At 32.3% G+C, this 57,671-nt stretch carries 51 protein-coding genes (2 of these 51 running past the window's edge); 17 read left to right on the top strand and 34 right to left on the bottom strand.

Annotated features, from left to right (window positions below; translation table 11 throughout):
* A protein-coding gene (locus H526_RS0105320; RefSeq protein WP_027392037.1) for a glycosyltransferase family 4 protein crosses the window boundary here: on the top strand, positions 1–1,063 show its 3' portion. The gene continues 41 nt to the left of window position 1, outside the view; the window shows 1,063 of its 1,104 coding nt (coding positions 42–1,104); the start codon falls outside the window, past its left edge; it ends in the stop codon at positions 1,061–1,063.
* On the opposite strand, the gene H526_RS0105315 is transcribed toward H526_RS0105320, so the two are convergent.
* The 9 genes from H526_RS0105315 to H526_RS0105275 form a co-directional block, all read right to left on the bottom strand.
* Entirely contained in the window at positions 1,036–2,088 is a 1,053-nt protein-coding gene (locus H526_RS0105315; protein WP_027392036.1) for a glycosyltransferase family 4 protein, read from the bottom strand. The genes H526_RS0105320 and H526_RS0105315 overlap by 28 nt on opposite strands.
* Positions 2,085–3,767, bottom strand: a complete 1,683-nt coding sequence (locus H526_RS0105310) for an ATP-binding cassette domain-containing protein (protein WP_027392035.1) — start codon at positions 3,765–3,767, stop codon at positions 2,085–2,087. The genes H526_RS0105315 and H526_RS0105310 overlap by 4 nt, the downstream gene beginning before the upstream one ends.
* Positions 3,768–3,795: 28 nt before the next feature.
* A complete protein-coding gene (locus H526_RS0105305; RefSeq protein ID WP_027392034.1) occupies positions 3,796–4,782 on the bottom strand; it encodes a glycosyltransferase family 2 protein in 987 nt (328 codons plus the stop codon).
* Positions 4,783–4,809: 27 nt separating this feature from the next.
* Positions 4,810–6,186, bottom strand: coding sequence for a B12-binding domain-containing radical SAM protein (locus tag H526_RS0105300; protein ID WP_027392033.1), 1,377 nt, complete (start codon positions 6,184–6,186; stop codon positions 4,810–4,812).
* Positions 6,183–6,974: a class I SAM-dependent methyltransferase gene (locus H526_RS0105295; RefSeq protein ID WP_027392032.1), complete on the bottom strand. Its 792-nt coding sequence runs from the start codon at positions 6,972–6,974 to the stop codon at positions 6,183–6,185. The genes H526_RS0105300 and H526_RS0105295 overlap by 4 nt, the downstream gene beginning before the upstream one ends.
* Positions 6,967–8,430 (bottom strand): B12-binding domain-containing radical SAM protein, encoded by a 1,464-nt coding sequence (locus H526_RS0105290; RefSeq protein ID WP_027392031.1) that lies wholly within the window; start codon positions 8,428–8,430, stop codon positions 6,967–6,969. The genes H526_RS0105295 and H526_RS0105290 overlap by 8 nt, the downstream gene beginning before the upstream one ends.
* Positions 8,423–9,322, bottom strand: a complete 900-nt coding sequence (locus H526_RS0105285) for a hypothetical protein (RefSeq protein ID WP_027392030.1) — start codon at positions 9,320–9,322, stop codon at positions 8,423–8,425. Before H526_RS0105285 ends, H526_RS0105290 begins: the two co-directional genes overlap by 8 nt.
* A 279-nt stretch (positions 9,323–9,601) precedes the next feature.
* Positions 9,602–10,141, bottom strand: coding sequence for a YceI family protein (locus tag H526_RS0105280; protein WP_027392029.1), 540 nt, complete (start codon positions 10,139–10,141; stop codon positions 9,602–9,604).
* Between the two features lie 12 nt (positions 10,142–10,153).
* Positions 10,154–10,483 carry a hypothetical protein gene (locus H526_RS0105275; RefSeq protein ID WP_233557539.1) on the bottom strand — a complete coding sequence of 110 codons (330 nt, stop codon included), beginning with the start codon at positions 10,481–10,483 and terminating at the stop codon, positions 10,154–10,156.
* A gap of 163 nt (positions 10,484–10,646) precedes the next feature.
* Here H526_RS0105275 and H526_RS0105270 point away from each other — a divergent pair, with 163 nt between their 5' ends.
* Positions 10,647–11,030 (top strand): OB-fold protein, encoded by a 384-nt coding sequence (locus H526_RS0105270; protein WP_027392027.1) that lies wholly within the window; start codon positions 10,647–10,649, stop codon positions 11,028–11,030.
* A 31-nt stretch (positions 11,031–11,061) separates the two neighbouring features.
* Positions 11,062–11,916 carry a DUF5777 family beta-barrel protein gene (locus H526_RS0105265; RefSeq protein WP_027392026.1) on the top strand — a complete coding sequence of 285 codons (855 nt, stop codon included), beginning with the start codon at positions 11,062–11,064 and terminating at the stop codon, positions 11,914–11,916.
* A 44-nt stretch (positions 11,917–11,960) separates the two neighbouring features.
* On the opposite strand, the gene H526_RS28380 is transcribed toward H526_RS0105265, so the two are convergent.
* From H526_RS28380 to H526_RS0105195, 14 genes are all read right to left on the bottom strand, one after another.
* Positions 11,961–12,782 carry a heparin lyase I family protein gene (locus H526_RS28380; protein WP_051335991.1) on the bottom strand — a complete coding sequence of 274 codons (822 nt, stop codon included), beginning with the start codon at positions 12,780–12,782 and terminating at the stop codon, positions 11,961–11,963.
* Positions 12,783–12,812: 30 nt separating this feature from the next.
* Positions 12,813–13,934, bottom strand: coding sequence for a T9SS type A sorting domain-containing protein (locus H526_RS28375; protein WP_051335990.1), 1,122 nt, complete (start codon positions 13,932–13,934; stop codon positions 12,813–12,815).
* Between the two features lie 106 nt (positions 13,935–14,040).
* Complete coding sequence (locus H526_RS0105250; RefSeq protein WP_027392025.1) at positions 14,041–15,237, bottom strand: T9SS type A sorting domain-containing protein; 1,197 nt, start codon at positions 15,235–15,237, stop codon at positions 14,041–14,043.
* 182 nt (positions 15,238–15,419) lie between these two features.
* Positions 15,420–16,097 carry a bifunctional 4-hydroxy-2-oxoglutarate aldolase/2-dehydro-3-deoxy-phosphogluconate aldolase gene (locus H526_RS0105245; RefSeq protein WP_027392024.1) on the bottom strand — a complete coding sequence of 226 codons (678 nt, stop codon included), beginning with the start codon at positions 16,095–16,097 and terminating at the stop codon, positions 15,420–15,422.
* A gap of 1 nt (position 16,098) precedes the next feature.
* Positions 16,099–17,103 (bottom strand): sugar kinase, encoded by a 1,005-nt coding sequence (locus H526_RS0105240; protein ID WP_027392023.1) that lies wholly within the window; start codon positions 17,101–17,103, stop codon positions 16,099–16,101.
* Between the two features lie 18 nt (positions 17,104–17,121).
* Complete coding sequence (locus H526_RS0105235; RefSeq protein ID WP_027392022.1) at positions 17,122–17,883, bottom strand: SDR family NAD(P)-dependent oxidoreductase; 762 nt, start codon at positions 17,881–17,883, stop codon at positions 17,122–17,124.
* A gap of 71 nt (positions 17,884–17,954) precedes the next feature.
* Positions 17,955–19,229: an MFS transporter gene (locus H526_RS0105230; protein ID WP_027392021.1), complete on the bottom strand. Its 1,275-nt coding sequence runs from the start codon at positions 19,227–19,229 to the stop codon at positions 17,955–17,957.
* A gap of 4 nt (positions 19,230–19,233) precedes the next feature.
* Complete coding sequence (locus tag H526_RS0105225) at positions 19,234–19,602, bottom strand: cupin domain-containing protein (RefSeq protein WP_027392020.1); 369 nt, start codon at positions 19,600–19,602, stop codon at positions 19,234–19,236.
* A gap of 3 nt (positions 19,603–19,605) precedes the next feature.
* Positions 19,606–21,870 (bottom strand): heparinase II/III domain-containing protein, encoded by a 2,265-nt coding sequence (locus H526_RS0105220; protein WP_035084541.1) that lies wholly within the window; start codon positions 21,868–21,870, stop codon positions 19,606–19,608.
* A 35-nt stretch (positions 21,871–21,905) separates the two neighbouring features.
* On the bottom strand, positions 21,906–23,456 hold the full coding sequence (locus tag H526_RS0105215) for an IPT/TIG domain-containing protein (protein WP_035084538.1): 1,551 nt from the start codon (positions 23,454–23,456) through the stop codon (positions 21,906–21,908).
* Between the two features lie 18 nt (positions 23,457–23,474).
* On the bottom strand, positions 23,475–25,892 hold the full coding sequence (locus tag H526_RS28370; protein ID WP_035084535.1) for a polysaccharide lyase 6 family protein: 2,418 nt from the start codon (positions 25,890–25,892) through the stop codon (positions 23,475–23,477).
* Entirely contained in the window at positions 25,892–27,385 is a 1,494-nt protein-coding gene (locus tag H526_RS0105205; protein WP_035084532.1) for a RagB/SusD family nutrient uptake outer membrane protein, read from the bottom strand. The genes H526_RS28370 and H526_RS0105205 overlap by 1 nt, the downstream gene beginning before the upstream one ends.
* A gap of 85 nt (positions 27,386–27,470) precedes the next feature.
* Positions 27,471–30,617 carry a SusC/RagA family TonB-linked outer membrane protein gene (locus tag H526_RS0105200; protein WP_027392016.1) on the bottom strand — a complete coding sequence of 1,049 codons (3,147 nt, stop codon included), beginning with the start codon at positions 30,615–30,617 and terminating at the stop codon, positions 27,471–27,473.
* A 325-nt stretch (positions 30,618–30,942) separates the two neighbouring features.
* Entirely contained in the window at positions 30,943–31,656 is a 714-nt protein-coding gene (locus H526_RS0105195) for a FadR/GntR family transcriptional regulator (protein ID WP_027392015.1), read from the bottom strand.
* Between the two features lie 889 nt (positions 31,657–32,545).
* On the opposite strand from H526_RS0105195, the gene H526_RS0105190 reads away from it, so the two are divergent.
* From H526_RS0105190 to H526_RS0105135, 12 genes are all read left to right on the top strand, one after another.
* Positions 32,546–33,187, top strand: coding sequence for a GNAT family N-acetyltransferase (locus H526_RS0105190; protein ID WP_035084529.1), 642 nt, complete (start codon positions 32,546–32,548; stop codon positions 33,185–33,187).
* Entirely contained in the window at positions 33,175–34,365 is a 1,191-nt protein-coding gene (locus H526_RS0105185) for an argininosuccinate synthase (protein WP_027392013.1), read from the top strand. Before H526_RS0105190 ends, H526_RS0105185 begins: the two co-directional genes overlap by 13 nt.
* Positions 34,362–35,339 (top strand): N-acetyl-gamma-glutamyl-phosphate reductase, encoded by a 978-nt coding sequence (argC, locus tag H526_RS0105180; protein WP_027392012.1) that lies wholly within the window; start codon positions 34,362–34,364, stop codon positions 35,337–35,339. The genes H526_RS0105185 and argC overlap by 4 nt, the downstream gene beginning before the upstream one ends.
* Before the next feature lies 1 nt (position 35,340).
* Positions 35,341–36,135 carry a pyrroline-5-carboxylate reductase gene (gene proC / locus H526_RS0105175; RefSeq protein ID WP_035084526.1) on the top strand — a complete coding sequence of 265 codons (795 nt, stop codon included), beginning with the start codon at positions 35,341–35,343 and terminating at the stop codon, positions 36,133–36,135.
* A 6-nt stretch (positions 36,136–36,141) separates the two neighbouring features.
* Positions 36,142–37,281, top strand: a complete 1,140-nt coding sequence (locus H526_RS0105170; protein WP_027392010.1) for an aspartate aminotransferase family protein — start codon at positions 36,142–36,144, stop codon at positions 37,279–37,281.
* 2 nt (positions 37,282–37,283) lie between these two features.
* Entirely contained in the window at positions 37,284–38,480 is a 1,197-nt protein-coding gene (locus H526_RS0105165; protein WP_027392009.1) for a glutamate-5-semialdehyde dehydrogenase, read from the top strand.
* Positions 38,464–39,252, top strand: a complete 789-nt coding sequence (proB, locus tag H526_RS0105160) for a glutamate 5-kinase (RefSeq protein ID WP_035084523.1) — start codon at positions 38,464–38,466, stop codon at positions 39,250–39,252. Before H526_RS0105165 ends, proB begins: the two co-directional genes overlap by 17 nt.
* Positions 39,245–40,195 carry an N-acetylornithine carbamoyltransferase gene (locus H526_RS0105155; protein WP_027392007.1) on the top strand — a complete coding sequence of 317 codons (951 nt, stop codon included), beginning with the start codon at positions 39,245–39,247 and terminating at the stop codon, positions 40,193–40,195. Before proB ends, H526_RS0105155 begins: the two co-directional genes overlap by 8 nt.
* A complete protein-coding gene (argB, locus tag H526_RS0105150) occupies positions 40,192–40,974 on the top strand; it encodes an acetylglutamate kinase (RefSeq protein WP_027392006.1) in 783 nt (260 codons plus the stop codon). The genes H526_RS0105155 and argB overlap by 4 nt, the downstream gene beginning before the upstream one ends.
* A gap of 2 nt (positions 40,975–40,976) precedes the next feature.
* Positions 40,977–42,041 carry a M20 family metallo-hydrolase gene (locus H526_RS0105145; protein ID WP_211237825.1) on the top strand — a complete coding sequence of 355 codons (1,065 nt, stop codon included), beginning with the start codon at positions 40,977–40,979 and terminating at the stop codon, positions 42,039–42,041.
* Complete coding sequence (gene argH / locus H526_RS0105140) at positions 42,038–43,315, top strand: argininosuccinate lyase (RefSeq protein WP_027392004.1); 1,278 nt, start codon at positions 42,038–42,040, stop codon at positions 43,313–43,315. The genes H526_RS0105145 and argH overlap by 4 nt, the downstream gene beginning before the upstream one ends.
* Positions 43,316–43,484: 169 nt before the next feature.
* The gene (locus tag H526_RS0105135) at positions 43,485–44,366 is read left to right on the top strand and encodes a carbohydrate kinase family protein (RefSeq protein WP_035084520.1); all 882 of its coding nucleotides are present in this window, start codon (positions 43,485–43,487) and stop codon (positions 44,364–44,366) included.
* Here the strand turns inward: H526_RS0105135 and H526_RS0105130 are convergent, their stop codons facing one another.
* Genes H526_RS0105130 through H526_RS0105100 form a run of 7 tightly spaced genes read right to left on the bottom strand, consistent with a single transcriptional unit; the run spans position 44,367 to position 51,997 of the window.
* A complete protein-coding gene (locus tag H526_RS0105130; RefSeq protein WP_027392002.1) occupies positions 44,367–45,170 on the bottom strand; it encodes a 3-keto-disaccharide hydrolase in 804 nt (267 codons plus the stop codon).
* 16 nt (positions 45,171–45,186) lie between these two features.
* Positions 45,187–46,239 carry a sugar phosphate isomerase/epimerase family protein gene (locus H526_RS0105125; RefSeq protein WP_027392001.1) on the bottom strand — a complete coding sequence of 351 codons (1,053 nt, stop codon included), beginning with the start codon at positions 46,237–46,239 and terminating at the stop codon, positions 45,187–45,189.
* Positions 46,240–46,245: 6 nt separating this feature from the next.
* A complete protein-coding gene (locus H526_RS0105120; protein ID WP_027392000.1) occupies positions 46,246–47,391 on the bottom strand; it encodes a Gfo/Idh/MocA family protein in 1,146 nt (381 codons plus the stop codon).
* 2 nt (positions 47,392–47,393) lie between these two features.
* Positions 47,394–48,626: an MFS transporter gene (locus tag H526_RS0105115; protein ID WP_027391999.1), complete on the bottom strand. Its 1,233-nt coding sequence runs from the start codon at positions 48,624–48,626 to the stop codon at positions 47,394–47,396.
* An 18-nt stretch (positions 48,627–48,644) separates the two neighbouring features.
* Positions 48,645–49,631: a sugar phosphate isomerase/epimerase family protein gene (locus H526_RS0105110; RefSeq protein WP_027391998.1), complete on the bottom strand. Its 987-nt coding sequence runs from the start codon at positions 49,629–49,631 to the stop codon at positions 48,645–48,647.
* A gap of 25 nt (positions 49,632–49,656) precedes the next feature.
* On the bottom strand, positions 49,657–50,295 hold the full coding sequence (locus tag H526_RS0105105; protein ID WP_027391997.1) for a gluconate 2-dehydrogenase subunit 3 family protein: 639 nt from the start codon (positions 50,293–50,295) through the stop codon (positions 49,657–49,659).
* 10 nt (positions 50,296–50,305) lie between these two features.
* Positions 50,306–51,997 carry a GMC oxidoreductase gene (locus tag H526_RS0105100; RefSeq protein ID WP_027391996.1) on the bottom strand — a complete coding sequence of 564 codons (1,692 nt, stop codon included), beginning with the start codon at positions 51,995–51,997 and terminating at the stop codon, positions 50,306–50,308.
* A 329-nt stretch (positions 51,998–52,326) separates the two neighbouring features.
* Between H526_RS0105100 and H526_RS0105095 the strand changes: the two genes are divergently transcribed.
* Complete coding sequence (locus tag H526_RS0105095) at positions 52,327–53,217, top strand: hydroxypyruvate isomerase family protein (RefSeq protein ID WP_035084517.1); 891 nt, start codon at positions 52,327–52,329, stop codon at positions 53,215–53,217.
* Between the two features lie 130 nt (positions 53,218–53,347).
* Here the strand turns inward: H526_RS0105095 and H526_RS0105090 are convergent, their stop codons facing one another.
* The 4 genes from H526_RS0105090 to H526_RS0105075 form a co-directional block, all read right to left on the bottom strand.
* A complete protein-coding gene (locus H526_RS0105090; RefSeq protein ID WP_027391994.1) occupies positions 53,348–53,704 on the bottom strand; it encodes a hypothetical protein in 357 nt (118 codons plus the stop codon).
* A gap of 66 nt (positions 53,705–53,770) precedes the next feature.
* Complete coding sequence (locus tag H526_RS0105085; RefSeq protein ID WP_027391993.1) at positions 53,771–55,312, bottom strand: acyl-CoA carboxylase subunit beta; 1,542 nt, start codon at positions 55,310–55,312, stop codon at positions 53,771–53,773.
* 3 nt (positions 55,313–55,315) lie between these two features.
* On the bottom strand, positions 55,316–56,758 hold the full coding sequence (accC, locus tag H526_RS0105080) for an acetyl-CoA carboxylase biotin carboxylase subunit (RefSeq protein WP_027391992.1): 1,443 nt from the start codon (positions 56,756–56,758) through the stop codon (positions 55,316–55,318).
* Positions 56,759–56,809: 51 nt separating this feature from the next.
* Positions 56,810–57,295, bottom strand: coding sequence for an acyl-CoA carboxylase biotin carboxyl carrier protein subunit (locus H526_RS0105075; protein ID WP_027391991.1), 486 nt, complete (start codon positions 57,293–57,295; stop codon positions 56,810–56,812).
* Between the two features lie 302 nt (positions 57,296–57,597).
* Between H526_RS0105075 and H526_RS0105070 the strand changes: the two genes are divergently transcribed.
* Positions 57,598–57,671 carry the 5' portion of a LysE family translocator gene (locus tag H526_RS0105070; RefSeq protein WP_027391990.1) on the top strand. It continues 526 nt past the right edge of the window, so only the first 74 of its 600 coding nucleotides appear in the window; its start codon is at positions 57,598–57,600; its stop codon lies beyond the right edge, outside the window.

Here is a 57,671-nt window from a genome sequence, read left to right as displayed (position 1 = left end):
GATAAAAAAACCGGATTTATTAATTAAAAAGTTTAATTATAGTTTAGGGTACCTTCCGTATTTGAAGGATAAAACACAAACAATTTCATTGAATAGGATTGGGATTAATTTTTCTATGAGAAAAGAAGGAGTTCATTATCTATTCTATAAAGGAAGGAAAATAAAAAAATATAGTATTCCTTTTTTATACCATAATTTCATAAATAAGTTAGCACCAGATTACATTTTAATACATGGAATGGGATATGGGAGGTATAGTTATTTTCTACGGAAACAATTACGTAAGAAATCAATAATTTTGGTTCAAGTTCAAGGATATGCTGAAGCGCCCAAAGGTTTAAAGAAATTAATATATACTTGGGCTGATAAATATATAGATGGTTATTTTTTTACAGGAAAAGAAAATGCCAAAGATTGGGTAGCGTCTGGAGTTTTTGATAATAATAAAGTTTTCGAAGTAATGGAAGGTGCTACCAATTTTACATTCAACCCAGAGATTAAGAGAAAGAAAGAATCCTTTTTGTGGGTCGGGAGATTGGATAAGAATAAAGATCCAATTACTGTTTTGAGTGCTTTTCAAAAATACCTAGTTAAAGAACCTTTGGCTACATTAACGATGGTATATAATGAGTTTGAATTATTAGAAGAAGTAAATGACTTGTTAAGCTCAAGTACACCTTTAAAACAAGCAGTTGATAACATTGGAAGATTAGATAGAAAAGAAATCGAGTTATTATATCAAACTCATGAGTATTTTGTTTTGGGATCTCATTATGAGGGTAGTGGATTTGCACTTGCAGAGGCAATGACCTGTGGTTGTGTTCCGATTGTAACTAGTATTCCGTCTTTTAATTATATGACTAATAATGGAGCCTGTGCTTTATTGTTTGAGCCAGGTAATAGAGAACAACTACTGAAAGCTTTTTGTGAAACAAAAACTATAGATTATTCTAAAAAACAATCAGAATTGTTGCAATGTGTAGAAGATAAATTGACTCATAAAGCAATAGCTGAAGATATTTATCAAACGTTTCATTATTTAGAATCAAAAAAACAAGAATAGATTACAGCAGCAGTATCTTCTATTTTGAAATGCCTAACCCGTTGGATTTGTTGAGTTTTATTCAATAAACCCGTTGATGTTTTAATTAAGTCTACTTTATTATCTTCATAGAAAAAGTTCGTTATGTTTTCTGATAAAGGGAATGTACTAATTACTTTGCAACCACTATACAGAGCTTCTTGAACAACCATAGAATTACCTTCGAATTGAGAAGTATGTAGTAACAGTTTACTATTGTTTAAAAGATCTCGAACCTTGTTATTGGGTACATACCCCATTAATGTAATATTTTTTCTTAGTCCTAGCGCATTAATTTTAGTAGTAAGCATTTCTTTTTCTTCTCCATCCCCACAGATAACAACATTTATGGTATTCAACACTTTTTTTAATTCGAAAATGATTTCAATAAATAAAGAATAATTTTTTAATGCGCCTAAATTTCCTACACCAATAATATCAATGGTTCTTGATCCAATATTCAGTTTCGGAAAGCTATTGGTGTCTACAGCTACATTGGCAATTTTTTTAGCGGTAATACCCCAATGTTTTTTTAAAACCTTTTGATGGTTTTTTCCCACTACAATAAGTCGATCTGCGGATGGCCTGAAGAGTTTAAAATATTTGTTATTTGATTTTACATCTTGTCCTTGCAACCAAGTAAAATGTTTAACTCTAAAAAATATCCTAAGTAACTTACCAACAATAGCAGTGTCACTATACCAGAAAGATAGGATTCCGTCATAGTCATTTCTGCCAAAAAGTTTGGCACCTTTTATAAAGGCTTTACTAATCACCAATATACTATTCCATTTGGTTTTAAATCCACCTCCAATTGCATACACTTTAATAGAGTTAATATTGTATTCCTTTTTTTTAATAGGATATCGGAGTGTAATTATATCTATTTCTAGATCATCAAAATTAGTATCTAAGTAATTACAGAATTGATAAATAAAAGGAACGATAGTATCCTCATTTTTGTTCCCTGGAAATAGTGGCGTAATAAATAACAACTTTTTCTTCATCCCTTTATGAGATTGCTGTTTTGAAATGTGTAATGTTTCTCGGCAAATTTAGAGAGGTCTTTATTATGAAAAACAGCAACTATCGATAATTCATTTTCTGTTGTTCTACTTTTTAAATATTTCATAATTTTTATCTCTAAATCTTCATTTAGTTGATTTGTAGCTTCATCAAGTAATAGAATTTTTGGTTTTGTATATAAGGCTCTAATCAAAGCTAAACGTTGTTTTTGTCCACCTGAAATACTTTTACTATCAATGTTTAATACAGTATCAAAACCATCGTCTAAATTTAGAAACCAATCTTTTAGATCAAAACTATCAAAGAGGTGATTTATATAGTTATAATCAATATCTTCTTTTTTATTCATTGTTATATTTTCAATCAATGTTCCTTGAAAAATAAATGAATGTTGCGATAACATATATACGAAAGGAAACGATGCTGTATTCGTAATAACATTTTCGTCTAATATGATCTTACCAGATTTAAATGGAAGCATTCTACAGATAATATGTAGTAAGGTCGTTTTTCCGCAACCAGATTTACCCATAATTCCGATAAAATCCCCTTTCTTTATTTCTAAGTTACAATTAGATATAATTAAATCATTATTAGGGTAATTAAAATTAATGTTTTCTAACCGTAAAGAATTTTCGAACAGATTGTCATTTAGTTCATTAAATTGGTCAAATTTGTAAGATGCTAAAATATCAACCGCGTGTTTGTTACTTTTTAAATCTATGTACGCGTTAATGATTTTATTGAATGACGGAATAATTTTAATAACGGCACTTCCATAAAAAGAAAGTAATACCAGATCTTTCATTGAACTGGAGTTTAATAATATAAAAGCAATAGAAAATGAAATAAAAATAATTGTCATTACTTCTAGATATCGTACATTATTTTGTTTAAAAGTGCTTAAGGATGCTAGCGTGTCATTTTGTTCCTCATAGGATTTGCCAAATCGATTAATGAAATCTCTTTCTGATTTAGAACTTTTTATTTCGATGATTCCGTTTAAGATATTCATTAAATTATTTAAGGTGTCTCTATATGATTTAGAAATGATTTCATTAAAGCGTTGTGTTTTGCCTTTACGCAAAAACAATAATAATAGTGCAGAAATAGAGACAAAAATTATAGAAAAAATAGTTGCCAAAGGATTAAGAATAAATCCTGCTATCATAATCATAGATATTATAATTATTTCTGATGTTAAGTGGTAAATCGGGATAAGAATATTAGTTACGAAAATAGTTGGAAGTTTATGAAAATCTCTGATTAATTGTCCTTTATCGTTGAGGTAATATTTTTCATAGTTTCCATAGGTAAAATTGGATACTAGTTTCTTAGATAACAAAGTACCAATAGAGTAGAGGTATTTTGATTGTAGGGATACAATTTTAGTTTGGAGTAAATTTTTTAGTAAATAAAAAACTATTAGAATTATAAGGGCATATAGTATATGCTTTTCTTGATAAGTAATACCAAAATGGGAAACCAAAAAATCATCTACTTTCTTTTTATCAATTATTAATAGAATAAATGGTGTTAAAAACGCGATGGAAATGAAGTCTAAAATTGAATTGACAATAGAAATAGAAAAGAAAAAGGGAAGTCTTTTCCTTTTAGATAGAGGAATTAGATATTTTATATGTTCAATTAATTTTTTCAAAATTTAAAATCAAATGTTTTAATCATTATTATGTGCTGATATTATTAATATTTTCTTTTTGATATAGATTTTTTTTAAATAATATTCTGAAGATTAGTATCAGATTATATTTTATCATTTCTGTATCTATTTTAAGAAAGTTTGGAATTAAAACTCCAATCAAGGACCAAAGTAAAAATAAACGATTTGAACTTGAGAAATTAGAATTGTTAAGTAGTATATAATGTAATGCTGAAGTTCGGTAATAGAAACCTTCTTTTGGATTGATTCGATTCGTTATTTCCTTGTAATGAAAAGCTTTAATCTTTTTTAGAATGGTAATATTAAAGCCTAATTTAATACAAGCATCATAATTATCTCCAATACCATTAAATATGAAAACGGGATCAAATAAATCTTCTTCAGGTTTTCTTATCATTGCACCCATTAATGAAAAAAAAGGAAAATTATTTTCATCTTTATTCCAGTTTACGAAAATAGGCCATCCTGCTTTTGAGATTTGGTTTCCTTTGTTAGATAATTTAGTTTTTATTCGGTTAACAAGAATATTGCCTCTTTTACTTTTAGATAAATCAGAAAAGATAGAAAGTCCAAAGAACCAATTATAAATTAGTTTTACATCAGAAATCTCATTGGCATATGCCCATTCATCTTTTGTATTTTTTTCTAAAATTATTCCACTAGCAGCTTTTTTAGAGGGATTTTTTTTCAGATAGTCATATAATGTTAATGTATATTCTTCTTCGAAGACTAAATCATCATCACTTAATAAAATAATAGGATTTGAACTTAATTTAATACCGATATTTCTTTGTTCACAAACTGAAGGAGTGGATCGCTCCAAAATTAAATTAATAGTATTAGGTGGTGTAATGAGATCTTTAGTTGTAAAAGCTTGATCACTGGAGTCAATAATGATTATTTCTTTAGGTTTTAGAGCCTGTTTATATAGAGAATCTAATACTCTATTTAAAGATTCTAATCTATTTCTGGTTGGTATTACAACACTAATCATATATCATCCATTTTTAAATAAAGAATTTTATCTCAATTTATAATATTTCATTAGTAGTAAAGCGGCTATCGATTTTACTTTTAATTTTAATTTTTCTTTTAGGTTATTTCTGTTTTTAAAATAGTTTACTTCATTAACAATTCTTCTTACAGCAAAATCATAGAATTTACGATGATAAGTTCTTTTAAAATCAATGTCTCTATCTGTTGAGGTATTCCAATCCGGTTGTATAGTGATATCATTTTCGATTTCATTATATAGAGAAGTTCCTTTTATTGGATAAGCAACAGTGATTGTAAAATGAGTAGGGTTCGCTACTTTTAGATGATGTATGGTTTCTGCGATATCTTTTTCATCTTCACCAGGATATCCTACCATAATAAAAGTTCCGGTTTCGATACCTAATTGATTAGTTTTCTGGATGGCTTCTCTTACTGTTTCTACTTTAACTCTTCGATCCATTGCATCCACTATTTTTTGTGAACCACTTTCTGCACCAATCCATATCCGATAACAACCAGCTTCTTTTAACTGTTGTAAAACTTCATCATTTAAACGTTCTGCTCGGGTAATACATTCAAAAGGAATAATAGCATCTTGTTGTATCACTTCTTTATGAAATTCTGCTAACCATTTATGACTTACTGTAAATACATCATCAACAAACCATATGGTATCAGGATTGTATTCTCTTTTAAGCATAGCTAATTCTTGTGCTACAAGATTAGCAGGTCTTCTTCGATAGCTCTGTCCATAAACTGCTGTACTACACCATTTACAAGTATATGGACAACCACGCTGAGTACTAATGGTCATAGAACTTTGTCCATGGTTATTTTTCCAAGTATCAAGATATTTTTGCATATCAATAGCTTCTCGGTTTGGGAGTGGAAGCACTGATAAATCTTTCATTTTTATTCTGGCAGTAGTTTTTACTACTTTGTCATTATCTAAATATGCAATTCCTGAAACTGCGTGTATATCGGTTTTGTTTTTAATCGCTTGATGGAGTTCATATAACGTTTCTTCTCCTTCACCGATTACGATATATTGAGCACCAGATCTTAAGTAATTTTCGGTGTTATAAGTAACATCAGGGCCTCCTAGTACTATTTTTGGGAAACCGTACGTAGCTTCTGTAACTAGTGTTTTAATAAGTTTAATGACTTCTACTTTAGTCATTAGATTTGCATATATAGCTACTACATCTGGTTTCTTGGATGCTATAAAACTTAGTTGCTCTTTTTTAGAGCTAAATGTTGTGTCAAAAACATAATTCTCTAAACCGTACTCTTTTAAGTATCCAGAAATATAAAGCTGTCCTAGAGGAGGATAGGGTTTCATGATCCTTTGTTCCTTAGGATCTGTACTTAGATAATATGCGTGGGTAAGAACTATACTCATTTTTTGATGAGGGAAATTAGATAATGATCACTATATTTTGATAGGAATGCGAAACGACGGAAAAACATATCCAGATTTGATAAGATTTTTAAAATTCCCGACTTGTTCTTAAAAAACGATTCAAGATAAGAAGGAGGGATCCATAATCCGATGGGTTTTAATTCATTTGTTTTAAATAATTTGCTAGATATTTTCTGTATCATTTTTGGATTATAGTACCAAGTATTTACATCGACTCCGTCGACATTTGCTATGACTACATTATCAGTATTACGTCTAAAAGCTTGTTTGAATTTACCTTTCATCGTGAAATAAATATTCTCCATCAAACATTGCTTAGGCATAATAACTCCTATGATTATTCCATTTGGTTTTAATTTTGCCTGAGCGGCTATAAAAAACTCTTTTAATTGATCTGGAGAAAGACAATTTAATCCTCCAAAATCTGAAAATATCAAATCAAAAGGCTGTTCAGAATTTAATGTGCTTAGCTTGTTAATATCTAGTTGTAGAAACTCTAGATCTTTGATCTGGTTATGTTGCTTCGATTTAGCGATTGAAATCATTTCTGATGATATATCTGTAGCAATAACACGATGTCCTTGTTCAGCTAGCCATATTGCATCATGACCAGTACCACAATTAATTTCTAGAATATCTAATTTTTGATTTGGCGGAAGCATTTTTGTCAAATGATCAAACACCAAGTTTCTTTGGAGTTTGCCAATTTTACTATGAGTAAAAGTAGTATCATAGGTTATCGCCGCTATGTCAAAACTCTCATTCATTAATATGTTCCATTCTTTTTAAAATCTGAGCATCCATATATGCACTTGGGAAATAATACAGTAAATATGATATTCGTTTTAGTGTATTAGTAGAAATTTTAGAAGGACTCTTTAGAGTAGCTTTTAGGAATCGTAGTCCTTGACTTTTTCTATATTCCTTATGTACATATCTATGTAGTTTTTTATAGTATTTAGAATTATAAGTACTCTTAAACATCATGGCTAAATCATCCGAGTCTGTCCAATTTGCTTTGAATCGAAGATCATCTTTTACTTTATCATAAAATTTAGTTCCCGGAAGTGGATAAGATACGGATATACCTAGGTCATCTGGAACTAGTTCTTTTATCATTTTTATAGTTTTAGAAATATCATCTTTGGTTTCACCGAGATAACCAAATTGAATAAAAAATGCTACTCGTATATTCTTATCTTTTAGTAACGTTGTGGCATTGTATATTTCTTCTACTTTAGTTCCTTTATCCATAGCATCGAGGATGGATTGAGAACCACTTTCTGCTCCAACCCAAACTTCTTGTAATCCAGATTCAGCAAGAGCATCTATAGTATCTTCTTTAAGTAATAAATCAACTCTACTTTGGATGTAATACTTTAGTGTAGTATTTGTGTTTTTTAGTTCTTGATTAAAATTCTGCACCCATCCTGGAGTTAAACCAAAAATATCGTCACACATCCAAAAACGTTCGACATCATAGTTTTTCTGTAAATATTGTATGTGGTTTACTATATATTCTGGAGAATGCGTATTATATCTATTTCCATAAATTGGTTTAGCGCACCAGTTGCATTTAAATGGACACCCTCTGGTAGTAGCAAGATTTAGAGTAAATTCTTTACCTCCATCATGCCATACTTTCTTATAAGAATTAATGTCCACAAGATCCCATGCGGGCATAGGTAACTCATCTAGTTTTTTTAAAACTTCTCGTTTAGGATTAGTAACAGTGTTTTCATCTTTTTTATATACAAGGCTTTTAATTTTTTCTATTGGCTGCTCATTTTTAAGAGCCGAAATAAGTTCTAATAAAGCCAGTTCTCCTTCTCCTTGGATAATATAATCAGCACCATTGTATAAATATTTAGGATAATGATCTGTAGCATCAGAACTATTGACAATTATAGTGCAATTATGGCTTTTCCCAATTCTCATCATCTCAAAAGCGGCTTCACGCATAGTAGTTAAACACATTTTTGTCAGGTAATTAAAGCCATCATCATATAAAACCATAAATCTAGGTTTCTTTTCTATTATTTCTTTTTCAATGTCATATGGGTTATCTCTTAGGTTGGTGTCAAAAAGATCAACCGTAAAACCCTTTTCTCGCATTAAAGAAGCAGCGTATATAGTTCCTAATGGAGGATAAGGTGTTTGATTCTTCCATTGTTTAAGATCTAAAGGGTAGTAATAAGAATGTGAAAACAAAATATCAAGCATGCTCTTTTTCTAATTCTATATTATATTTTAATTGAAATTCATTGTATCGTTTGTTTAACCTGTCAATGACCTTTTTCTGAAAATTTCTAGGATGATGTTTGGATACCCCATCCGTTGATTTCATTGCTATGTCAAAATCATCTTTGTGTAAAGTCTTAAATTTAGTATTCCACTTTTTTAATGTCATTTTTAGAAAAATACGTTCTAAACTATTTCCGATTTTAGTGTTTAGTATTAATTCTATAATTCTAGTTATTAGAGGCTTACTTTTTAAATTTTTGACGGAAGATTTACCTATTTCTAAATTGGGTAAAAAGTTAGAAACCCATTGGTTTTGTCTATAGAAACTAGTGAAATCTCCAGAAACCGGAATTAACGTTAATAATTCGGTAGCCGTAAATATATTTTTTTCTGATATTTCTAATGAATTTTCCGCTATAAAGTAATTGATACAAAAGAACTTTCTGGAATTGAATAAGAATATTTTCTTGTACAACATTAATAGCGTTCTTGCAACCCAAAGCCGTTCTGATTTTGTAATCACAAAAAAATCAACATCACCATCTTTATCGTGATAATTTTTAGACAAAGCGCCAGAAATACCAACAGCTTTTACATAAGGAAACTTAGCAATTAAAGTACCTTTTTTAATTGCTTTTTGCATAACAGATTTAGCCATTTTATTTCCTTCTATACGACGAGAAACAGATTGTAAGTTTCCATCTAGAAAATAATAACTGTTATCATAAGAAATAACTCCCTTTTTTTTGAGATATTCAAGTTCGTTTTTGATTTCACTTTGATCAGAGGCAGCAGAAAACAAATAAATCTCTTCGGCTGAAAGAGGATATTTAAAAATGGAAAAATATAGCAACGTTTTAAGAGATTTCACCGAGAGTTGAGTTTTAATTAGACGTTATTAAAAATAACATTATATCATTTTTTAATAATTAATTAGTGTGTTTGAATCTGAATATGTTGATTATATAGTTATTTACATAGCTCCTAATTATATATTAATAATATGGTTTTGAATGAAACCATATTCAAACAGTTTATTAGCGCTAATAAACATGATTATGATACAGACATTCAATAAAAATGTACTAAAAAGGAAAAATTAGATTTAAAAAAGGAATATTTCAAGTTGAAAAATTGAAATATTAAAAAACTATTTCTTTTTTAAAATAAAATTTAGCGATACCGAAATATCATCAGCGATCTTTTTACTAACGATACTTGGAATTTTAATATCGAACTCTTCAGGTTTTGTTATAAAAGATGAAGCGATAGAAATTGTATCATCACCATCTTTATTGACTACGCCTTTTACCTCGATTTCCTTTGTTTTTCCGTGTAATGATAATGTTCCTTTAATCGCATATTCATTTTGAATATTACTGATATCAAAGTCTACAAGCTTACCTTTAAAAGTAGCTTTGGGATAATCGTCAGATTCAATATAGTTTTCATTAAAGTGTTCTTCCATCAAAGCATTCTTAAACCTGAAACCTTTTATTAAGGCTAAAGCAGCAAAGTCACCGTTATCAGTATTTAAAATGGCAGTTACGGTACTGTTTTTAGCTTTTACTTCTTCAAAAGATGGCACAGAAGCTTCAAAACTAATAGTACCTTTCTTGGTAATAAATTTTCCTTGCGCAAGAATAGATCCTGAAACAAGCATTAACAAAAAGAATAAGATATTTTTCATGGGTATATGGTTTTATTGTTCTAATAATCCATCAGTATTCCATTGTAATATAATATCAATGGTCGCTTGTGGTAACCTTGGACCTCCAGAAGGCATCAAAAAACTAATATCTTCTGAAGAAACTCTCTCTAGTAACCCTCTGTTATCCACAGCCTCCTTTACCTGATCAAAAGTTAAAAGTGGCATAGGAGCAAAGTTAATCGGTGGATCATTATGACAAGTAGTACAGTTACTATCAACGATAGCCTTTACATTATTGTTATAAGTAACCAAGGTAACAGGTGTGATATCTATTAAATCTTTTTCGCTATCATTTTCACAACTTATGTTGAATAAAATCATACAAAAAATCAAAAATTTTAAAATATTTATTTTCATAAATTGCCTATTGAGTTCTAGTTTTGGAAGGTAAAAATTAGATCAAATTTAATTGATATGCAAAAATATGTTTCATTAGGTAGATAATTTTCATACTTTTAAAACAAGTTTAAACGGAAAATACACAATGAAAAAACTACTCATAGTAATTTTAATTTTAGGAATTGCGGCTTTTGTTGGATATAAATATGTGTATCAATCTCATAGGGATATTCAGGAGGAAAAAGCGGAATTTACAGTTGATGCTACTGATTTGGTAAGAGAATTTTCGGAAAGCTCAGATACAGCTTCTAAAAAGTATTTAAATAAAACAATTATTGTTAAAGGAGAAGTGACAGAGATAGAAACTAATTCTTTAATGCTCAATGAAGCTGCGTATTGCACTTTTGATACTGATCACAATATTACTGCATCTAGTTTACGTTCACAATATATCATAAAGGGCAGATGCATCGGTTATGACGAACTTCTAGAAGTAGTTAAGTTAGACCAAGCATCAATTATTAAATAATTTCTTTTTATAGTATTTTAAAACCTCGTTCATGAAAAAACTCTTATTCATTTTATTTTTACTACCATATATTACACTTGCTCAAGATGATTTATTAAATGAGTTAGAGTCGGATGTTCAAGAAGATAATTATGTTACATCTACTTTTAAGGGACTTAAGATTGTAAATTTTGAATCTACAAAATTGGTTAATAAACGTAGTTTATTTTTTGTAGTTGCTCACCGTTTTGGTAGTGTAGAAAATGGAATTGATGATTTTTTTGGATTGGATCAAGCCGTTACTCAACTTAAATTTATTTATGGTATAACGGATGGACTAAATGTTGGGATTGCACGTAGCTCTTTTCAAAAAACCTATGGAGCTCATATTAAGTATAGATTAACAAGACAGAAAAAAAACGGATTCCCTTTTACTATTGTTGGATATAATTTATTAACGATTAATACAGGTTTAGAAAAAAATCAATTACCTAAATTAGAATTTAATAATAGATTATCTTATGTGTCTCAGGTTTTAATTTCTAGAAAGGTAAGTAAAAGACTTTCATTAGAACTAGCACCGTCTTATTTACATGAAAATTTTGTTAGATTTGATGATCAGGATAATTCTCAGTTTATTATGGGAGTAGGAGGTCGTTACAAATTAACGAAACGTTTTAGTCTTAATGTAGATTACGGATATCATTTTAATAGAAGTAGTACTTCTACTTTTAAAAATCCATTATCAATAGGTTTTGATATAGAAACAGGAGGTCATGTATTTCAGGTTCATTTTACAAATGCACAGCCTATGTTTGAAAATGGTTTCTTAGGTCAAGGATCTGGAGATTGGGGAGATGGTGATTTTTTCTTTGGGTTTAATTTAAGTAGAGTCTTTGATCTGTAGAGCGAAAAAATATTTTTATAGGTGATTAATTCTGCTAATGTCAATTATTTACTTTCTTTAATAGAAAAATCTGCAAATAGTACTTCTTCATCTCTAAGGTTTTGTGCGTTTTTTAAACTCCTATAGATTCCCCATTTTGGTCTAACGAATTCTGCACCTGCATTCCATATTTGTAGGTTAGTACTCTGGTATTCCAAAATTATTTTCCCTGTTTTTATATTGGCGATAGATATATCGTAAGAGGTTTTACCTAAGTTTCCGTAAGTAACTTTTTCTGTAACCATTACCCAATTACCTCTTAATAGGTCCAAATCTACTTTTTTAAGTGTATTTTGATCTTTTCCGCTAGAATGTCTAAGCTCTAATTTATCAACACTTCCTTTTCTAGCTGTAAGGGTGATAATAGGTTTTGCTTTTTCTGTTTCTCCTACAGATTTTAATTGATGGAGGTGCGTAAAGTTCTTAGATGGCTTAAAGTTTTTATCTATCTTGAATTTCCATTTGTACTCTACAGTTTCCCCAATCGTAGCTTTTAGATTATCTGGTGATGATTTATAGCTTTTTATTTCATTACGTTGTCTATCAAAAGTTTTGCAACGGTCATTGTCTTCTTTAACATGAATGACAAATTTAAATACATTCTTAGCGAGTTCATCATCATAAACTTCACTAATGTGCTTACCATAATTAAGATGGTTATCACAATCTTTTCTTACCATACCTGGCGCTTCTATAGGATTATATCCTGGAGCCAATTTAGAAGTAATAAGCTCATAGGTGTTTCCTGGGCCATCAGCAGTAAGAGAGACCTGAGCATAAGAAGAAATGTATGTCAAAAGAGCAAATAGAACAAAAGCAAATTTCATAATATGTTGTTTTTTATTTTAAACTTTCTATTAATCTATTTTTACAATTTTCTTTATAGAAAAGGTATTAGTTTGCTTATCAATAATTTTTATAAAATAGACTCCATTAGAAAGATCACTAATATCTAACTGATCAGTAGTTTTTAATTCTTGTGGTTTCTTGACAATTTTTCCTGACCCACCTATAACCGATATTGTGTAGTCATTTGTGTTCTCGAAAAAATTAAAACTTATTACTGCTTTAGTAGGGTTCGGAAATACATCAAACAATTCTTTTTCTGATATTGTCGGTACAGAGAGCGTAGGGTTTTCAGTTACGGAAAAGTTAGCATACAATACTTCTTCATCTCTTAAATCTGAGGCAGAATTTAAACTTCTATAGATTCCCCATTTTGGTCTAATAAAATCTGCATTTGTCTTCCACATTCTAAGCGAAGAAGAAGAGTAGTTTAATATTTCTGATCCCGAATCTACATTAGTGATGATAATGCTATAAGAAGCATTTCCAGTTTCTCCATAGGTAACAGTTTCAAGAACTTCAACCCAATTTCCTTTTAATACAGATAGATCGACTGTAGTAAGTGTAGATTGTGAAGTAGTAGGTGCATATCTTAATTCTAATCGATCCGGGCTTGCCTTTCTAGCAGTTAAGGTAATCAGCGGCTGACTTTCTTCTGCAGAATCTGCTCCAACAGATTTTAATTGATGAAAATGAGTAAAACTTCCGGAAGGTTGAAAGTTTGCATCTATTTTAAATTTCCATTTGTATTCCACAGTTTCTCCTATTACTCCTTTAAGATTATCAGGAGAAGGAGCGTAAGTTTTAATTTCATTGCGCTGGCGATCTGTAGTGGAACATTTGTCGCGATCAATATCTTCATTAACATGCATGATAAATCTAAATACATTAACTCCTAAGTCTGTATTGAATACTTCATCAATATGACGATTTCCATCTGTACCAGAATAGGTAGAATGGTTATCGCAAGTACTACCAGTAATTCCGGGTGCTTCTATGACATTTCCGCTTGTTGGTGCAAAAACGCTATTAATAAGTTCATAGGTGTTGCCAGGACCGTCAGCATCTAATGTTATCTGAGCTTGAGTACCAAAACTTATAAATAGAATAAAAATTATTGTAAAAGGTTTCATTATCTATGGGGTATTAAATTTAGGTTTTAATAGGAATATCCTTGCAAAAATATGCAAGGATATTATCTAAACTCAAATTAAAATCAAACTGTTTAAAAAGTATTTTTTAATTTTTAACGATCGCTTTGGTAATCTTAGCTCCATCACCATAGATATTCATATAATATAATCCAGTGGAGAAAGATGTTAAATCAATAACGTCTAAATCATTTTCTTTTTGAATTAATATTTGACCAGTTACGTTTACTACTTCTATAGATGAAATAATATCATTTTTAGAGCTGATATTAATTACGTTAGTAGTTGGATTTGGGAAAAATGAAATATCGTCGGTTAATTCTTGTTCTGTTATAGATAGAGTAGCAGCCGTAGGATTTAGGGCTCCATATATTTCACTAGGAATAATATAGCTTGCAAATTCTGCAGGTGATACTCTTGCAGTGTTACCCGAGAATTCCCAATTAGGACCTGTTCCATCAAATGAGGCAGCTATCCAATCCGATGTAGTAAAACCTGTAGAGGTTCCTTGTCTTCCCCAGAAATGTACATTACTACCTGTGTTTTCTATTACAGTTGCTCCTGTGTCAGTGAAAATACCATTACTAGAGTTTTCTGCTAAATCTCTAACAACTATAATTTGGCCATATCCAAACTCACCATTGTCTCCTGAATCTAATAAGTCATCTTCATCTAAAAAGCTAACAGAATCATAACGAGTCCACATTGTATGATCTCCAGTTGCATCAATAACACCATCATTATCTGCATCGATATCAACACCACTTGGGTCACTAGGAGCTTGTACTAACATATATGTAGCACTCCAATCTTCGAAATTTCCATCATAACCGATATCTGGTGTAAATGAAGAAACATTACTACTAGAAGAACCTGTAACATCATTTCCAATAAGTTCTATAGTCACTATGGTTGTTCCTGCTGCGATGACACTAGTATATGGATTTGTTGTTACCACATTTGTATTTTCATCCGTATAGTTGGCTACAATAGCTAAAAAACCATTAGAACCAAAAGTTCTTGTTCCATCACCTAGTTGAATTACTTCACCAACTTCTCCGTAATCATCTCTACTAGCTTCTCCATCACCTTCAACATTAATTAGATATAAATCGGAAGGAATCACGGCATCAGGAGTACCACGAATTTCGATATATTCATTAGTAAGATCATCGCCATTAGGGCTAACAATTAGTTTGTTAAGATATACCCCAGATCCCGAAGGAATTTGAGCAAATGCAAAGCTCATAGTTAACATCATACAGGTAAGTAATAAATTTTTCATAATTGTCTTATTTTGAAAATTGGGTGAAATTTATATTTGGTCAACCAAATTGGTTAACCAAATATATAGATTTATTTTTATTTAACACAATTTTTGTTGAAAATCATGTGATTCAATTGATTAGTTAGCAATTTGTTATTCGGAACGAGCCTTTAGATTGATAAATGCACAAAAACTATTGATTATTTATTACGCTTTAAATCTTTAACAATTCTTAATGAACTCTTAGTTAATTCAATTATTTTATTGTAATCAAAGTTTCCGTTTTCATCTTTCGCAATAAGCTTAGATCCCATTCCTACGCAGTGTACCCCTGCATTGAACCAATCTGTAAGGTTTTTTTCTTCTGGTGATACTCCTCCACTTGGCATTATACTTGTCCATGGGCAAGGTGCTTTTATACCTTTTACAAAATCAGCTCCTCCGATTTGCGCTGCAGGAAATATTTTTACTATTTCTGCTCCCAACTCCTCTGCATAATTTATTTCGGTAAGTGTTGCACAACCAGGAAGCCACGCAATTTTTCTACGATTACAAACTTTTGCTATCTCAGGGTTTAGAATAGGGGATACGATAAAATTGGCTCCTTTTTGTATAAATAATGATGCTGTACCTGGATCAACAACAGATCCAATTCCTAAAATCATACCAGGTAATTCATTTTCAATCCACTTTGATATCTCTGTAAATATATCTTGTGCGTGATCACCTCTATTGGTAAATTCAAATACTCGCGCACCTCCATCATAACTTGCTTTGATTACTTTTTTTACAATATCAATATCTTTATGATAGAATAGGGGAACAACTCCTGTGTTTCCCATTACTTGTGCAACTTCAATTCGTGTATATTGTGCCATGTTATCTTTTTATTCGTCCTGATATATTACCTTCAATGATACTTAGTACATCAGCTTCTGTTACTAGATTAGCATCTCCTTCTATAGTATGCTTTAAAGCACAAGATGCATTAGCAAATTGCAATGCTTTTACATCATCATAGTGCAATAGACCTTGAATTAATCCTGCAGCATAAGCATCACCAGTACCAATTCGATCAACAACGTGTGTTATTTCTAATTCATTGGTTTCCGAAAATTCGTGTCCATTCCACATTCTAGCTTTTATCTTATGCCAGCTAGCATTAAGAGAAACTCTTGTTTTATCAAATACTCCTCTAATATTAGGATACCTTTGTAATAGAAGTTTACTGGCTTCGATAAAATCATCATTAGTAAAGGAGAAATTAGTGTTTAGAAGTTCATTAATTTCATTTGGACCTCCAATAAAAATATTGGACAATGCTACCAATTCATTAAGTATATTTTTTGCTTCATGACCATAATTCCAGAGACCACTTCTATATGCTGGATCTGCGGATATTGTAATTCCTTTTTTATTAGCAATTTCTAATCCTTGTTTTAGTGCTTTAAATGCATTTAGGGATAAAGCAGGGGTAATACCTGTCCAGTGGAACCAATCACAATTTTCTAGAGCTTTTTCCCAGTTAATTTCTTCGGGATTTATATTGCAAAAAGCGGAGTTAGATCTGTTATACGCTATAGTACTTGATCGCATGACTGCACCAACCTCCAGGAAATATAATCCCAGAGGATGACGCGAGTCAATAATCAAACCAGTATCTACTCCCAGTTTCTGCAAGTAGCTCTTTGCTGCATCACCAACAAAATCGTTGGATACTGCTGTAATATGTTGTGTATTGTTCCCGAATTGAGCGAGTGATATTGCTACGTTCGCCTCGGTTCCACCAAAGTAGTATTCTAATTGGTTAGATTGTTTTAATTTTTTGTTCCCTAAAGGAGCAATACGCATTAAAACTTCTCCAAAGGTTACTACTTTTTTCATTTTATATGTTTCTTTATATTAAATACCTAATGCTTGTCCACCACCAATCTGGATAGTTTCGGCTGTTATAAAAGCAGCATCATCACTTGCTAAGAAAGAAACTACAGAAGCTACATCTTCTGGTTGTCCTAATCTTCCTAACATAATGTTGTTTTTCCATGATGCGAAAACCTCAGGCTTTGTAGATTTAATTTGAGCATGAAATGGAGTATCTATAGTACCTGGTGATACCGCATTTACTCTAATTCCATATTCTGCTAAATCTTTTGCTAACGCTCTAGTAATTGCATTAACCGCAGCTTTTGATGTTCCATAAATTCCAGCACCAGGACCTCCTGCGGTCCATCCTGCATTCGATGTATAGTTAATAATTGAAGAATTTTCTCCTTTTTTCAAAAATGGGATAGCAGCTCTAGAAGCAAAAAATGTAGAATCCAAATTTAAGGCCATTACAGATCTATAAAATTCTGTAGTCATACCTTCAAATCTAGATCTTCCTCCTAATCCACCAGCATTATTTACCAGTAGGTCTATTTTACCATATTTTTCTCCAATAGCTACAATATTAGAAGTAACTGCTTCTTCGTTTGTAACGTCGAATCCGTAATATTCGGCAGTTATTCCTAGCGCTGTAAGTTCTTTGATTCTTTCAGCTCCTTTATCATCTTCTATACCATTTAAAACTACAGTATATCCATCGTTACCTAATCTCTTAGCAACTTCAAAACCAATTCCACCGGTTGCACCAGTTACAATGGCAACTTTTCCTTTTAAACTCATTTTTTCTTTTTATTAATTATAAATTATTGATAGTTGATTAATTTTAATTTACACCAATTTATACTGGTGTATTATTTTCTTACAGGTCCTATTTTTTTGATAAACAAGAAAATAGATAAGACCCCAAGTATTACAGAAACACATATTGCTATAAATGCTGGGGTATATGAACTTGTGGTAATCTGACCGACAAACCAGTTCATAATCATTGGCGATACTGCCGCTACAGTTCCTGCTAATCCTGCTAGTGTTCCAACAGAAGGACCTCTAAATAAGTCACTAGAAATCGTTTGGATGTTTCCAATCGCAAATTGGAATCCGAATAATGCTAATCCAGCAAGATATATGAACATCATAAAGTTCTGGTCTGTAACGAAGTTAATGATGGATACAAATGCGATTAAAATTAGAATACCTCCTAACGCAATTGTTATTTTTCTTGATGCATCTACAGAGAACTTTTTCATTAAAGCTTTTGTAAACATACCACCTATTATACTACCTGCAGCTGCCATTAAATAGGAAATCCAAATACTTTTAGTTTCTTCAATGTCAGATCCAAATTTTGCACCTAAATAAATAGGCATCCATCCTACAAAAAACCACCATATTGGTTCTATAAAAAATCTACAGAATAGAACTCCCCAAGATTCTTTATGGCTTAATATTTGGCCAATACTTAACCCTTTTTCTTTTACTTCATTCTCTGGCTCAACTTTTTCTATTCTATCTTTTATGATAAGTGCTCTTTCCTCATCAGTAATCCAGGGGTGCTTTTCTGGTTTGGCTTTATTAATAAATAACCAAGGAATTACCCATAATATACCAACAAAACCTAAGATGATATAGGTGGTTTTCCAACCATATTGTGTGTATAAGAATATGATAATAAATGGTGCAATTACATTTCCTATAGAAGCACCGGCATTAAAAATACCTTGAGCAATTGCACGTTCTTTTATAGGAAACCACTCACCATTACTTTTTACAGCTCCTGGCCAATTTCCGGCTTCTCCTAAACCTAGTAATACTCTAAAAATTGAAAGACTAACAAGTCCTCTTGCAAATGCATGAAAGACAGAAGCTACAGACCATACAATAATAGAAACTGTAAATCCTAAACGGGTACCTATTTCATCATACAATTTTCCGGAAGCAAATTTACCGATGGCATATGCAGCGAGAAAGAAGTTAAGCATTAGAGCATAATCGGAGTTATCCATCCCTAAATCCTTACCCATTTCGGGCCATAAAAGTGCAAATGCAGTCCTATCGATATAATTAATAACCGTTGCTAGGAAAATTAACACAATGATCCACCAACGTAATCCTTTTAGCTTAGTCATCTAATTACTTCTTTTCGTGTGAAATTTCTAAAAAATCTTCGCGTATTGGACTAAATACATCAATAAGAACTCCAGCTTCCAAACATACTGCTCCATGAGGAACATTAGGCGGAATAAAGAATCCATCACCTGCATTTAATACTTTTTTGTCATCTCCGATAGTAACTTCAAAACTTCCAGATTCAACATATGTAGTTTGAGAATGAAAGTGGTCATGAATGTATCCAATTGCCCCTTTTTCGAAGTTTACTTTAACCATCATTATATTAACATCATATCCGATCATTTGACGTGTAATACCTTCTGCGGCTTGTTCCCATGGTTTGTCTTTGGTTACAAAGAATACTTCACTCTTAATTTTTGAGTAGCTCATTGTTTAGTTAGTTTTTAAATTATAATTGCCTGTCCACTGATATGTTTTATTACCAATAGTCAATTCATGTTGTTTGTGTGGGTCGTGTTCTTGATTAACGACCGTTAGTGTATAACTTTCATTATTTTTGAATGTCACTTCTACGATAGTATAGTTATTATCAGAATAGATCAGTTCAATATTTTTAACATCAGAATGTGGATTTTGTACAGATTCTAATTTTGGATCAAAATTCCCGTGAGGTTCTATAATATTTACAAAAACATGATCCTTCTTGTTCTTTTCTCTTAGCATATATGACGCTTCATTTCTAAGATTGAAATTAGGATCGTTAGCTCCTAGACTCGCAAAGACCATATTACTTTCCTTATCTATTAGACTTGAGATAGAGTAGAAGCTATTTTGGTTTAACCAAGTTAGCGTTGCAAAATTTTGATCACTCTTACCTTCGGCTAGTTTCCATAGATGTTGGTATCCATTCTTAATTCCAAGTGGATCTAATGTATTTTCTTTGAGATACTCAAAATTAGTTTCCATTACTTGTCCTTGATACATAAAGTTTAGATCGTATTGATGAGCTTCTTTAGCAGTAATTGCATATACATCTATAACGAAAGGAGGTCTTTCTGTAGCTTCATTTTTAACTAAGGCCAGTGTTCTTTGCATATGAACTCCTGGGTATGCATTTTCTTCTTTAGCACTAACAATTTGAAGGTTATTATCTTTCAAGTTTGAAAAAAGAAGTTTTGGATTTACTTTACTCGATGCTTTTACGTTAGCTCCAAATTGAGAAGACTCATCTACAGTAACTGTATTATGCGCTATAGTTTGTTTTGCCCACGTTTTGTTTTCTGGTAGATATCTTCCTCCTTGTTTTGATTCTACATTCAAAAATCTTGCAGCGCCATAATCTTGTAAAATTTCTTGTTTTCCATCATACAGAAATATAGACAGTCGATCAAAATGACCATGTCCCATCCCTTGAGAAGCAAATTTAAAAACGGTAGTAAGTTTTTTGTCTTTTTTACCATTAGACATACGCAATAATGCTAAACCTCCATCGTTTCCATCTTTTCCGTCTGTAATTAATAGTGGTTTTTTTTCGTACGATTTTGGTTTGTAATCTTTCAAAGCTTTAGCTACCTCAAGCCCAGCACCTGATATGCTGACTTTTTTATGTGCTAAAGTAATAGGCAGTAGCGAGCTGTCTTTATAGTAGGCGTAGGCAATATTGCTGGCAAATATCAATTCACTGGTTAAATAGTTCTTTTCTTTTAATGCATCATTAAAAGGAAAAAATGCTCCATTTTCGTCAGTTAGTTGCAATACTGTGGTTACCGCTTTACCTAATAATTGATCTCGGTATTCAAAGATTTTAAGATCAGGTTGATTGATCTGGATAGCTTGAGCGAAAAGCATAAAAGGCATCATAGCATATCGCTGATAATAAGGACCTTCAGAATAGTATCCTTCCGGAGAAAAAAGCATATCTATCTGCTTAAGAAAACCTGTTTCTTTATCTTTATTACTACCGTATAAAGCACGGTCGACCATATCCTGATCTTTGAGAACATATCCTGTCATACCTACGCCCGCTACTGCCCAGGTTCCATGGTTATGTATTTTATTGAAGGTTTTTTTAGAATCAACACTAATAAATTCTGCTACTTTCTTAAAAACTTGGTCTTCTATTATTTTCTTATTTTCTTCAGAAATTACATCACTTACCAGATTATATGCTTGTATTGAATTAACTAACCAAACACTTTCATTTAATCCTTGCCAGAAAAGCTTTCCAGCTGGGTGATTTTTTTTACTTTTTGGATGTAAAGGTAAACTAGGATACATTTTAGCATACGCTAATAACATATCAGTAACAAACTTGGAGTATTTAGTGTCTTCAGTAATTATATATGAAATTCCTGCAGAATACATTTCTCCATAATTACGTTTGTGTTTTTCATGTGTATATCCACCACCAGGATCTTTTGGAATAGGCACTTCAATACCATTCTTAATTGCTTTGTCTGCTTTTTCTTTATGTTGTTCAAAGGAGACTTTTAAAACATCATTAGTGTTTAGTAATTTTTTTATTTCATTAGCTTCAGAAGTAGATAAAGAAAGTGTTGGTTTTTGATTTTTAATCTCTGTTTTGGTTGATGCTGTGTTTTCGTTTTTGGTACAGCCAAAACTTAGAATACTAAGAGTTAGGGTTAGGCAAAGAATGCCTAACCTTAACCGAATAGTATGTAAAGGTGATTGGATCATTTATAATATTATGAAAATTCGTTATTTATTGTTTTTTAACCTTGATCTTTCCAGTTAGTCTCATCCGTAATGGAAGCTGCTGAGTAATCTACAGCTCCAAACTCTGTTAATACTCTGTCGGTTACAATTATCCAATCGTAATCAGCTGATCTTGGTATATTATCAGAAGAGCTACCTGCTGTAAGACGGAAATGAAATCTTGAAAAATCTGCTGCACTATCCATAAAACCATTAAGTCTTACAGCAACTAATACCCATTCTCCTCCTGTGTCTAAAAGAGGACCATTAGATTCTCTACGCTGAGCACTTGAAGTTCCTAGATATATTTTTGTTCTACAGTTTGCTCCATTAATTCTCATCCAGAAATGTAATACAGGGTTTCCGCCAAATCTACCAGCTGGATCTAATAAAGCAGCTGATTCTTCTCCCATTTCTTCGGTTCCAAAATCATCGCTAAAATCATAACAATATATAGAGGCTAAAGTACTAGTAGTAGCTTTAGGGTAATCTAAATGTAAATATCTACTTCCAAAAGATTCTGTCATTCCTGGGAATCTTGGTTGTTCTGCTTCGTCTTCTCCTAATGATAAAACCACTTCAGTAGGATCACCATTCTTATTATCTCTTACAGTTTCTAAAGCTTTCGTATCAAAATCATAATATTCGTAATATGGTCCGTTGATGTATGGTATATTAAACACAGTTTGACGCATTTCTGTATCTGTAATGATAACTTCAGATATGCCTGTTGTTACTCCAGATGGAACCATAAAAGTTAAATCAGTAGGAGACGTAGTAATTGTTGCCTCAATACCATCGACTGTAACAGATGTTGTGAAATTGATATTAGCTCCTGTGATTGTTACCATATTATCTCTAGCCATTATTCTAGGCACATTATCTGGCTCTGGTGTCGGTATGTTAACTAAGAAAGAAGAACTTAATTCTTGTGCAATTTCTCCGCTATTACTATTATAAGTTAAATTAATAGCAACAGGATCTAGAGTTCCTGGGTTTGGCACAGTTACTACTATTACATCATTTTCTTGAAAAGATATAACACCAGGTACGCCTCCAAAAGTAACACTTGATACTACACCAAGATTAGCACCTTCTATAATTAGTAAATCATTTGCTGTAGCCTCACCAGGGATTGCACTTGTTACTGATGGTACAGGATACGATACAGTTAAACTTTCGGTAGAAGTAGCTGTAAATTCCAAGTTTTCTGCACCTTGTCTACTTAAATCATTGATAAGTACGATTTGTCCTGAAATAACAGCAGGGTCAATTCTTAGTAAAATTTGAGTATCACTAATTTTACTTTTAATTTCAGTAGGTATTCCACCTATGGTTGCTCTATCCACAAATTGAAGAAATTCCCCTTCTACAAGTACTTCTTCAAGTATTTCTGCACTAGATGGAGAAAAATTAGAGATTATTGGAGTTGCAGATTCGATTTCTTCCACAGTTTGATCCACTTCGATATCCGCATCACAAGACGAGGATATTACAAATATCAACATTAAACAGAAAACCAATAGACCTGCTAAGATTCTCTTAAAAGATGCTTCGTAATTTTTCATAATTCTATTGTGTTAATTTTATTTTTTAGTATCCCATTTCAGTCCAATATGTTGTTCTTTTCGCAATGGCGATTTTTCACTTGGAATGAATTTTTCTTTATCTTCCCATTTAGGGTTTTTATATATTACATTTTTTTCAGATGCTCCTTTTGTTGCTTTTACAGTGCCACAATCAAAAACGACACAGTTACTTATCGTATTCTTGCTTCCATTTAAGTTAACAGGGTTAATTACTTTGTAGCTTTTTTCGAAAACTGAATTTTTGATGTTTACTGTTACAATCCCCTTGGTTCTAAGCACGGTACCTTTTTCTACATTTCCCACATTACTAAACACAGAGTTTTGTACAGAAAGATTACCTCCTAAAGTAGATTCGTCAGTTCCTCCACGATAATAATTTAAAGCCCATTGTTCTATGTCTTTAAAAATTGTGTTATTAATACGTACTATTTGAGCACTATACTTTCCGAAACTTTCTTTTTCTTCTGAAAGATTAATTCCTCGGTATGATTTTTCAATTCTTGAATTAGCGATACTTAAAGTATCGGCAAAAGTTCCTTTGTAACCTTTGAAAAAACTACCCCCTTTTTTATTTCTAAAACCATGAATATGACAATTGTCAATAAATACAGAGTATGATTCGGCGACACCTTTGTCAGGAGAGACTACAGCATATTTTATAGGTGTTTTTAAGTTTCCAGAAATTTCTAAATTATTTAAGTGTAAACTATTACCACCTTCTACTCTAAAGAAATATGTTGGGTTTTTATCTAAACCTTCTTTTACTTTTAATATAGGTTTTTTACCGTTAGTATCTCCTTGAATAGTAATGTTTGTTGTAATTTTTATTCCTTTTTCTAGAATGTATTCTCCAGATTTTAATTTTAAAATACTACCGAAAGAAGCCTTTTTTAATGCCTTACGTAATGTTCCTAAACCTGGTTCTACTTCAATGATTTCTGATGTAGCCACAAGTTTCTCAGGTTTTGTTTTAGAGTCCCAAGAGGTTCCACTTCTAAGAACCAATGCCTTAGGGAACTTATTATTTCCTAGGTTATAAGCACCAGCAATGAAAGTAGTTCTTTTTGCTCCAGTAATATCCAGTTTAGGTGATTTAGCTTCAGGTTTCGAATTTTTGATTAATTCTTCGTTCGTTTCAGTTGGGATGTAAAGAATATCTTCAAATGTATCCCAATTTACTTTCATTTTTGTAAAGCCTTCTTGATCAAAATTTTTCTGAGTATCTAAAATATTCCCATAGAAATTAAATCCATCTATTTTATCATGTATTGTTGCTATATCACCATTTTTATCATTGTATATGATATTATTAGAAAAGGTTGTATTTATTGGGGTTAATGACCTTTCTTCATCACTACCAGCGCAAAGTTGAATTGGAGAACAATTTATGATAGTATTGTTCTGAATTTTTACATCATTAACTTGATGATATCTATTTGCAGGGCTATTAGGTACGCCATTCATTACAACTATTGGCCCTCTAAAACCATCACCTGTAAGATTCATCATTAAGTTATTTCTAACAACATGACCTGCATTTATAATTCTTATACCACCAGTATTTGGTTTTTGATTTCCTATAAATACATTACCTTCTATTAGGCACTTGTTTCCGTGTCTTAATGTTAAGACACCTTCACTTTCTAAAAAGAGATTGTTACGATATACGTTGTTACCTGATTTATTAGAAATAATTTCTAACTCACCATTACATTTTTCAAAAACATTATCTTCTACAATTGTTCTGGAAGATAATAATGAGTTTTTGCTAGTTCCAATTCTAATAGTTTCCCCACCATTAAAACCTAAAGTAGGTCTTTCGCCAAAATAATTATGATCAATTCGATGGTTGTTTTCTATATGCTCTTTTCCCTTTAACCATACAACTAGAGTAGTACCAGAGTTAATTTTTCCTACAAAATAGTTGTGATCTATTCTGTTATTTTTACCCCAAACACTTATCCATTTATAATCGATAGATTTTTTACTTGGATTGTAATATGTAATTGCACAATCAGTAAGCCTGGAGTGACTTGCATATTCTTTCGAATTTACTCTAAACGAAATCACAGATTTTCCAGAAGTGTAACCATTCTTAAACCACAACCCTTTGATTAATAAATGGGTTCCAGCTATTTTTAGGTTGGAATCCCCGGTAAGGATTACCTTACCGGATTCTTCTGCTTCTATAATAATAGGGTTTTCTGATGTTCCTTCACCTTTAGCTACTAATTTTACATCTTTCCATTCTCCATTTTTTAATATTATACGATCTCCTGCTTTTACAGATTTTATAGCATTATTGAATTCATCAACAGTTGCTACTTTAATCTCATTAGCAAAACATGTACATCCAATAAAGAATAGTTGAATGTATACTATTGTAGTAATGATATGTTGCTTATTTATAATCATTAATAACCTATATTTTGAGCTAAATTAGGGTTTAGGTCAATTTCTCTTTGTGGTATTGGTAATAGTAATTGAAAATCCGAAATAGGACTTGCATCAAGATCAGGATTGTCTGGATTGTTATAAGCAAACTCTGTTGTAAAATGTTCATTTATTACAGTCAAAGCTCTATTAGTTCTTAGTAGGTCAAAGAATCTATGATTTTCGAAAGCAAACTCAAGACGTCGTTCATTTTCTAAGGCTAATTTAAAAGCAAAGCTAGAGTTTACATCAGCTTCTAATAGATCATCTAGACCAGCACGTGTTCTTACCTTGTTTAGTTCGATTAAGGCTTCAGAAATTCCTCTAGCGTCTACATATGCTTCAGAAAGCATTAATAGCACATCAGCAAATCTTGTAACTGGCCAATCTACATCACCATCATCCAGTGCGTTAAATGCCGAATTGTATTTAGTAACGTGCTTGTTAAAGATTTCAGTTCCGTTAGTTGCAATATAACTGTCCGCCATGGATGAAGGTTTTCTTGAATCATTTATTAGATATAAATCGGATATATCTTCTGTAGGTACATTAAGTCCATCACCATTACCAAAAACTACGTTTCCATCACTTTGTAAAGGAGCAAAGAAGTTCGGAAAAGGGGAACCTAAACCTATAAGTCCTTGTTCATATCGAACAGAAAAAATTACTTCATTGTTTAATTCATCACCTGGTTCAAACAGGTTATCATAATCGGTAACTAGATCATTTATTCCTCTGTCCCTAACATATTCTAGTTGAGTAATTGCAGCTTCTAGATCTCTATCAGGATTCGTCAAATGAACTTTTCCTAATATAGTTCTTGCTGCTATTGCTGTTGCTCTACCGAATTCTGAATCATCATATTGTTCTGGTAAAAGTGCGATTGCATCTTCTAAGTCTTGAATAATAAAAGGATATACTTCTGATTGAGGTCTACGAGATAATTGAAAACCTTCTTCACCAATTAAAACTCTATCTACAATCACAATACTACCATATAACCTTGTTAAGTTAAAATGCATTAACGCTCTAAGAAATTTGGCTTCACCTTCATATTGATTTCTTAAGTCTTCATCAACTGCAACATCGATGTTAGCTATGATTCTATTAGCTAAAGCTATTGTTTTGTAACAATTAGCATAGTAAGCTTGATTTATCGAATTATTGGTATCTACTGTAAGTCGATCCAATGTAAAACGAGGAGCATCTGATTCTGGAGATCTATCTGGATTAGTAAATGTATTATCAGAACGAAGTTCTGTAATATTCCATTCTACTTCCATCACATCATATAAACTAGAATATGAAGCAATTACTCCTCTATTTAACTCTTCTTGGTCTTGATAGAAGTTGTCATCTGTTCTAAAAGAAGTTACTTCTTCTTCTAGATCACAAGACACCATCAATAATGTCAATGACAATGCATAAATATTAAAATTTATGAATCTATTTTGAAGTTTAAAAATATGTTTCATTATGTATATTTTTTAGTCCGTTATTTCATTCATTGGAATTAGCTTTTGCTAATTAAATATGAAATAGACTATCATTAATTGCTTTTTAGAAATTGATATCTAATCCAAGTGCTAGTTGCCTTTGCACTGGTGTAACTCCTCTTTGATACCCTCTGATCAAAACATTGTTTCTATCTGTGTTTCCTTCGGGATTATTACCTAAATAATCATCTGCAGCTTGATACCATAAATTTTGCCCAGAGATATAAATTCTCATTTTTTCTAATCCCATTTTCTTAGTCGAATGAGTAGGTATAGAGTACCCAAGTACTACTTCTCTTAATGATATATAAGAAGCATCTTGAACAGCATAGTCCGTTTCTAACCATGGAACACCAATTCTAATTCCGGGTCTACTAGCAGGGATATTTTCATTAAACCATTGGTCTTCTGCATATGTAGCTCCATATCGAGCAACTTCATTATAAAATGCTTCACCCCAAACAACTTCACCTCCTTGAGATCCTTGGAAAGAGAAATTAAGATCTAAGTTTCCGTATGTAAATGTGTTAGTGAAACCCCAAATAAAGTCGGGAAATGGATCACCAATTACAGTTCTATCATCTTCATTAATAACTCCATCACCGTTTACATCTACTCTTTTAAGTCCTCCAACTGCATCAGCAATACCACTTGGACTATTAGCTAAATCCTCAGCGTTCTGAAAAATACCATCAGTTTGATATCCATAAAATTGAATATATGGTTCTCCTACACGAGTAATATATTGATCAGTCCGCTCTCCATTATTAATTATTCTTTCAGATCCACCGAATGAAATAAGTTTATTTTCATTAAATGAGATATTAGCACTCCCTTGCCATTTTAATTTTCCTCTTCCAAGATTTGTAGATAAATCAAATTCCCATCCTGAGTTTTGAACTTTTCCAATATTATTCCATTGCTCATCAAAACCAGTTGAATTGGAAATTTGTTGTCTTAACAGAAGTTTTTCGGATAGCTTATAATAATAATCTACAGTAAGATTTACAGCACCATTGAAAAGACCTAGATCTATACCATTATTAAATTCTGTGTTTGTTTCCCAGGTAATATCAGGGTTTCCTTGTAAAAAGTCTACTTCACCTTGTCCTGTTGTTACGCCACCAGTATTTCCTATACTGTAATTTCCGAAATCTACTATGGTTGGTGCTAAGAAATCAAATAGGGCAGGAGCAGATCCACTAATTCCCCAACTAGACCTTAACTTTAGGTTATTAATTGTATTACCAATGCTATTTCTCCAGAAATTCTCGTTTGCAACATTCCATCCCACCGATACAGAAGGGAAAAATCCATATTTGTTGTTTTTACCAAACTTATTGAAGCCATCAGCTCTTCCTGCTAAAGATACTAAGTAACGATCTTTATAAGCATAATTAATCCTTCCTAAGTATGAAGATAATACGGTTTTATCTTTTAAAGTAAATGTATTATCTAGATCTATAATTGTTCCACCGTTAAGAGTCGTTATAGTTTCATCATCAAAATTAGTTATTCTAAGGTTGCTAAGACGTTCTGTCGTATTCTCATAGGTAATACCTAATAATAATCCAATATCATGACCATTAAAATCTCTGTTGTAGTTTAATGTATTCTCATTTATGTATTTAACAGTAAGCTGATCTGCTAAGATTCCTTCTGTTTCTCCGTCTCTATCACCATCAGAACCAAAATATTCTTCTCCCGTACGGTATCTCACATAACCACCTAATGAAGATCTTAAAGTAAGTCCTTGCGCTATTTTCCATTTCACAGAACCGTTAGCAAGTAATCTGTATTCAAAACGATTACGTCTACTGGCTTCCTGTCTAGAGATAGGATTAAAGTTAGATGAAGACCATAGGTTTTCTATATTACCAGTGTTTTCTGTTAGACCAGTTACAGGATCTACATAATCAAAATTAAGGTTTCTAAAATGTAAAGCATGTGCAAAACTTCCAACAGGCTGTCCTGTTAAGTCTGATGTATATTGATTATGTCTAACAGGAATCCAAGTTTCATATCTTCCGGTATCTGTAAAATTAATAGAAGATCTTCTTGTAAGTGTGTAAGAAGGATTTATTTTTAAATCAAAACTTAAGTTGTCAGATAATTTAGATTTAAGTCTAGCAGATAAGTTTAATCTTTCTAAATCGTTATCTTTTCTAAGTCCTTCATTATAAATGTAGTTGGCAGATATTAAGTAGTTTGTTCTACTTCCACCTCCATAAACGTTTAATTGATAATTGTCAATTCTAGCAGGATTTCTTAAAGCTTCATCTTGCCAGTTAGTAGGGCCACCAATGTTTTGAGCAATGGTTCTTTTTCCTATTTGAACATTATCATAGTTTACAAAATTAGGTTCTCTATTTTCTTGTTGAGCATTAAAATTTTCTACTAATTGATCTCTACTTCTGTCTAAGTCAGAAAATGCAATTGCATCTATGATGTCAATACTTCTTGCAGCTTGTTTAAAACCTGAAAGTGATTTGAACTCAAAAGAGGTTTTTTCAGCTTTTCCTTGTTTAGTAGTTATAAGGATAACACCATTCGCTCCTCTGGATCCATATATTGCGGTAGAACTCGCATCTTTTAATACTTCTATAGATTCTATGGTACTAGGATTTATAAACTGAAGTCCATCATCAAAAGGGAATCCATCAACAACAACAAGTGGAGCAGAACTAAGACTTATAGATCCAATACCTCTTACTATTATTTCTGGTTCATCACCAACATTACCAGTGGTATTTCTAATCTGAACTCCGGCAATTTTACCTTTTATACTGTTAGAAACATCAGAATAAGGCAATTCATCTAGATTGGTGTTTTCTAATTTGGATACAGAAGCTGTTAAACTAGATTTTTTCTGAACTCCATATCCTATAACGACAACTTGTTCTAGTTCGGATGCCTCTTCTTCTAGAGCAATATCAAGTGTAGTTTGATTATCGATTGCCACTGTTATGGTTTTCTTTCCGGTAAAAGAGAATGAAACGACATCACCTTTGTTTACCTTAAGTTGATAAAATCCATCAAAATCCGTAGTAGTTCCCGTATTGGATTTCAATATCAATACATTAACTCCCGGTATTGGTATCCCATCTTCCCGAGAAGTTACTGTTCCTTCTAATGTAATGCTATCTTGAGCAAGCAACGTACAATGAGATAGAACAATCAGGAAGACTGCTATAATCTTTTTGAAATACATAAGTAATTATTTTTGTTTTTTAATGCTTTAGTTTAAATCATTAATTGATTTGTTTTCAATTTTAAAAGCAAAACCTATTTTTTGTAATTACTTACTTTATAAACAAATCATAAAAAATCATAAACGGAATGACGTTTATCTATTTTTTATATCTTTGTTTTTATCTATCTATAAGTAATTATAGTAATGATTTTACTTTTTAAACTAAGTAAAGTTTCGAAAATAAAGGGATTAGTGTGGTAGCTGTCCCTTTTTTTAGTTTTTATTGTTTGTGTTACATATTCGATTGGTATTAGATTTATTTCCTTTATTTTTTTTGATTTTCTTAATCATAACAAAATTTATATAAATCTTTAAAGTGCTCTTCTAGTTTAGCAACCGCTCTATCTGGATCTTTATCTATAATGGCATCTATAATAGCTTGATGTTCTTTAATTAATAAATGATTTTCATCTTTATTACAAACTTTGTTGGCAACAAAGTGGGTAATGATTTCTGGAGTAATTACTAACATTAAAGAGTTAATAACACTATTGCCACTAGCTTCAGAAAGTTTAAGGTGAAACATTAAATCTTCCTCTACCGCATTTAGACCATTAATTGCTTTTTCACTGTAGGCTTCATGTGCTGCTTGTATTTGACGTAAATGTTCATCTGATCTTCTTGTGGCAGCTAATCTTACAGCATTTGTTTCCAGTATCAATCTTGTTTCTACCAAGGATTTAAAATCAGGTTCTTGTAATTGTAAAATATCAGTCATCATTCCGTTAAGTGCGGTAACTCCTATATTCGATACTCTTGTCCCACTTTGGGGATATTTTTTAACCAACCCATAGAATTCTAATCGTTGAATTGCTTGGCGTAATTGATTCCTACTTACACCTAACTTTTCGGCAAGAACTCTTTCTGCAGGAAGCTTATCACCCGGTTCAAGTTGCTTAGAAACAATTAATTCCCTAATTTTAGAAATAATTATATCTTCGGAACCTTTCTTGGAGTTGGATATAACTTCCGTTTCCTTCTCTATTTTTAATCGCATATACTGGGTTTGATTTTAACTGGTTGACCAATCTGGTTAACCAAAAGTATTGTTTTTTTTTATTATCACAAAATTTATATGTTAAAAATCTTATGAAAGTTTAAAAAAAGTAATGTTTTTTAACTAAAAACACATTCTATATCCTTTTCGTTTTGTGATATCGGTATTTTATAAACTACATATTTATTTATGGGATAGCTTGTTGTGATACCCCTTTAGTTCGGTTTTTTTAGAATTATTACCTATTATATTGTGTAGTTGAACAAATTATTTATTTAATCATCATAAATTATATTTTGTTTTAAGGTATTATTAAATCATTAATAATGAGTAAAATGTAAATTTATTATTGTTTTTTTAGGATTTATAAGGAATTGGGATGTTGATTTTATTAAAATGATAATTCTTTGATAAATTGGTTTTTTTATTTTAAACTAGAAATTATTTTTGCGTAATATTGTACCATCTAGTTAACGAAAGGGGCTACGGCCGACGATTTAGAGTTACTATTATGAAAACGCCAACATTTATTATTAGAGAAGTTAAAGTTCAATCCTTGAACAAATCAGTTGATATTAATATATCATCTATACGCCGTTTTCGTCGCCCCTTGGGGGTTTAAAATTATTATGAAGTAGGTGCGTCCTACTTCCCTTAGAAAAACATTCCTTTTTTCGATTTAGTTATTAATTCCTTTTAAAAGAATATTCTTTTATAATTGGTTTTTGACATAAACTACATTCGCATCTTCTCAGGAATCATATCTTTTAAATTTTAAGTATTGACACTTTTTTGATATTTATAATTCATGTACAAAATGAATTTTTATCAATAGAAAAGTTGTTCATAATTGCATCTGGCATTAAGAAAGAGTTATAGAAACAAACGGATGAAACGGATAGAAATAATCATAGCCACTAATGATCATCTTGAATACGCTCAGGAGATTTGTGATGTAATATCGGATTCTGCTAAAGTAAGAGGTACCGGTATTGCTAAACGAACACCTGATTATGTTAAAGGAAAGATGGAAAATGGAAATGCAATTATAGCATTGTGTAATGGAACGTTTGCAGGCTTTTGTTATATAGAGGTTTGGGGTCATGAAAAATATGTTGCGCATTCAGGTCTTATTGTACATCCCGATTATAGAAATCAGGGATTAGCCAAAAGAATCAAAGAATTTACTTTTAATTATTCTTTAAAAAAGTATCCTGATTCTAAAGTTTTTGGAATTACTACAGGACTAGCCGTGATGAAAATAAATTCAGATTTAGGATATAAACCAGTTACATTTTCAGAATTAACCAATGATCCTAAATTTTGGGCTGGATGTAAGACTTGTACAAATTACGATATATTAAAAGCTAAAGATCATAAAATGTGTTTATGCACTGGTATGTTATATGACCCTTCTACTGAAGTGAAGAAAAAAGAAAAATGGTACGATAAAAAAGTATTAAAAAGATTAAAGAAAATAAAACAAACAATGCTAGCAAGCAATAAACAGTTGTTGTTATGGAAAAAGTAGTAGTAGCATATAGTGGAGGTTTGGATACCTCGTATTGTGTAAAATATTTAATTCATGAAAAAAAATTAGAAGTTCATACGATATTAGTAAACACAGGCGGATTTTCTGATGAAGAGCTCATACAAACCGAAAAAAGAGCGTATGAGTTAGGAAGTAGTTCTCATGTAAATAAAACAATATTAAACGAGTTTTATCAGAAAGCTATTAAATATCTAATCTTTGGTAATGTATTAAAAAATAATACATATCCTTTGTCTGTAAGCGCTGAAAGAATTTTTCAGGCAATTGAAGTAATTAATTACGCAAAAAAAGTTGGAGCAAAATATATCGCGCACGGAAGTACGGGTGCAGGAAATGATCAGATTAGATTTGATGTGATTTTTCAGACATTGGCTCCAGAAATTGAAATTATTACTCCTATAAGAGATTTAAAACTTTCTAGACAAGAAGAAGTAGAGTTTCTTAAAAAACATCAGGTACACTATAGTTGGGAAAAGGCGCAATATTCTATAAATAAGGGTATTTGGGGAACGAGTGTAGGAGGTAAAGAGACACTTACATCTAAAAATGCTTTGCCAGAGGATGCATATCCAAGTCAACTGAAAAAAGAAACAGAAGAAACGATCACGTTAAATTTTGAAAAAGGAGAATTAATTGGTTTAGATGGAATCAAAGATGAACCAGTTAAAAACATTCAGAAGTTAGAAGAATTAGCAAGCGCCTTTGCTATAGGTAGAGATATTCATGTAGGAGATACTATTATAGGTATAAAGGGAAGAGTTGGTTTTGAAGCAGCAGCACCTTTGGTAATAATCAAAGCCCATCATTTACTTGAAAAGCATGTGTTGACAAAGTGGCAACAATATTGGAAAGAACAATTAGCTAATTGGTATGGTATGTTATTGCATGAAGGTAATTATTTGGATCCTGTAATGCGAAATATTGAAGTATTTCTCGATGATTCTCAGAAATCAGTTACAGGTGACGTAATCGTAAAATTAAAACCATATCATTTTACTTTAGAAGGAATCGAGTCAGAGTTTGATATGATGAAATCGGATTTTGGTCAGTATGGTGAGATGAATAATTCTTGGACTTCTGATGATGCTAAAGGTTTTATAAAAATCTATGGGAATGCCAATAAGATATATCACAATGTAAATCCTAGTGAGTCATGATAAAAGTAGGAATTATAGGAGGGTCTGGATATACAGCTGGTGAATTATTAAGATTGTTGGTTCACCATCCAGAAGTTGATTTAGATTTTGTGTTTAGCACGACTAATGCAGGTGTACCTGTTAGTAAACAGCATGTTGATTTATTAGGAGATATCACTCTTTCATTTACAGATACAATCAATCTAAATGTAGACGTTTTGTTTTTGTGCCTTGGGCATGGAAGATCTAGAGCTTTTTTAGAAACAAATACATTTTCTGAGACCACCAAAATCATTGATTTAGGAAATGATTTTAGGTTAGAGGGGGATCATAAATTTCAAAATAAAGATTTCGTATATGGTTTGCCAGAATTACAAAAGGACAAAATCACGTCTGCGCAGTACATAGCAAACCCAGGATGTTTCGCAACAGCCATTCAATTAGGTTTATTACCACTTGCATTTTCGGGTAAATTAATAGATACCGTTCACGTAAATGCTACTACTGGGAGTACGGGAGCTGGAGTAATGCCTGGTGGTACTACACATTTTAGTTGGAGAGATAATAATTTTTCTAGTTATAAGGTTTTTACACATCAACATTTGGATGAGATTCATCAGAGTATAAAACAATTGCAAACTAGTTTTGAATCTCCAATTCTCTTTATTCCCAACAGAGGTAATTTCAGTAAAGGGATTTATGCTACAATGTATACTAGATATGACGGATCCGAAGAAGAGGCTAAAGAACTTTACAATTCTTTTTATAAGGATGCAAAATTTACAGTTATATCAGATCAAGAAATTTATTTGAAGCAAGTAGTAAATACAAATAAATGTATTATTCATGTTACTAAAAAAGATGGGATGTTATTAATTACTTCTGTGATTGATAATTTGATTAAAGGAGCTTCTGGACAGGCAATTCATAATATGAATCTAATGTTTGGATTAGAAGAAAAAATAGGTTTAGAATTAAAAGCAAGTGCGTTTTAAGATGAATAAAATAACGATCATAGGAGGAGGTAATCTAGGTAAATCTATAATATCTGGATTGGCAAATAGTGATTTATTTGAAGCGAAAAATATTACCGTAGTAGATAAATCAAAATATAATTTAAAAGAAGTAGAAGAAAAGCTAAGTGTATCAACATCGCAAGATATTATTACTTCTATAAAAGATGTTAAATGGGTAATCTTATGTGTGCAACCTCGACAGTTGAATGCTGTTTTACAAGAGATTAAAGATGTATTAAGTAATGATCAAATATTAATTTCAACAGTTACAGGTACTTCTATTGAAGAAATTAATGAGGTAGTTCCTAGTAATAAAGTAGTTCGGGTAATGCCCAACACTGGAGCGTCAAAAAAATTATCGATGACTTGTATTGCAGCTAATGATAATGTTAAAGAAGAATTATTGGTTGTAGAAAAGATGTTTAACACTATTGGAGAGACCTTAGTAATTGAAGAAAGACTGATGCAAGCAGCGACTGTTCTTGGAGCTAGTGGGATCGCCTTCTTTTTAAGATTTCTTAGAGCAATGATACAAGGAGGAATCCAGATGGGATTTCATCCACACGAAGCCCAGATAATAGCAGTGCAAACAGCCATAGGGGCGGCAACCCTGGTGGCGGAAAATGGTACCCATCCAGAACGAGAAATTGATAAAGTGACTACGCCACAAGGATGTACAATAGAAGGGTTAAATGAAATGGAGCATCAGGGATTGAGCTCATCCGTTATAAAAGGGGTAATGGCTTCTTATGAGAAAATTAATACTATAAAATAAAGTGCTATGAAACTATTTGATGTATACCCACTTTATGATGTCGAACCTGTTAGTGCGCATGACAGTATTGTTATTGATAAAAATGGTGTAGAATATTTGGATTTATACGGAGGACATGCAGTAATTTCAGTAGGTCACGGGCATCCACATTATGTTAAAAGATTAAAAGAACAGATAGAAAAAATCGGGTTTTATTCGAATGCTGTTCATAATAGTTTGCAATCAGAATTGGCAAATAAACTAGGCCAATTATCTGGATACAAAGAGTACCAGTTGTTTTTATGTAATTCTGGAGCTGAAGCAAATGAAAACGCATTAAAATTGGCTTCTTTTTACACAGGGAAATCGAGAGTTGTTTCTTTTCAGAATGGTTTTCACGGTAGGACTTCTGCAGCAGTTGCTGCGACAGATAATGAAAAGATCAATGCTCCTTTAAATCAACAACAAAAAGTTACTTTTTTACCATTAAATAATTTAGAAGTTGTAAAAACTGAATTAAAAAAAGGAGATGTATGTGCCGTAATTATAGAACCTATACAAGGAGTTGGAGGTTTAGATGAAGGAACTACTGAATTCTTTAAGGGATTAGAAGAGTTGTGTAAAGAAAACAACGTAGTTCTTATTCTAGATGAAGTACAAGCTGGATTCGGAAGGACAGGTAAATTCTTTGGACATCAGCATCATGGAATTACTCCAGATATTATCTCAATTGCTAAAGGTATGGGAAATGGTTTTCCTATAGGTGGAATTATGATAGCACCACATATAAAACCTAGTTATGGGTTGTTGGGTACAACTTTTGGCGGAAATCATCTTGCTTGTATAGCAGCATCTTCGGTTTTAGAAATATTAGAGACAGAAAACTTAATAGATAATGCTAGACTAACTGGTGATTATTTTGTTTCTCAAGCACTTCGTCTTCCTGGAGTCAAAAAAGTAAAAGGTAGAGGGCTAATGTTAGGTTTAGAATTTGAGTTTGAAGTAGGAGACCTTAGAAAAAAACTGATCTATGATCAGCATATTTTTACTGGTGGAGCGATGAATAAGAAGTTGTTAAGAATACTCCCGCCACTAACAATTGGAAAATCTGAAATAGACCAATTCATTAAAGCGTTACAAGATATTTTGGTGTTACAAAAGATATGATTATGAGCATAGTGTTAGATATATCACAAAGAAATTCAGTATTGAAAAAGATGGCAATTTTAGTGGATCAAAACCGGGATGAAATACTAAATGAAAATCTTAAAGATCTTAAATCTTATCAAGGGAGTGATCTTGCAATGGGTGACCGTTTAAAAGTGGATGACCATAAAATTGAAGTGATGATTGCTGCTCTCAAGCAATTGGCATATCAAGAAGATCCAATTGGGGTAGAGCGATTCCGATTTACTCATGATAATGGTATGCAAGTGTACAATAAAACAGCACCTTTTGGGACAGTATTGATTATTTATGAATCAAGACCAGATGTAACAGTTGAAGCAGCTGGAATTGCATTTAAATCAGGAAATAAAATTTTACTAAAAGGAGGAAAAGAATCCTTACACTCTAATCTTGCAATAGCAAAACTTTGGCATCAAGCACTAAAGGAAGAGACTATCTCTTTAGATTGGATTACATACTTAAATTATAATAGACTAGAGACACAATCTTTTCTGGAAAAACCAACGCAAAATGTGGATTTAATTGTCCCTAGAGGAGGAGAAAGATTGATTGCATTTGTAAAGGAACACGCTACTTGCCCTGTAATTGTTAGTGGAAGAGGTAATAACTTTGTCTATGTCCATAATGAAGCGGATAAGGCATTGGCTTTGGATAATATTATTAATGGAAAAACTGATAAAATTTCAGCATGTAATGCAGTGGATAAAGTTCTAATTGATAAGAATCTTCCTAATAAGGAAGATTTCGTGAAAAACCTTATTACAACTCTTAAAAACTTCAATGTAGAAATATTAGGGGATACTTCTTTATCCAAATATGAAGAAGTTTTACCTATATCTGATAACAGTATTTGGCAAGAAGAATTTTTGGATTATAAGATAGTTATTGGAGAAACAGAGAATGCGCAAGAAGCAATTTCTACAATAAATGAATATAGCGGGGGACATTCTGCAGCAATTATTACAAGAAATCAGATAGAAGCTGAGACTTTTATGACCAACGTAGATTGCGCCGCAGTATATCATAATGCTTCTACAAGATTTACCGATGGTTTTCAATTAGGTTTAGGAGGAGAATTAGCAATAAGTACAGATAAATTGCATCAAAGAGGTCCAATAGGATTACAGCATTTGGTTACTAATAAATGGTATATACATGGTGATGGACAGATCAGATAAAAAGCGTATCGTACTAAAGATAGGGTCTAATGTTTTAACCAAAGGAACAGATCATATATCTAGAGGTAAGATAGAAGATATAGGTAAACAGATTGTTGCTTTACAAGATGCATATGAATTTGTAATTGTTAGTTCTGGTGCTATTGCTGTGGCTAAACAATTTGTGAATTTAGAAAGTAATGGGAAAGAAATTAATGTAAAACAAGCATTGGCATCTATTGGACAGCCTCATTTAATGAGGATTTTTCAAGAAAGTTTTAGAGATCTTGGATTACTAACATCCCAATGTTTATTGTCTTACTCCGATTTTGAAAGAGAACAATCTAAGAGAAATATAGTAAATACAATAAATGTATTAGTGGCTAATAATTACATACCTATCATTAATGAAAATGATACTGTAGCTACTGATGAAATTAAATTTGGAGACAATGATAAATTGGCAGCATTGACAGCTTGTTTATTAGAAGTAGATTTATTAGTGATAGCTACAAATACCAATGGTATTTGTACTAAAGAATCAATAGAGAATGAAACCTTTAAAACAATAGATGAGGTGTATGATATGAAAGAATTAGCGGATGAAATTGTTTCCTCTATCTCTACACACGGAACTGGAGGAATGCAATCCAAAGTGCAGGCAGCGAGTATTACCCAAAATGAAGCCATAGAAACTTGGATTGTAAATGGGTTAGAAGATAATTTTATGGTAGATGCGATAGATAAGAAAGTTCCTTTTACCAAAATAGTTAAAGCAGTGTATAATGAATAATTACTTTTCAATAAAAGATGTTGATTCACTTGATACTTGGGTGAATGAAGCGATTGAATTAAAACAAAACCCTTTATCTAATAAGGTTTTAGGAGCTGATAAAACAATAGGTTTGTTGTTTTTTAATCCTAGTTTACGTACGCGTTTAAGTACTCAAAAAGCTGCTTTAAACTTGGGGATGAATGTAATTGTAATGAATTTTACGGGAGAAGGTTGGTCTCTGGAATATGGTGATGGTACAGTAATGGATCAAGGTAATTCTGAACACGTAAAAGAAGCAGCCCAAGTAGTCTCTCAATATTGTGATGTATTAGCAATTAGAGCATTTGCTAAACTAGAAAATAGAGAAGATGATTATAAAGAAAATGTACTAAAAAATTTTATGGTACATGCAACTATTCCTGTAGTTAATATGGAAAGTGCAACTGGTCATCCTCTACAAGCATTAACTGATGCAATAACGATCACGGAAAATAAACCAATACATAAACCAAAGATTGTATTATCATGGGCACCGCATCCGAAAGCCTTACCGCAGGCAGTTGCAAATTCTTTTGTAGAAATGGTGCAGCAAATGGAAGCAGATTTTGTAATTACCCACCCTGTGGGATTTGAGTTAGCCAGTCATATTACTAATGAGGTGCCCATTGATTACAATCAAGAAAATGCATTGAAAGATGCAGATTTTGTGTATGTAAAAAACTGGAGCTCATATGCCGAGTATGGAAAAACATCTCAGGATCAAAACTGGAAAATTACTGAAGAAAAAATGAAATTAACTAATAATGCTAAGTTCATGCATTGCTTACCAGTAAGAAGAAATGTAGTTGTAGATGATGCGGTAATTGATAGTGATAATTCCATTGTGATAGAACAGGCAAATAATAGAACATATGCTGCTCAATTGGTTTTAAAGAAAATTCTAGAAAAAACTAAGGGATGAAAAAACAAAAATTGTTAGTAGCTAAGATTGGTGGTAATATTATCGAAGACAAACATGTTTTGGATTCATTTTTGGAAGATTTTTCAAAAATTGAAGAGCCCAAAATATTAATTCATGGTGGTGGTAAATCAGCAACGAAGTTAGCTTCAAAATTAGGAGTTAAGACAGAAATGATCGATGGTCGTAGAATTACTTCTTCGGATAATTTAGATATTGTAGTAATGACATACGCAGGTTTATTGAATAAGACCATCGTTTCTGGCTTGCAAAAATATAATTGTAATGCGTTAGGGTTAACAGGTGCAGATGCAAATGTAATTGTAGCGGATAAAAGACCTCCACAATTTGTTGATTATGGATATGTTGGTGATGTTACAAATGTAAGTGGTAAGACTATCAAAGGGTTTTTAGAATTAGGAATGACACCAGTTTTTTGTGCTGTAACACACGATAAGAATGGTCAATTATTTAATACTAATGCGGATACCATTGCCTCAGAAGTTGCTTCAGCGATGGGAACATATTTTGATGTGTCATTATTTTATTGTTTTGAATTGAAAGGAGTTTTGGAGGACATAGATGATAAAGAATCTGTTATTGAATATATTGATTTAGAGAAGTATACAGAGTTAAGAGATTCCGAGGCAATTTCGGATGGGATGTTACCAAAATTGAAGAACTGTTTTGATGCATTACAAAAGAACGTACGTAAAGTACATATAGCAAATGCAGATTTTATAAAAGATAATACGATAAAACATACGACTTTAAGTCTATAAAAATGATACAAGAACTAACGAATAAAGCTATTGAGCTATTACATAAACTGATCGAAACTCAATCTTTTTCTTCAGAAGAAGAAGAAACAGCATTGTTGATAGAAGATTGGTTTAATAAATATAATATTCCTTTTGAAAGAGAGAACAATAATATTTGGGCATACAATAAAAATTTTGATGAAACCAAACCTACAATATTATTAAACTCTCATCATGATACTGTAAAGCCTAATGGTAATTATACCAATGACCCTTTTAAAGCATTTGTCGAAGACGGTAAATTATATGGGTTAGGGAGCAATGATGCGGGAGGCTCTTTAGTGTCATTAATTGCTACATTTACCTATTTCTATGATCGAGATGACTTAAAATATAATTTTGTAATTGCAGCTTCTGCAGAAGAAGAGAGTAGTGGGCCTTTAGGGTTGAAAAGTATTCTGAAATATCTAAAAAATGTAGAATTTGCAGTTGTTGGAGAGCCAACATTGATGCAATTAGCAATTGCAGAAAAAGGCTTGTTGGTATTGGATGTATCTGTAAAAGGCACAGCTAGTCATGCAGCACATCCTAATGATGATAATGCTATTTATAATACACTAGAAGTAATTGAATGGTTTAAGAATTATACGTTTGAAAATGGATCTGAAACTTTAGGAGAAGTTAAAATGACCGTTACCCAAATCAATGCAGGAAATCAACATAATGTGGTTCCATCTCATTGTAATCTTGTAATTGATATTAGGGTGAATGATAAATATAAAAATCAAGAGGTTTTAGAAATAGTTAAACAAGCAATGCCAAATAATGTCGAGGTACAACCTAGATCCTTGCATTTAGGTTCCTCATCAATACCAAAAGATCATGCAATTGTAAAATCAGGAATTGTTTTAGAGAGAACGACCTACGGTTCGCCAACACTTTCGGATCAATCGGTGTTAAGTTGTCCATCTTTAAAACTAGGTCCTGGAGATTCTACAAGATCGCATTCGGCTGACGAATTTATTTATGTAGATGAGATTAAGGAGGGCGTAGAGCTGTATATTAAAATTTTAGAAGGAATAGTATGAAACTTTGGAATAAAGGATTACCAACAGATCAAAAAATAGATATGTTTACTGTCGGTAACGATAGACAATTAGATTTAGTAATAGCTAAATATGATGTTCGAGCGACATTAGCACATGCTAAGATGTTACACAAGATAGAATTACTGACTGATAAGGATATTTCTACAATTGAAATAGAACTAAAAATATTGGCTGAGCAGATCGAAGATGGGACTTTTATAATTGAAGATCAATTTGAAGATGTACATTCTAAGATTGAATTCGAACTAACAAAAAAAATTGGAGATGCTGGAAAGAGAATTCATACTGCTAGATCTAGAAATGATCAGGTATTAGTAGCAATGCATTTATACCTGAAAGATGAACTATTGCAAATAAAATCCCAAATTAAAGAGTTGTCTGAGAATTTATTAGATGCTGCAGAATTATATAAAGAAGTTTTGTTACCGGGATATACGCATCTTCAGATTGCGATGCCATCTTCATTTGGACTTTGGTTTTCTGCCTATGCAGAGAGTTTTGTAGATGATTTACATTTTATAAATGCAGCATTAAAAGTTGTAGATCAAAACCCATTAGGGAGTGCAGCAGGATATGGGAGTTCATTTCCTATAGATAGAGAATTCACTACTAAAGAACTTGGTTTTGAGATCTTAAAATATAATGTAGTTGCAGCTCAGATGAGTAGAGGCAAATCCGAAAAGTCTACAGCTTTTGCAATGAGTAGTGTGGCAGGAACATTATCTAAACTGGCGATGGATGTTTGCTTATATATGAGTCAGAATTTTGATTTTATGAGTATCCCTTCAGAATTTACAACTGGTTCTAGTATTATGCCACATAAGAAGAATCCTGATGTATTTGAGCTAATTAGAGGGAAGTGTAATAAAATTCAAGCATTACCTTATGAATTAAGTTTATTGACTAATAATTTACCTAGCGGATATCATAGAGATTTACAATTACTTAAAGAAGGAATTGTCCCTGCAATTCAGGACCTGAAGGCATCATTAGAAATGGCTATCTATGCTTTGAAAAATGTGAAGATTAATGAAACAATATTAGATGATAATAAATATGATTATTTGTTTAGTGTAGACACATTAAATGAATTAGTGATGAAAGGAATGTCCTTTAGAGATGCCTATGTAAAAATAGGATTAGATATTGAAAATGGCAATTATAAGCCAGAGAAGAATACAAAACATAGTCATTTAGGTAGTATTAATAATTTGTGTTTAGATGATATAAAGAAAAAGCTAGAATCTGTTTAAATAGATATAAAGTATATAAGAGAAGTTGGAGCAGTTAATTGAGTGTAAGTTGAGTTAGTTTAATTTTTTTAGCTTCAACCTAGACCCTCAGCGGAGTAGTTAACCGCTGAGGGTTGTTTTTTATGTACGATACTTTAATAATTAATATATTAGTTTAAATTTAAAAATCATGAAAATCACCTGTTTCGGAGAAGTGCTTTGGGATATATTTCCTAATCATAAAAAAATTGGAGGAGCACCGTTAAACGTTGCTTTACGATTAAAAACTATAGGGATAGATGCTTCGATTATTACTAAAGTAGGAAACGATGACTTAGGGGAAGACATTATCCAATATATAAATAAACAGGGATTATCGTTAGATACGATTCAAAAGGATTATCAATATCATACTGGAGAAGTTTTGGTTTCTTTAGATAAAGAAGGAACAGCCTCCTATGAGATTAGTCGTCCGGTTGCTTGGGATTTTATAGAAAATACTCAAAAAGCGGATGAAGAAGTGAATATTTCGGATGCTTTTATTTTTGGAAGTTTAGCAGCTAGAAATAATGTTTCAAGAAATACTTTGTTTAAACTTCTTAATAAAGCCAAGTTTAAAATTTTAGACGTCAACCTTCGACCACCACATTACGACGCACAGTTACTTAATGATTTAATGAAAAGAGCAGACTTTATTAAGTTGAATGATGAAGAATTGGATGAGATCTGTATTCATTTTGGAATAAAAGAATCCACTCTCGAAGAACAGATTAAGTCAATTGCGGCATATACCAATACTTCTCAAATTTGTATTACCAAGGGAGGAAAAGGAGCAACGTTATATTATAATAATTCTTTTTATCATAATGATGGATATACTATAAAAGTAGTAGATACTGTTGGTGCAGGAGATTCTTTTTTAGCAACGTTAATATCTAAATTAGTAGAAAAAAATGAACCTCAATTATCTGTAAATTATGCTTGTGCGATCGGAGCTATGGTAGCGGGTAGCGCAGGTGCTAATCCTGTTTTTAGTGATAGAGAGGTTCAGGATTTTATAAAAAGTCAATAGTTAATTCAATTCTCTAATCCAAATATTTCGATAGTGTACTGGATTACTATGATCTTGTAATTTTATAGGCCCTTTGCCATGTGGAACATTTTTAGGAGGACCAATATATTCTGTACTACCTAATATTTCTACATGATCTTGTACTAAGACTCCATTGTGAATTACAGTAAATAATCCTGATTTCACTTTTTTACCATTTGTAAATTCTGGTTGATGAAATATAATGTCATACGTCTGCCATTGATCATTCGGTTTGGTAGCATTTACTAAAGGTATATGTTGTTTATAAATAGAAGTAGCTTGTCCGTTAGAATAGGTACGATTTTGATAACTGTCCAGAATTTGTATTTCATATTTATTTTGAAAAAACACGCCACTATTTCCTCTTCCTTGGCCTTCTCCTTCTACAATATTAGGAGCTTTCCATTCTAGATGTAATTGGACACTTCCAAAATTATTTTTCGTCTGAATATCTCCCGTCCCGGGTTTTACCGTCATTGTTTTATCAGTATTGATTGTCCATCCGGCAGTAGTGCTATCTTTTGTCGAGATCCATTGACTTAAGTTTTCTCCGTTAAAAAGTATAATTGCATCTGAAGGAATATTGGTTTTATCAAAAGAAATTGCTTTAGGTTCTGGTTCCCATACCTCAGTTTCTTTAGGATCGGTGATTTCTTTTTTAGGGGTAGGAGGTTGTTCATCTTTTGCAGTATCCATCTTAGAGACAGTGTTTACTTCCTTTTTTTGTTCATTACAGGAAAAAATGATAGCGCAAATTAAAAGTGGATATATGATTTTGTTCATAATGATGTTCTGTTGGTTATAGTCCTAATATTTTTTTTAGTTGTTCTTTATCGATTTCTGCTCCAGCAAAATCATCAAAAGCTTTCTCAGTGGCTTCTATAATATGATTTTGAATAAATGGGGCGCCCTCTTTGGCTCCTTGCTCAGGGGATTTGATACAACATTCCCATTCCATAACTGCCCAAACATCACAACCATATTGTGTAAGTTTAGAGAATATTGTTTTAAAATCAATTTGTCCATCTCCAGGAGAGCGATAGCGTCCAGCTCGATCTATCCAATCACTATATCCTCCAAAAACTCCTTTTTTTCCTGTAGGATTAAATTCTGAATCTTTTACGTGGAAAGCTTTTATAAATTCATGATAATGATCAATATATTCTATATAATCTAATTGTTGTAAAACAAAATGACTAGGATCATATAATATATTTACGCGTTTATGATTTCCTGTTGCTTCTAGGAATCTTTCAAAAGTAATTCCATCGTGTAAATCTTCACCAGGATGAATTTCATAGCAAACATCTACACCTTGTTCATCAAAATGATTAAGTATAGGTAACCAACGTTTAGCTAATTCTTCAAACCCCATTTCTACTAATCCTGCTGGACGTTGTGGCCAGGGATGCATGGTATGCCATAATAATGCACCTGAGAATGTGCCGTGTGCCTTAATTCCTAGTCGATTGCTAGCGGTTGCTGCATTCTTAACTTGATTAACAGCCCATTCTGTACGTTTTTTAGGATTATTTTTGCAATTATCAGGTGCAAAGTTATCAAACATTAAATCATAAGCAGGATGCACTGCAACTAGCTGTCCTTGAAGATGTGAAGATAATTCCGTTATCTCTAAACCATAATCGGCTATTTTACCTTTTAATTCATCGCAGTATGTTTGGCTTTCTGCTGCAGTGTTTAGATCAATTAACCGAGTTTCCCAAGTGGGTATTTGTATTCCTTTATATCCTAAATCAGATGCCCATTTGCATAATCCATCTAATGAATTAAATGGTTTTTTATCATCCATGAACTGTGCAAGAAATACTGCCGGTCCTTTTATCGTTTTCATAATTTTTTAAATTTTAGTCCAGCTAGCATTATTTTTACTGCTTTCTACAGCAGCATAGATGAATTTCATCCCTCTAACACCATCAATAACTGTTGGGAAATCTAAATGCTGAGAAATCCTCTTTTTACTCTTGAAATTTATTAATTCTTTGGCAAAGCTTCTGTAAATTGTTGCAAATCCTTCTAAATATCCTTCTGGATGTCCTGCCGGAATCCTAACATATTCTGATGATTCTGGATATGTTCCATTACCGCCAGGAGTATATATTTGTTTGGGTTGATCTAGCCATTTTACAATAAGCTGATTTGGATTTTCTTGATACCATTCTATACTACCTTTAGTACCATAGACTTTAATACCTAAGTTATTCTCTTCTCCAGTTGCAATTTGCGAAAAAGACATGATTCCCTTAGCACCATTTTCAAATCGTAATAATATATTACCATCATCATCTAGACTTCGTCCATCCCCAAAAGCCGTAAGGTCGGCCGCAATAGAACTAATTTTAATGTCTGATATATATTCTATTAAATTCTCTGCGTGCGTTCCAATATCTCCTAAAGCACCGCCAATACCAGAACGTTTAGGATCTACTCTCCACGCAGCTTGTTTTTGACCGGTTTTTTCTACCGCAGTAGAAAGCCATCCTTGTAAATAATGAGCATTGATTTTTCGGATGTTTCCCAGATCTCCCTTCGCAATCATAGTTTTTGCTTGCTTCACCATTGGATACCCGGTATAGTTATGTGTCAATGCAAATACTTTTCCGGAAGAAGTGACTACTTTTTCTAATTCAATTGCTTCATCTAATGTTAGAGAAAGAGGTTTATCACAAATTACATGAAATCCATGTTCTAAAGCCATTTTTGCGGGTGGAAAATGCATATGATTAGGAGTAACAATAGCTACAAAATCCATTCGTTCTTCTTCTGGAAGCTTTGCTTCTTCAACAATCATTTCTTCAAAGTCGCCGTATATTCTTTTATCTGATATCCCTAGTTCTTTTCCCGAGATAAGGCTTTTTTCTTTACTAGAAGAAAAAGCTCCGCAAACTAATTCAATCATCCCATCAATACCAGCGGCTTTGCGATGAACATCACCAATGAATGATCCAGTGCCACCACCGACCATTCCCATTTTAAGTTTTGACATAATTAGTTTTCTTTATATTCTATTTTTTCGTTTTTGAAGAAAACAGCAAATAGTATCATTACTGTAGCAGCAAAAATAGCTGGGAATATCCAAATGCTATTCCAATTATGCTGCCCTTCAGAAATCAGGTTTGTATCCGTAATTTTTCCTGCAACATAAAATCCAATTAACATTCCTAATCCGTAGGTAGCTAGAGTAATAAGGCCTTGCGCGGCACTTTTGAACTTTTCTCCAGCTTTAGAATCGGTATAAATCTGTCCCGAAACAAAGAAGAAATCATAACAAATACCGTGTAAGGCAATACCAACAATAAGCATAAAAGCAAGCTCTCCTGAATTACCATAGGCAAATAATAAATATCTAATTGTCCAAGCTAACATTCCTACTAATATTGTTTTTTTGAATCCAAATTTTTTAAAGAAAAATGGTAGAAGTAACATAAATAGTACTTCAGATATTTGACCAATGGTCATTTTTGCAGCCGGATTTGCAACACCTATTTCTCCTAAAAATTGCCCAGCATGCTGATAATAAAATGCAAGAGGAATACATATAAGTATGGATGCTAAGAAAAACATTAAGAAGTTTTTATCTTTTAAAAGCTTTATTGCATCTAATCCTAAAATATCTGAAATTGTTACTTTTTGATCTTTACCAATTTTAGGTGGTGTTTTAGGTAAAGTGAAACTAAATACGCCAAGGATAGCAGAGGCTATAGCAGTCATTAGAAAGGTGTTTTTTAGCATTCCATTAGCAACCCCTTCTGCAGAATCCCAATGAAAAACATAACTAATCACAAGTCCTGCAATGATCCATCCTATAGTTCCAAAAACTCGTACAAATGAAAACTGTTTTGCAGGATCTGTCATTTGATTAAAAGATACAGAGTTTACTAGAGCAAGTGTTGGCATATAGGCAATCATATAACCTAATACATATGGATAGAAAATAGAAAAATCCGTAGCATTCGCCATTTGATACATTAAGACTGCTCCGATAAGATGTAATACTCCTAAGATGCGTTCTGCATTAAAAAATCGATCAGCAATTAGTCCAATTATGAATGGAGCAATAATAGCTCCCCAAGATTGCGTAGAATATGCCATAGCTATTTCTCCGCCACTTGTGTTTAAAGAATTTGGTAAATAAATACCCATGGTTACAAACCAGCCACCCCAAATAAAGAATTCTAAGAACATTAGTAAGGATAACTGAAACTGAATAAATTTATTCATAGTTAGTATAGTAGTTGGTTAATTTAGTTGTTTAGAAAGGCTAATTAATAAATCACGTGTAGCGATAATTCCATCAATTTCACTTAATCGATCACCTTCATATTCTACACCGATATACCCTTGATATCCTGATGCTTTAACAATCTCTAACATTTTTTTGTAGTCTATGGTAGTCTCATTTCCATTTTCGTCAAAATCATAGGATTTAGCACTTACTCCTTTTGCGAATGGCATTAATTCTTCAGTTCCTTTGTATTTAGGATATTCTTTAACACATTTAGCTCCCCATCGTTCGCCTCCTTCGCGTTCTAAACAAAAATTACCAAAATCAGGCAACGTACCACAATTTGGTTTGTTTACATTTCGCATCACTTCTGCAAGTAAAGAGCCATTAGAAGAAAGATATCCGTGATTTTCTACAATTACGTTGATATCTTTAGTAGCCGCATATTCTGATAATTTAGTCAACCCATCGGTAGCAACTTCTACCCATTTTTTTGGATCATTTGTACCGAATAAATTAACTCGTATCGAGTGACATCCTAAAAACTGAGCTGCATCTACCCATTTCTTATGATTTTCTACAGTTTGATTTCGTTCTTTTTCGTCAATTACCGCTAAGTCTCCTTCTCCATCTACCATAATCAGAAGGTTCTGTACATTATGTTTGTTACTTTCTGATTTTAAAGAATCCAAAAGTTGTTGTAATGCTACTTTAGGATCTTTTGCATCCTTGTATGAATATAATTGACTAACGTATTCTACTCCAGAAAAACCTAACTCTTTTGCTTTTTTTGCAAAATCCATAGGATTTAATTTCCCAGATTGTATTTCTTTATGAAGTGACCATTGCGCTAGTGATAGTTCGAAAAAAGGTACTGATTCTTTTGGCTCTTCTATGATTTTTTCTTCTTCTTGTTCGATTGTTGTATTTTCTTTAGTAGTTTTCTTACAGGAGCTAATAATTAGCAAGCATAAAAGCCCTTTAAGGATGGTTTTGTACATAATTTTAAGTTTAGTTAGGTAATTTTTATAAAGCCCAGTCTTTTCCGCCGGTTAGGTTTTCTACAGAATCACAACCAATATATTCTCCAGGTACAGGCAGATAGTTAAGTACATTTTCTGCAATCTCTTTTGATGTTTTAAATCCATAAATAGATAGATCTCTTACAGAAGAAAGGAAAGTAAAAGATATTGCTTCTTTAGATACTTTTTCTAAATCTTCAGGAGTTTTTATCATGGCCATTTCTTCCCAGTATTCTTTTCGTTTTTCTTTAGAGATTTTTAAATATTTAGCTAGCAATGCATCATATTCTTCTACGGTTACATCGTCAACATTTTTTTCTTCGTTAACTCCCAGTTCATCTAAGATAACTCCTGCACCGTACTTAAACATTTGTGCTTCCTCAGCTTCTTCTACACCTTGATTGATAAATTTGTCAATAAACATTGGTACATGTAATGATTTTGCGCCAGGAATATCCGTTTCCGGAAGAATAAGATCTACTATTTGTTCTAAAGCTTTTCCTTCATCTATTGATAGTAGCTCTGGAGTCCAATCCAATACATATTCTTTTTGACAGCTTTGTAATAGACTTAGTATTGTTGGGGTAGCGGCAATATATCCAGCTGATAACCCTATGTTTTTTAATGCTTCTCTTCTGTTCATAGTACTAAGATTAAGCGTTATTTTTGATTTGTGTTGCTGCGTGATCTGCAGCTCTTGCGGTAAATGCCATATAGGTTAATGATGGATTTACACAACTGGCAGAAGTCATAAATGCTCCATCAGTAACATATACATTAGGTACTGCGTGGATTTGATTGTTTGCATTTAGAACTGATGTTTTTGGATCTTTACCCATTCTAGCAGTTCCCATTTCGTGAATTCCTAAACCAGGAGCTCCAATATCGTCCCAAGGTTGTATATCTGTAAAACCAGCTTTGGTAAGCATATCCATTGCTTGTTTTATCATATCTTTTCGCATTTCGAGTTCATTTTCTTTAAACTCTGCATCGAATGTTACTGTTGGTAATCCCCACTCATCTAAATTATTATAATCTAAACTCATTTTGTTTTCGTGATATGGTAAGCATTCGCCAAATCCCATAAGTCCAACACGCCATCCACCAGGTTCTAAAATTTTATCCTTTAGTTCTTTACCATACCCAAGCTCGGCAATAGTTTCTTCCCAATTAGAACGACTAGCGCCTCCTTGATACCCATATCCACGTTTAAAATTCTTTTGGTCAGTTTCTCCTCCTATGTTTCTAAAACGAGGTATATAAATTCCGTTGGGTCTTCTACCTTTGAAATATTTGTCTTCAAACCCATTATATTTTCCAAAAGCACCAGCTTTAAAGTGATGATCCATAATGTTATGACCCAATTCTCCAGAGTCATTACCCATTCCGTTCGGAAAACGTTCTGATTTCGATTGCATTAATATGCTCGCTGAAGCAATTGCTGATGCACATAGAAATATAACTTTGCCAGTAAATTGTATCTTTTCTTTGGAGATCGTATCTATTACTTCTACGCCAGTTGCTTTTCCTGTCTTATTATCATATAATACTTGATGAACAATAGAATTAGGACGTAAAGTCATATTTCCAGTTCTCTCTGCTGCTGGTAGAGTAGAGGAGTTACTACTAAAATATGCTCCAAAAGGACAACCTCTCATACAACGATTACGGTATTGACAATTCATCCTTCCTTCAAACGTCTTGGTGCCAGTAATATGTGCAGTTCTTCCAATAGTTAAAAGTCTATCTTCATAATTCTCAGCAATATTCTTTTTTAGGTGATCTTCTACACAATTTAGTTCCATTGGAGGAAGAAATTGTCCATCTGGTAGTTGTTCTAATCCTAGCTTTTCTCCACTAACACCAATAAATTCTTCTACTTTGTCGTACCAAGGAGCAATATCCTTGTAACGAACTGGCCAATCAACGGCAATCCCTTCTTTTTTATTTGCTTCAAAATCAAAATCACATAGTCTATAACTTTGCCTTCCCCACATTAATGATCGACCTCCCACGTGATAGCCTCGTATCCAATCAAAACGTTTGGTTTCATTATAGGGGTGTTTTAGGTCATTAACAAAGAAATGACGATGTGCTTTATCAGTTACGTATCCTGTACGATGTTGTTTTGGTTGTTCGGCTATTTCAGATCTTGAAGGTTCACCTTTCAAATCATAATCCCAAGGATCATCATTTGCAGTGGTATAATCATCGATATGTGTAACCATACGGCCACGCTCTAATACCAGTGTTTTAAGCCCTTTCTCACAAAGCTCTTTGGCAGCCCAGCCACCACTAATTCCTGTTCCTACGACAATTGCGTCATATTGAGGTTCTTGTTCCATACTTTTTTTGATGTTTACAGACAGTCTATAAATTAAATAATAATGAATAGGTTAAATCAATAGAAATAGTATTAGATTTCTATTAATTTAATATAACTCATATAGTGATTTTACAAGCACTATTGTTAACTCTGATAGTAGTTTTGTTTGTCTGTTTTCTTCTTGTTCTGGAAGAAAGGTGTTTTAGCTAAAAATGATAATAATTAATAGTAATAAAATTAATATCATCAAATTCAGGTTCTAATATAAGAAGTTTGTTTGCTTTTTAACAATACAATTAACAAATCATTAATTAAATTAGTGATACATTAAAAAAAAATTCAAAGCTAATGTCAAAAGTAAATAGAAGAAAAGCAATTAAGAACCTTTCTCTTAGTATTGGTGCTATTGGTCTTGGAGGTGTTGTAATACCGCAGTCCATATCGGGAGACATTTCTAATTCCTTTCAAAACAGTTTGAAAGGAAATATAAATCACGCGGTATGTAGGTGGTGTTATGGTAATATCGAATTGGAAGAATTTGCAGAAAAATCAAATGATATAGGTATTAAGGCGATTGATCTTTTAAAACCGGATGAATGGGAAGTTGTTATAAAAAAAGGACTTAAGTGCTCTTTGGCAACAGATACCTTTGCTAGTATTACTAAAGGGTTTAATGATCCTAGGAATCATGAGGAACTTCAGAAAAAATATTTCAATCTCATTTCACAAGCGTCTAACTCGGGTATAAAACAGGTAATCGTTTTTTCGGGTAATAGGAATGGTATTTCTTCTGATCAAGGTTTAGAACAGTGTTCTGTGGGATTAGAACCACTTGTAAAACATGCAGAAAAGAATGATGTTACTTTAGTAATGGAATTGCTTAATAGTAAGGTAGATCATAAAGATTATCAATGTGATCATACACCTTGGGGAGTTCAATTGGTTGATAAAATAGGTTCTACTAATTTTAAATTACTCTATGATATTTACCATATGCAAATTATGGAAGGAGATATTATTGCTACCATTAATAAATATAAAAATTATATCTCTCATTATCATACGGGTGGTGTTCCGGGAAGACATGAGATAAATGACACTCAAGAATTAAACTATCCAGCTATTATGAAAGCCATTGTAGCTAATAAGTTTACAGGTTATGTTGCTCAAGAGTTTATTCCGACGTATCAAGATAGTTTAGAGGCGCTAAAAGAAGGAATAACGATTTGTGACGTTTAAACCTGTATTATTTATTACCATCTAATAAAAAGTAATATTTCCCTTTTTGTTATACCCAACTTGTCGAAGTAAAATTAATAAAACAAAGATTCTAAAGTCTTCGACAAGATCAGATTAACAATTTAGTAAACTAAGGTATTATAGTTTTTAAATCCTGAATCACATTAATATTATGTCGTAAATACGCAAAAAGAATAAACAAAATAATAATCGCTACAGTAAAACCTAACAGATTCCCATTTTTGCTACTTGAAACTTTCTTAGATGTTTTTAAATAGGCTTTGGATAGTTTCTTAGTGTATTTAGAAACTAGCGCAAAAGCCGGTGCAAAAATTAACACCACTATTAGCATATCTATGATTACCAAAAGATATCCTTGTTCATGAATATGCTTTTTTACATACTTAATCACGAACTCATTAATAAGTGCTGCACAAAGTACAGCAATTGCATAGATTGCAAATTTAGTAAGCTGTCTATTATTCATGGGGTCTACATCTATTTTTATAATATCGTAAAAATAGAAAAATGTTATGGATACTACTTATATATATTATAGAGGAATATTACCGTGCTTTCTTTTTGGATGATCAACAGATTTTTTTTCTAGCATACTAAATCCTTTAATTAGTTTTCTTCTAGTATCTTCTGGAAGAATTACTTCATCTATAAACCCTCGTTGTGCTGCTCTATATGGATTTGCAAATTTATCTGCATATTCAGCTTCTTTTTCTGCAAGTTTTGCTTCAGGGTTATCCGAAGCTTTGATCTCTTTTCTAAAAATTATTTCACTGGCACCTTTTGCCCCCATTACAGCTATCTCCGCAGTTGGCCAAGCAAAATTAAGGTCCGCTCCAATATGCTTAGAGTTCATTACATCATAAGCACCACCATATGCTTTACGGGTTATTACCGTTACTTTTGGAACTGTTGCTTCACTTAGTGCATATAATAATTTTGCTCCATGTACTATGATTCCATTCCATTCTTGATCTGTACCAGGTAAGAATCCAGGTACATCAACCAAAACAAGTAATGGAATATTGAAACAATCACAAAAACGTGTAAAACGTGCAGCTTTTTTAGAACTATTTACATCCAAAACACCTGCTAAAAACATAGGTTGATTAGCTACAACTCCAACACTTCTTCCACCAATTCTGGCAAAACCTACGATGATATTCTCAGCATAATTTTTATGAATCTCGTAAAAAGAATCTTCGTCAATAATTCCTTCAATAACCTCATGCATGTCATAAGGTTTATTTGGGTTATCCGGTACTATTTCTGCTAGAACTTCTCTTTTTTCATCAGATAATTCATAGGAAAGAGCTTTTGGTGTTTCTTGGTTATTTTGAGGGAGATAACTCAGTAACTTTTTTACATCTTCTAGACATTCTATATCATTTGATGAAGTTATATGAGCTACTCCTGATTTTGAGGAATGTGTGCTAGCTCCACCTAATTCTTCAGAAGTTACTTCTTCATTGGTTACAGTCTTCACTACATTTGGTCCAGTTACGAACATATAACTAGTATCTTCTACCATAATAGTAAAGTCGGTAATAGCTGGAGAATAAACTGCTCCACCGGCACAAGGTCCCATAATAGCAGAAATTTGTGGAATTACTCCAGAAGCTTGTACATTTTTATGAAAAATATCAGCATAACCACCTAAGGATCGCACTCCTTCTTGAATTCTAGCTCCACCAGAATCATTTAATCCAATAATAGGTGCTCCAACATTGACTGCCAGATCCATTACTTTACAAATTTTCTCAGCGTGTGTTTCCGATAGTGCACCTCCAAAAACGGTGAAATCCTGAGCAAATACATATACTAATCTTCCATGTACGGTACCATAACCTGTTACTACACCATCACCATAATAGATTTCTTTTTCCATTCCGAAATCCGTTGTTCTATGAGTAACTAGGATTCCGATTTCTTCAAAAGATCCTTCGTCTAAGAAATAATCTACACGTTCTCTAGCGGTTAATTTTTTCTTTTGATGTTGTTTTTCAATACGTTGTTTACCGCCACCTAAATGTGCTAGATCAATTTTTTCTTGTAAAGTTTTTATTTTAGAGTTCATATGTTAGCGAATTGGTAAACGTAATACTTGTTGATCTTTTTTATATTGTTTTAGGGCTGTGAGCGCTGCTATTCTTGCTTCTATCTCCATTTCGGATTTTAACACTTCTGGGGTGTAATATTTTTTTACAAAATGAGTATCAAAAGCACCGGATACAAACGCTTCGTGTTTGCACACAAATTTGCCAAAGGATAAGGTTGTTTGCACACCTTCTATATGATATTGATCAATGGCTTTAATCATTAATTGAATGGCTTCTTCTCGGCTATCACCATAAGTGATTAATTTTGACAACATAGGATCATAATAAATAGGAATATCCATTCCTTCTTCGAAACCATTGTCTACTCTAATACCATTACCTGTCGGAATTGTGTAAGTATCTAAGTGCCCTACACTAGGTAAAAAATCATTTAATGGATCTTCTGCATATACTCTTAATTCCAATGCATGTCCAGTTATTTTTAAATCTTCTTGTTTAATAGAAAGTTCTTCTCCTCTTGCTACTTTTATTTGTAGCTCTACAAGATCAGTGCCCGTTATTAGTTCTGTTACAGGATGTTCTACTTGTAAACGAGTATTCATTTCTAGGAAATAGAAATTATGGTTTTCATCTAATAAGAATTCTACAGTTCCTGCGCCAACATAATCACAGGCTTGTGCAACTCTAACAGCAGCTTCGCCCATTGCGGATCTCAAAGTTGGACTTAAGACAGCAGAAGGAGCTTCTTCCACTACTTTTTGATGTCTTCGTTGTACACTACATTCTCTTTCAAAAAGGTGAATAACGTTTCCATGAGTATCCGCCATCACCTGTATTTCAATATGTCTTGGAGATGCTACGTATTTTTCGATAAATACTGATCCGTCACCAAAAGCAGAAATAGCTTCACTTATAGCACGTTGCATTTGTGATTCTAGTTCGCTTTCTTTCTCTACTACACGCATTCCTTTTCCACCACCACCAGCAGAAGCTTTTATTAGAATGGGAAACCCAATTTCTAGTGCTATTTTTTTAGCTTTATCAACATCAGTAATTGCTTCATCAATACCTGGGACCATAGGTATATCATATGCTTTTACGGCCTCTTTAGCAGCAAGCTTACTACCCATAACTTTAATAGCTTTGGATTTTGGTCCTATAAAAGTGATGTTATTTTTTTCTACTTCCTCTGCAAAATCAGCATTTTCACTTAAGAATCCATAACCAGGATGTATTGCATCCACATTTAATTTTTTGGCAAATGCAATAATCTTGGAACCTAACAAGTAGGATTCGTTAGAAGGTGCTTCACCAACGCAAACTGCTTCATCAGCAAATTTTACGTGAGGAGCATCTCGATCTACAGTAGAATATATAGCCACTGTTTTAATTCCCATTTTTTGAGCGGTTTTCATTACTCTAATGGCAATTTCTCCTCTATTTGCAACAAGTATTTTTTTCATAATGTATTAGAACTTATGATATGTCTTTTGATTTAAACTTACTTTGAGGTTTTATTCGAATTCAATCAATAATTTTCCTTTGTCTACTGCATCTCCTTTAGAGACAGCTATGGATTTAATAGTTCCTTCTCTTGGAGAAGTAATAATGTTTTCCATTTTCATTGCTTCTAAAACTAGTAAATAGTCATCTTCTTTAACGGTTTGACCAATTTCTACCTGTATATCTATAATTAACCCAGGCATTGGAGATTTTATAGAGTTTACTTGTTTTGACGCACCAATAGAAAACCCCATTTCCGAAATCATCATATCCAATGAGTTAGATATATCGACCTCATAGATATTAGAATTTACTTTTACTGTATAGTTCTTATTAACAAAATCAGATTTTATAACTTCTGTATGATAGGATTGATTATTGTTAATAACGTGAAATTTTGAATTGGAAGTTTCAATAATATTGGCTTTCGAAATAGTATCTTCAGATAAGCTAGTTTCAAAGTCCTTATTTACTTTTACTTTATAGTTTGTACTCATAAATAAACCATTCAATTTGGTCGATAAATATAGGTATTTATATTCATCATAGGTATTTCTTGTGAAATTTTTAAAAATTGTTTGATAAATGTTATGTTTTCTGAAAAAATGAAAAAAAGTAGAAGGTTGAAATATTTAAAAAATAGGGTTGCAAAAAGGTGTCAAAAGGGTTTCATTGTGGTTTCAGAGAGATCACTTTGTGCTTTTATATTCTTAAAATAGTTGGTTAAAAAAGCAGACGATTATATCTATATTTACATAACATATATAAAACTATGTATGTTATGGAACAATTTTAATGTATGTCATTTATTGAAGGATTTTTTATTGGTATAGCGATGATCATTTTTGTTGGTCCAGTATTTTTTTTGTTACT

The sequence above is a fragment of the Aquimarina latercula DSM 2041 genome (assembly GCF_000430645.1).
Classification (GTDB): domain Bacteria; phylum Bacteroidota; class Bacteroidia; order Flavobacteriales; family Flavobacteriaceae; genus Aquimarina; species Aquimarina latercula.
The sequence above is the reverse complement of the archived record's forward strand: the minus strand, read 5'-3'. Positions and strand labels throughout refer to the sequence as shown.

Coding starts and splice junctions, on each gene's coding strand:
- H526_RS0105315 (WP_027392036.1), bottom strand. CDS start 2,088: ATGAAGAAAAAGTTGTTATTTATTACGCCACTATTTCCAGGGAACAAA.
- H526_RS0105220 (WP_035084541.1), bottom strand. CDS start 21,870: ATGATCCAATCACCTTTACATACTATTCGGTTAAGGTTAGGCATTCTT.
- H526_RS0105085 (WP_027391993.1), bottom strand. CDS start 55,312: ATGAACTCTAAAATAAAAACTTTACAAGAAAAAATTGATCTAGCACAT.
- H526_RS0105275 (WP_233557539.1), bottom strand. CDS start 10,483: ATGATTTTATTCAACATAAGTTGTGAAAATGATAGCGAAAAAGATTTA.
- H526_RS0105240 (WP_027392023.1), bottom strand. CDS start 17,103: ATGAAAAAAGTAGTAACCTTTGGAGAAGTTTTAATGCGTATTGCTCCT.
- H526_RS0105120 (WP_027392000.1), bottom strand. CDS start 47,391: ATGTCAAAACTTAAAATGGGAATGGTCGGTGGTGGCACTGGATCATTC.
- argC (WP_027392012.1), top strand. CDS start 34,362: ATGATAAAAGTAGGAATTATAGGAGGGTCTGGATATACAGCTGGTGAA.
- H526_RS0105245 (WP_027392024.1), bottom strand. CDS start 16,097: ATGGCACAATATACACGAATTGAAGTTGCACAAGTAATGGGAAACACA.
- H526_RS0105125 (WP_027392001.1), bottom strand. CDS start 46,239: ATGAAAACGATAAAAGGACCGGCAGTATTTCTTGCACAGTTCATGGAT.
- argH (WP_027392004.1), top strand. CDS start 42,038: ATGAAACTTTGGAATAAAGGATTACCAACAGATCAAAAAATAGATATG.
- accC (WP_027391992.1), bottom strand. CDS start 56,758: ATGAAAAAAATACTTGTTGCAAATAGAGGAGAAATTGCCATTAGAGTA.
- H526_RS0105280 (WP_027392029.1), bottom strand. CDS start 10,141: ATGAAAAATATCTTATTCTTTTTGTTAATGCTTGTTTCAGGATCTATT.
- H526_RS0105225 (WP_027392020.1), bottom strand. CDS start 19,602: ATGAGCTACTCAAAAATTAAGAGTGAAGTATTCTTTGTAACCAAAGAC.
- H526_RS0105305 (WP_027392034.1), bottom strand. CDS start 4,782: ATGATTAGTGTTGTAATACCAACCAGAAATAGATTAGAATCTTTAAAT.
- H526_RS0105235 (WP_027392022.1), bottom strand. CDS start 17,883: ATGAGTTTAAAAGGAAAAGTTGCCATTGTAACTGGTGCAACCGGTGGA.
- H526_RS0105195 (WP_027392015.1), bottom strand. CDS start 31,656: ATGCGATTAAAAATAGAGAAGGAAACGGAAGTTATATCCAACTCCAAG.
- H526_RS0105190 (WP_035084529.1), top strand. CDS start 32,546: ATGAAACGGATAGAAATAATCATAGCCACTAATGATCATCTTGAATAC.
- H526_RS0105230 (WP_027392021.1), bottom strand. CDS start 19,229: ATGACTAAGCTAAAAGGATTACGTTGGTGGATCATTGTGTTAATTTTC.
- H526_RS0105185 (WP_027392013.1), top strand. CDS start 33,175: ATGGAAAAAGTAGTAGTAGCATATAGTGGAGGTTTGGATACCTCGTAT.
- argB (WP_027392006.1), top strand. CDS start 40,192: ATGAAAAAACAAAAATTGTTAGTAGCTAAGATTGGTGGTAATATTATC.
- H526_RS0105105 (WP_027391997.1), bottom strand. CDS start 50,295: ATGAACAGAAGAGAAGCATTAAAAAACATAGGGTTATCAGCTGGATAT.
- H526_RS0105145 (WP_211237825.1), top strand. CDS start 40,977: ATGATACAAGAACTAACGAATAAAGCTATTGAGCTATTACATAAACTG.
- H526_RS0105090 (WP_027391994.1), bottom strand. CDS start 53,704: ATGAATAATAGACAGCTTACTAAATTTGCAATCTATGCAATTGCTGTA.
- H526_RS0105290 (WP_027392031.1), bottom strand. CDS start 8,430: ATGCTTGATATTTTGTTTTCACATTCTTATTACTACCCTTTAGATCTT.
- H526_RS0105250 (WP_027392025.1), bottom strand. CDS start 15,237: ATGAAAAATTTATTACTTACCTGTATGATGTTAACTATGAGCTTTGCA.
- H526_RS0105115 (WP_027391999.1), bottom strand. CDS start 48,626: ATGAATAAATTTATTCAGTTTCAGTTATCCTTACTAATGTTCTTAGAA.
- H526_RS0105165 (WP_027392009.1), top strand. CDS start 37,284: ATGAGCATAGTGTTAGATATATCACAAAGAAATTCAGTATTGAAAAAG.
- H526_RS0105200 (WP_027392016.1), bottom strand. CDS start 30,617: ATGTATTTCAAAAAGATTATAGCAGTCTTCCTGATTGTTCTATCTCAT.
- H526_RS0105300 (WP_027392033.1), bottom strand. CDS start 6,186: ATGAGTATAGTTCTTACCCACGCATATTATCTAAGTACAGATCCTAAG.
- H526_RS0105295 (WP_027392032.1), bottom strand. CDS start 6,974: ATGAATGAGAGTTTTGACATAGCGGCGATAACCTATGATACTACTTTT.
- H526_RS0105130 (WP_027392002.1), bottom strand. CDS start 45,170: ATGAACAAAATCATATATCCACTTTTAATTTGCGCTATCATTTTTTCC.
- H526_RS0105215 (WP_035084538.1), bottom strand. CDS start 23,456: ATGAAAAATTACGAAGCATCTTTTAAGAGAATCTTAGCAGGTCTATTG.
- H526_RS0105265 (WP_027392026.1), top strand. CDS start 11,062: ATGAAAAAACTCTTATTCATTTTATTTTTACTACCATATATTACACTT.
- H526_RS28375 (WP_051335990.1), bottom strand. CDS start 13,934: ATGAAACCTTTTACAATAATTTTTATTCTATTTATAAGTTTTGGTACT.
- H526_RS0105170 (WP_027392010.1), top strand. CDS start 36,142: ATGAAACTATTTGATGTATACCCACTTTATGATGTCGAACCTGTTAGT.
- H526_RS0105205 (WP_035084532.1), bottom strand. CDS start 27,385: ATGAAACATATTTTTAAACTTCAAAATAGATTCATAAATTTTAATATT.
- H526_RS0105075 (WP_027391991.1), bottom strand. CDS start 57,295: ATGAGTACAAACTATAAAGTAAAAGTAAATAAGGACTTTGAAACTAGC.
- H526_RS0105110 (WP_027391998.1), bottom strand. CDS start 49,631: ATGTACAAAACCATCCTTAAAGGGCTTTTATGCTTGCTAATTATTAGC.
- proB (WP_035084523.1), top strand. CDS start 38,464: ATGGACAGATCAGATAAAAAGCGTATCGTACTAAAGATAGGGTCTAAT.
- H526_RS0105100 (WP_027391996.1), bottom strand. CDS start 51,997: ATGGAACAAGAACCTCAATATGACGCAATTGTCGTAGGAACAGGAATT.
- H526_RS0105155 (WP_027392007.1), top strand. CDS start 39,245: ATGAATAATTACTTTTCAATAAAAGATGTTGATTCACTTGATACTTGG.
- H526_RS0105135 (WP_035084520.1), top strand. CDS start 43,485: ATGAAAATCACCTGTTTCGGAGAAGTGCTTTGGGATATATTTCCTAAT.
- H526_RS0105095 (WP_035084517.1), top strand. CDS start 52,327: ATGTCAAAAGTAAATAGAAGAAAAGCAATTAAGAACCTTTCTCTTAGT.
- H526_RS28380 (WP_051335991.1), bottom strand. CDS start 12,782: ATGAAATTTGCTTTTGTTCTATTTGCTCTTTTGACATACATTTCTTCT.
- H526_RS0105270 (WP_027392027.1), top strand. CDS start 10,647: ATGAAAAAACTACTCATAGTAATTTTAATTTTAGGAATTGCGGCTTTT.
- H526_RS28370 (WP_035084535.1), bottom strand. CDS start 25,892: ATGATTATAAATAAGCAACATATCATTACTACAATAGTATACATTCAA.
- proC (WP_035084526.1), top strand. CDS start 35,341: ATGAATAAAATAACGATCATAGGAGGAGGTAATCTAGGTAAATCTATA.